At 63.8% G+C, this 57671-nt stretch carries 46 protein-coding genes and 1 pseudogene (2 of these 47 running past the window's edge); 34 read left to right on the forward strand and 13 right to left on the reverse strand.

Going from position 1 to position 57671, the window contains the following annotated elements:
• Positions 1 to 146, reverse strand: the 5' end (the start) of a protein-coding gene (coq7, locus tag H7F36_RS09645) for a 2-polyprenyl-3-methyl-6-methoxy-1,4-benzoquinone monooxygenase (protein ID WP_187054458.1). 493 nt of this gene lie to the left of the window's left edge; 146 of the gene's 639 nt are visible here — the first part of the coding sequence; the start codon lies at positions 144 to 146; the stop codon falls past the left edge of the window.
• A gap of 283 nt (positions 147 to 429) precedes the next feature.
• Here coq7 and H7F36_RS09650 point away from each other — a divergent pair, with 283 nt between their 5' ends.
• The 7 genes from H7F36_RS09650 (at position 430) to H7F36_RS09680 (ending at position 8891) form a co-directional block, all read left to right on the forward strand.
• Positions 430 to 1740: a porin gene (locus tag H7F36_RS09650; protein ID WP_187054459.1), complete on the forward strand. Its 1311-nt coding sequence runs from the start codon at positions 430 to 432 to the stop codon at positions 1738 to 1740.
• Positions 1741 to 1904: 164 nt separating this feature from the next.
• Complete coding sequence (locus H7F36_RS09655) at positions 1905 to 2885, forward strand: ABC transporter permease (protein ID WP_187054460.1); 981 nt, start codon at positions 1905 to 1907, stop codon at positions 2883 to 2885.
• Positions 2885 to 4168, forward strand: a complete 1284-nt coding sequence (locus H7F36_RS09660; RefSeq protein WP_187054461.1) for a M20 aminoacylase family protein — start codon at positions 2885 to 2887, stop codon at positions 4166 to 4168. Before H7F36_RS09655 ends, H7F36_RS09660 begins: the two co-directional genes overlap by 1 nt.
• 54 nt (positions 4169 to 4222) lie before the next feature.
• Entirely contained in the window at positions 4223 to 5809 is a 1587-nt protein-coding gene (locus tag H7F36_RS09665) for an ABC transporter substrate-binding protein (protein ID WP_187054462.1), read from the forward strand.
• A gap of 129 nt (positions 5810 to 5938) precedes the next feature.
• Entirely contained in the window at positions 5939 to 6850 is a 912-nt protein-coding gene (locus tag H7F36_RS09670; RefSeq protein WP_187054463.1) for an ABC transporter permease, read from the forward strand.
• Positions 6847 to 7860: an ABC transporter ATP-binding protein gene (locus H7F36_RS09675; RefSeq protein WP_187054464.1), complete on the forward strand. Its 1014-nt coding sequence runs from the start codon at positions 6847 to 6849 to the stop codon at positions 7858 to 7860. The genes H7F36_RS09670 and H7F36_RS09675 overlap by 4 nt, the downstream gene beginning before the upstream one ends.
• Positions 7857 to 8891, forward strand: coding sequence for an ABC transporter ATP-binding protein (locus tag H7F36_RS09680; RefSeq protein WP_187054465.1), 1035 nt, complete (start codon positions 7857 to 7859; stop codon positions 8889 to 8891). Before H7F36_RS09675 ends, H7F36_RS09680 begins: the two co-directional genes overlap by 4 nt.
• 49 nt (positions 8892 to 8940) lie before the next feature.
• On the opposite strand, the gene H7F36_RS09685 is transcribed toward H7F36_RS09680, so the two are convergent.
• The gene (locus H7F36_RS09685; RefSeq protein ID WP_187054466.1) at positions 8941 to 9972 is read right to left on the reverse strand and encodes an AraC family transcriptional regulator; all 1032 of its coding nucleotides are present in this window, start codon (positions 9970 to 9972) and stop codon (positions 8941 to 8943) included.
• A gap of 74 nt (positions 9973 to 10046) precedes the next feature.
• Entirely contained in the window at positions 10047 to 11240 is a 1194-nt protein-coding gene (locus tag H7F36_RS09690) for an ABC transporter substrate-binding protein (RefSeq protein WP_187054467.1), read from the reverse strand.
• 160 nt (positions 11241 to 11400) lie between these two features.
• Between H7F36_RS09690 and H7F36_RS09695 the strand changes: the two genes are divergently transcribed.
• The 4 genes from H7F36_RS09695 to H7F36_RS09710 are packed head-to-tail and all read left to right on the forward strand — an operon-like array spanning position 11401 to position 14682.
• The gene (locus H7F36_RS09695) at positions 11401 to 12801 is read left to right on the forward strand and encodes an aromatic ring-hydroxylating dioxygenase subunit alpha (protein WP_187054468.1); all 1401 of its coding nucleotides are present in this window, start codon (positions 11401 to 11403) and stop codon (positions 12799 to 12801) included.
• On the forward strand, positions 12798 to 13283 hold the full coding sequence (locus tag H7F36_RS09700; protein WP_187054469.1) for an aromatic-ring-hydroxylating dioxygenase subunit beta: 486 nt from the start codon (positions 12798 to 12800) through the stop codon (positions 13281 to 13283). The genes H7F36_RS09695 and H7F36_RS09700 overlap by 4 nt, the downstream gene beginning before the upstream one ends.
• The gene (locus H7F36_RS09705; protein ID WP_187054470.1) at positions 13280 to 13885 is read left to right on the forward strand and encodes a cysteine hydrolase family protein; all 606 of its coding nucleotides are present in this window, start codon (positions 13280 to 13282) and stop codon (positions 13883 to 13885) included. The genes H7F36_RS09700 and H7F36_RS09705 overlap by 4 nt, the downstream gene beginning before the upstream one ends.
• On the forward strand, positions 13882 to 14682 hold the full coding sequence (locus H7F36_RS09710) for an SDR family oxidoreductase (RefSeq protein ID WP_187054471.1): 801 nt from the start codon (positions 13882 to 13884) through the stop codon (positions 14680 to 14682). The genes H7F36_RS09705 and H7F36_RS09710 overlap by 4 nt, the downstream gene beginning before the upstream one ends.
• A 20-nt stretch (positions 14683 to 14702) precedes the next feature.
• On the opposite strand, the gene zwf is transcribed toward H7F36_RS09710, so the two are convergent.
• Positions 14703 to 16178 carry a glucose-6-phosphate dehydrogenase gene (zwf, locus tag H7F36_RS09715; protein WP_187054472.1) on the reverse strand — a complete coding sequence of 492 codons (1476 nt, stop codon included), beginning with the start codon at positions 16176 to 16178 and terminating at the stop codon, positions 14703 to 14705.
• A gap of 166 nt (positions 16179 to 16344) precedes the next feature.
• Here zwf and H7F36_RS09720 point away from each other — a divergent pair, with 166 nt between their 5' ends.
• The 4 genes from H7F36_RS09720 to H7F36_RS09735 are packed head-to-tail and all read left to right on the forward strand — an operon-like array spanning position 16345 to position 21410.
• Positions 16345 to 17355: an ABC transporter substrate-binding protein gene (locus tag H7F36_RS09720; protein WP_187054473.1), complete on the forward strand. Its 1011-nt coding sequence runs from the start codon at positions 16345 to 16347 to the stop codon at positions 17353 to 17355.
• Positions 17356 to 17388: 33 nt separating this feature from the next.
• On the forward strand, positions 17389 to 19638 hold the full coding sequence (locus H7F36_RS09725; protein WP_187054474.1) for an ABC transporter permease: 2250 nt from the start codon (positions 17389 to 17391) through the stop codon (positions 19636 to 19638).
• 13 nt (positions 19639 to 19651) lie between these two features.
• Complete coding sequence (locus H7F36_RS09730; RefSeq protein WP_187054475.1) at positions 19652 to 20704, forward strand: ABC transporter ATP-binding protein; 1053 nt, start codon at positions 19652 to 19654, stop codon at positions 20702 to 20704.
• Between the two features lie 34 nt (positions 20705 to 20738).
• Complete coding sequence (locus H7F36_RS09735; protein WP_187054476.1) at positions 20739 to 21410, forward strand: HAD family hydrolase; 672 nt, start codon at positions 20739 to 20741, stop codon at positions 21408 to 21410.
• Between the two features lie 8 nt (positions 21411 to 21418).
• On the opposite strand, the gene H7F36_RS09740 is transcribed toward H7F36_RS09735, so the two are convergent.
• Entirely contained in the window at positions 21419 to 22192 is a 774-nt protein-coding gene (locus H7F36_RS09740) for a lipocalin family protein (RefSeq protein WP_187054477.1), read from the reverse strand.
• Positions 22193 to 22384: 192 nt separating this feature from the next.
• Here H7F36_RS09740 and tal point away from each other — a divergent pair, with 192 nt between their 5' ends.
• The 10 genes from tal to H7F36_RS09790 all read left to right on the forward strand — a co-directional run bounded on the left by tal (position 22385) and on the right by H7F36_RS09790 (position 33066).
• Entirely contained in the window at positions 22385 to 23335 is a 951-nt protein-coding gene (gene tal / locus H7F36_RS09745) for a transaldolase (RefSeq protein WP_187054478.1), read from the forward strand.
• Complete coding sequence (gene pgi, locus H7F36_RS09750) at positions 23332 to 24903, forward strand: glucose-6-phosphate isomerase (protein ID WP_261802564.1); 1572 nt, start codon at positions 23332 to 23334, stop codon at positions 24901 to 24903. Before tal ends, pgi begins: the two co-directional genes overlap by 4 nt.
• Before the next feature lie 126 nt (positions 24904 to 25029).
• Positions 25030 to 25275 (forward strand): DUF805 domain-containing protein, encoded by a 246-nt coding sequence (locus tag H7F36_RS09755; RefSeq protein ID WP_261802631.1) that lies wholly within the window; start codon positions 25030 to 25032, stop codon positions 25273 to 25275.
• A 218-nt stretch (positions 25276 to 25493) separates the two neighbouring features.
• Complete coding sequence (locus tag H7F36_RS09760; RefSeq protein ID WP_187054479.1) at positions 25494 to 26801, forward strand: ABC transporter substrate-binding protein; 1308 nt, start codon at positions 25494 to 25496, stop codon at positions 26799 to 26801.
• Positions 26802 to 26949: 148 nt separating this feature from the next.
• Complete coding sequence (locus H7F36_RS09765; RefSeq protein WP_187054480.1) at positions 26950 to 27807, forward strand: carbohydrate ABC transporter permease; 858 nt, start codon at positions 26950 to 26952, stop codon at positions 27805 to 27807.
• A gap of 9 nt (positions 27808 to 27816) precedes the next feature.
• Positions 27817 to 28653: a carbohydrate ABC transporter permease gene (locus H7F36_RS09770; RefSeq protein WP_187054481.1), complete on the forward strand. Its 837-nt coding sequence runs from the start codon at positions 27817 to 27819 to the stop codon at positions 28651 to 28653.
• Between the two features lie 16 nt (positions 28654 to 28669).
• Positions 28670 to 29710 (forward strand): ABC transporter ATP-binding protein, encoded by a 1041-nt coding sequence (locus H7F36_RS09775; RefSeq protein ID WP_187054482.1) that lies wholly within the window; start codon positions 28670 to 28672, stop codon positions 29708 to 29710.
• 48 nt (positions 29711 to 29758) lie between these two features.
• Positions 29759 to 31147: a D-arabinitol 4-dehydrogenase gene (dalD, locus tag H7F36_RS09780; RefSeq protein ID WP_187054890.1), complete on the forward strand. Its 1389-nt coding sequence runs from the start codon at positions 29759 to 29761 to the stop codon at positions 31145 to 31147.
• Positions 31144 to 31992, forward strand: a complete 849-nt coding sequence (locus tag H7F36_RS09785; RefSeq protein ID WP_187054483.1) for an L-iditol 2-dehydrogenase — start codon at positions 31144 to 31146, stop codon at positions 31990 to 31992. Before dalD ends, H7F36_RS09785 begins: the two co-directional genes overlap by 4 nt.
• A 66-nt stretch (positions 31993 to 32058) precedes the next feature.
• The gene (locus H7F36_RS09790) at positions 32059 to 33066 is read left to right on the forward strand and encodes an AraC family transcriptional regulator (protein WP_187054484.1); all 1008 of its coding nucleotides are present in this window, start codon (positions 32059 to 32061) and stop codon (positions 33064 to 33066) included.
• Here the strand turns inward: H7F36_RS09790 and msrA are convergent.
• From msrA to H7F36_RS09815, 5 genes and pseudogenes are all read right to left on the reverse strand, one after another.
• Positions 33027 to 33815, reverse strand: coding sequence for a peptide-methionine (S)-S-oxide reductase MsrA (msrA, locus tag H7F36_RS09795; RefSeq protein WP_187054485.1), 789 nt, complete (start codon positions 33813 to 33815; stop codon positions 33027 to 33029). The genes H7F36_RS09790 and msrA overlap by 40 nt on opposite strands.
• Positions 33815 to 35143, reverse strand: a pseudogene (locus H7F36_RS09800) (cytochrome c biogenesis protein DipZ); the annotation flags it as partial. The pseudogene H7F36_RS09800 and the gene msrA, both read right to left, overlap by 1 nt.
• 45 nt (positions 35144 to 35188) lie before the next feature.
• The gene (locus H7F36_RS09805) at positions 35189 to 35458 is read right to left on the reverse strand and encodes a pentapeptide MXKDX repeat protein (RefSeq protein ID WP_187054487.1); all 270 of its coding nucleotides are present in this window, start codon (positions 35456 to 35458) and stop codon (positions 35189 to 35191) included.
• Between the two features lie 108 nt (positions 35459 to 35566).
• Positions 35567 to 36358, reverse strand: coding sequence for a molybdopterin-binding protein (locus tag H7F36_RS09810; protein WP_187054488.1), 792 nt, complete (start codon positions 36356 to 36358; stop codon positions 35567 to 35569).
• Positions 36355 to 37041: a cytochrome b/b6 domain-containing protein gene (locus H7F36_RS09815; RefSeq protein WP_410003073.1), complete on the reverse strand. Its 687-nt coding sequence runs from the start codon at positions 37039 to 37041 to the stop codon at positions 36355 to 36357. The genes H7F36_RS09810 and H7F36_RS09815 overlap by 4 nt, the downstream gene beginning before the upstream one ends.
• A 98-nt stretch (positions 37042 to 37139) precedes the next feature.
• Here H7F36_RS09815 and H7F36_RS09820 point away from each other — a divergent pair, with 98 nt between their 5' ends.
• Entirely contained in the window at positions 37140 to 37862 is a 723-nt protein-coding gene (locus H7F36_RS09820; protein WP_187054490.1) for a response regulator transcription factor, read from the forward strand.
• A complete protein-coding gene (locus H7F36_RS09825) occupies positions 37859 to 39412 on the forward strand; it encodes a sensor histidine kinase (RefSeq protein ID WP_187054491.1) in 1554 nt (517 codons plus the stop codon). The genes H7F36_RS09820 and H7F36_RS09825 overlap by 4 nt, the downstream gene beginning before the upstream one ends.
• Before the next feature lie 90 nt (positions 39413 to 39502).
• On the opposite strand, the gene groL is transcribed toward H7F36_RS09825, so the two are convergent.
• Positions 39503 to 41152 (reverse strand): chaperonin GroEL, encoded by a 1650-nt coding sequence (gene groL, locus H7F36_RS09830; RefSeq protein WP_187054492.1) that lies wholly within the window; start codon positions 41150 to 41152, stop codon positions 39503 to 39505.
• 29 nt (positions 41153 to 41181) lie between these two features.
• Positions 41182 to 41472, reverse strand: coding sequence for a co-chaperone GroES (groES, locus tag H7F36_RS09835; protein ID WP_187054493.1), 291 nt, complete (start codon positions 41470 to 41472; stop codon positions 41182 to 41184).
• A gap of 257 nt (positions 41473 to 41729) precedes the next feature.
• On the opposite strand from groES, the gene H7F36_RS09840 reads away from it, so the two are divergent.
• From H7F36_RS09840 to H7F36_RS09870, 7 genes are all read left to right on the forward strand, one after another.
• Entirely contained in the window at positions 41730 to 42059 is a 330-nt protein-coding gene (locus H7F36_RS09840; protein WP_187054494.1) for a hypothetical protein, read from the forward strand.
• Positions 42060 to 42343: 284 nt separating this feature from the next.
• Complete coding sequence (glgB, locus tag H7F36_RS09845; protein WP_261802632.1) at positions 42344 to 44182, forward strand: 1,4-alpha-glucan branching protein GlgB; 1839 nt, start codon at positions 42344 to 42346, stop codon at positions 44180 to 44182.
• Entirely contained in the window at positions 44154 to 46265 is a 2112-nt protein-coding gene (locus H7F36_RS09850; protein ID WP_187054495.1) for an alpha-1,4-glucan--maltose-1-phosphate maltosyltransferase, read from the forward strand. Before glgB ends, H7F36_RS09850 begins: the two co-directional genes overlap by 29 nt.
• Before the next feature lie 32 nt (positions 46266 to 46297).
• Complete coding sequence (treS, locus tag H7F36_RS09855) at positions 46298 to 49651, forward strand: maltose alpha-D-glucosyltransferase (protein ID WP_187054496.1); 3354 nt, start codon at positions 46298 to 46300, stop codon at positions 49649 to 49651.
• Between the two features lie 31 nt (positions 49652 to 49682).
• Positions 49683 to 50387, forward strand: coding sequence for a mechanosensitive ion channel family protein (locus H7F36_RS09860; RefSeq protein ID WP_187054497.1), 705 nt, complete (start codon positions 49683 to 49685; stop codon positions 50385 to 50387).
• Between the two features lie 22 nt (positions 50388 to 50409).
• Positions 50410 to 52278, forward strand: a complete 1869-nt coding sequence (gene treZ, locus H7F36_RS09865; protein WP_187054498.1) for a malto-oligosyltrehalose trehalohydrolase — start codon at positions 50410 to 50412, stop codon at positions 52276 to 52278.
• Positions 52271 to 57505, forward strand: a complete 5235-nt coding sequence (locus H7F36_RS09870) for a malto-oligosyltrehalose synthase (RefSeq protein ID WP_187054499.1) — start codon at positions 52271 to 52273, stop codon at positions 57503 to 57505. Before treZ ends, H7F36_RS09870 begins: the two co-directional genes overlap by 8 nt.
• A 29-nt stretch (positions 57506 to 57534) precedes the next feature.
• Here H7F36_RS09870 and H7F36_RS09875 read toward each other — a convergent pair whose 3' ends face one another.
• Positions 57535 to 57671 carry the end of a phospholipase D family protein gene (locus H7F36_RS09875; RefSeq protein ID WP_187054500.1) on the reverse strand. The gene runs 1480 nt beyond the window's last position, so only the last 137 of its 1617 coding nucleotides appear in the window; its start codon lies beyond the right edge, outside the window — the gene reads right to left on this strand; it ends in the stop codon at positions 57535 to 57537.

Here is a 57671-nt window from a genome sequence, read left to right on the forward strand (position 1 = left end):
TCGCGCCGCTCGATGTCGGTCAGTGCGAGTGGAGCAGCATCTGTCGCTGCCGCCGAGGGGATGGGTCGCGTCGCGTACGGCGCGGCAAAAAGGGTCCGAAGTGCTGCGTCGGCTGCAATCAAAAGGGGGTCAAGGGACGAACTCATGACCTTATTTGAACCGAAGCGCAATCACCTCGCCGTTGTGCACTTTCTATTTCACATCACGGCACCGAGGAGGCTTTCAGTCCTTTGTTGCACCGGTGCAACGAAACACGCGGACCCGCCGCCTTTTCGGGCGAATTGTTTTGCCCTGTCGCGGCTGCTCTGGTGCAATAGCAACAACTTCCCAAAAGGAGGTTGGCCCGGGGTCCGGTGGGAGCACAAAAGTGCACAAGCACAGTGAACCCTCCGCACCGGAGCCCTATGTTTAACCTTGGAGAAACTTGCAATGAAAAAATCTCTAGTTGCTTTGGCTGCCCTGGCTGTTGCCGGTATTGCCTCGGCTCAGTCGTCCGTCACGCTGTTCGGTGTGGTCGACGCTTCGGTCAGCCATTACTCGTCCAAAGCCGAGTTGGCCAACCCGTTCGCAGTGGCACCCTTCGCGGTTCCTACCGGCATCAAGCAAAGCCAGACCGTTCTCGGCAATTCGGGCTACAACTCGAGCCGTCTCGGCTTCCGTGGTACGGAAGATCTCGGCGGCGGCTTGGCTGCAAGCTTCTGGCTTGAATCCAGCATGTCCAATGACGACGGTGCCAAGGCTCTCGGCAACTTCAACCGTCGCTCGACGGTGAGCTTGTCCGGTGGTTTCGGTGAAGTTCGTCTGGGCCGTGACTACACCGCCACGTTCTGGAACGACACCGTTTTTGATCCGTTCGGCACCAATGGCGTCGGCAGCAGCGCAATCTTCGGCTCGAACCTCCGTTTGGCGTCGTTGCGTGGCCCAGGTGCTGCTTCAGGCGGCTCCGGCAGCGACACGTACGTTCGTACCAGCAACTCCATCGGCTACTTCCTTCCGCCTAACCTCGGTGGTTTCTACGGCCAAGTGCAATACGCACTGCCTGAAACCGTCAAGAACAGCGGTCTCGAGCAGTCGCAAAAGGGTCGTTATGTTGGCGGTCGCTTCGGCTACGCCAATGGACCTCTGGACGTGGCAGTTGCCTACGGCCAAAGCACGGCTGCAGACACTCCTTCGGTCGTGACTGGCCTCGTGATCGGTAACAGCCAGCAGCGCAAGATCGACACGCTGAACCTCGGCGCTTCGTATGACTTCGGTCCTGCAAAGCTGTTCGCTGAACTGTCGCAAGCCAAGGACAAGAACAAGCTGGGCACCTCCGCTGCGATCGCAGGTCTTCCTTACTTCGTGACCACGAGCCAGACCGACAAGTACAACGGTGCTTTGGTGGGTGTGACTGTTCCCGTCGGTGCAGGCCTGATTCGCGCTTCGTACTCGCGTGTCAAGTTCAGCAACGGTGCAACGCCTGTCGTCAACGTGCAAAACTTCTTCAGCACGTCGAACTTCGACTCTACGGCTAACCAGTTGGCGCTCGGCTACGTGCACAACCTGTCGAAGCGCACGGCTCTGTACGCTACGATCGCAAAGCTGAAGATCACCGACGGCCAGAACAGCGCAGTCCTCGGCGGCCAGTCCATTGCTCAAAGCAATGGCACGAACCCAACCGGTGGCGTGGGCAATTCGCCAGCTGGCTACACCCAGCGCAGCTCGATGGGCTACGACTTCGGCGTTCGCCACTCGTTCTAATTTGACACTGGCCTTGCCAGTTCAAGTTTGAAAACGATAAAAGCCACTCGACGCAAGTCGAGTGGCTTTTTTTATGTTTTTAGCCATAGGCCGGCACAGCCCTTGCACGTCTCTCCGCACAGCGCTTTGCCTTTCTCTCCGTCACCCTCGTTAGTGCCTCACTGATGCTCGTTTTTATTCTGCGCCGTTTGTTCCAGGCGGTCATCGTCATGGTGGTCGTGGCTTTCGTGGCCTTCCTGCTGTTCCAGTACGTGGGTGACCCGGTCGTGTTCTTGCTCGGGCAAGACGCCAAGCCCGAGCAGATCCAGCAACTCAGAGTCGATCTCGGTTTCGACAAACCCTTCGCGGTGCAGTTCTGGCACTTCCTGATCAACGCGGCGCAAGGTGAATTCGGCCTCAGCCTGCGGCAGGGCGCGAAGGTGTCTAGGCTGATCGCTGAGCGCTTGCCCGCCACGCTGGAACTCTCACTGGTCGCTGCGGTGATGGCACTCGCCATTGGGCTGCCGATGGGCGTCTATGCGGCACTGCGTCGCGGCTCGTGGGGTAGCCAGACGCTGATGGCGCTGTCGCTCTTGGGCGTCTCGTTGCCGACCTTCCTGATCGGAATTTTGTTGATCCTCGTTTTCTCGGTCTGGCTCGGCTGGTTGCCGAGCTTCGGCCGCGGTGAGGTCACGCAGCTCGGCTGGTGGTCGACCGGTCTTTTCTCGCGCGATGGCTGGAGTCATCTGATATTGCCGGCGATCACGCTGGCGGTGTTCCAGCTCACGCTCATCATGCGGCTGGTGCGTGCCGAGATGCTCGAAGTGCTGCGCACCGACTACATCAAGTTCGCGCGGGCAAGAGGCCTGTCCGACCGCGCGATTCACTTCGGTCATGCGCTGCGCAACACGATGGTGCCTGTCATCACCATCACGGGTCTGCAACTGGGCTCGCTGATTGCCTTCGCGATCATCACCGAGACGGTATTCCAGTGGCCCGGCATGGGCCTGCTGTTCATCCAGGCCGTGACCTATGCCGACATTCCGGTGATGGCGGCGTACCTTTGCCTCATCGCTCTCATCTTCGTCACGATCAACCTGATCGTCGACCTCATGTATTTCGCAGTTGATCCGAGGCTGCGCATCTCGACTCTTGGGGGACATTGATGTCACGCCTGCAAGTTTCCGGGCGTGCCTTTGCCCACATCGCGGCCTTCTATCCGGAGATCGCCGCCTTCCGGCGCGACCTCCACGTGCATCCGGAACTCGGATTCGAAGAGGTGTACACCGGCGCCCGCGTCCATGAGGCGCTCAAGGCTTGCGGTGTCGACGAGGTGCACACCGGCATCGGCAAGACCGGACTGGTCGCGGTAATCCGCGGTCGCTCGACGGCCAGCAAACGCATGATCGGTCTGCGTGCCGACATGGACGCGCTGCCCATGAAGGAAGACAACGATTTCGCGTGGCGTTCCGCCAAGTCGGGCCTGATGCATGGTTGCGGCCACGATGGCCACACCGCAATGCTCGTCGGTGCCGCCCGTTACCTTGCCGAGACGCGCAACTTCGACGGCACCGCCGTACTCATCTTTCAACCCGGCGAAGAAGGCTACGCCGGTGCGCGCGTGATGATCGAGGACGGTTTGTTCGACCGCTTCCCGGTGCAGTCGGTCTATGCCATGCACAACTGGCCGGCCATGCCGGTCGGCACCATCGGCATCAACAGCGGCGCGATGATGGCGGCCGCCGACCGCATCACCATCGAGGTGACGGGCAAGGGCGGTCATGGTGCGCATGCCTACCTCACGGTCGATCCGGTACTGGTATCGGCCCACATCATCACGGCGGTGCAGAGCATCGTCTCGCGCAACGTGCGGCCGATCGACTCTGCGGTCATCAGCATTTGCGCGGTGCAGGCAGGCGACATGGGAGCGATGAGCGTGGTGCCTGGCAAGGCTGTGATGGTGGGCACCGTGCGCACCTTCAGCGCGCAGGTTCAGGCCATGATCGAGCAACGGCTTGGCGAGCTGTGTCGTGCGGTGGCAGCGGGCTTCGGCGCCACGGCGACCGTCACCTTCGAGCGCATTTACCCCGCCACCGTCAACACGCTGGCAGAAGCCTTGTTTGCCGGCGACGTGGCGCAGGGCCTCGTCGGCGCGCGCAATGTCGAGCGCCACATGGAGCCCAGCATGGGCGCCGAAGACTTCTCTTTCATGTTGCAGAAAAAGCCCGGTGCGTATCTGCGCATCGGCCAGGACGCCAAGGGTGGCGCATTTCTGCACAACAGCCGCTACGACTTCAACGACGAGATATTGCCGCTCGGCGCCGCGCTTCATGCTGGCCTGGTCGAGCAGGGCATGCCCCTTGCAGATGCAGTTCGCACGCAGGCGACTATCAAGGAAAGCGTGAACTCCGATATGCACCAAAAAGCTGCATCATCGTCAGCTCACTGACTTGACCTCGTTCATCTCTTTCATCCGTTTCCCAAACCCGAGGAGTTTTCCCCCATGAGTTTCAAGCGAAATATGCTCGCAGCGGCAGCGCTGTTCACGCTGACCGCCACCAGTTTGCTGGCCAACGCGCAGACCATCCGCATCGCGAACCAGGGCGATGCACTGTCGCTCGATCCGCACTCGCTGAACGAGTCGCTGCAACTGAGTACCGATGCCAATGTGTACGACACCCTGGTCGGCCGCAACAAAGATCTGACGGTGGCGCCGCTGCTCGCGACGAGCTGGAAGCAGACGTCGCCCACGGTCTGGCGCTTCGAATTGCGCAAGGGCGTCAAATTTCATGACGGCACACCGTTCACGGCCGACGACGTGCTGTTCAGCTTCGCACGGGCGTCCGGCGAGGGCTCGGACATGAAGTCGAACACCACCGACATCAAGGAAGTGCGCAAGGACGGCGACTTTGCCGTCGAGATTGAAACCAAGGGCCCGTTCCCGATCCTTCCGGACGTCATCACCCAACTCATGATCATGAGCAAGAAGTGGTGCGAGGACAACAAGGCGACGACGCCTGTGGACCGCCGCAAGGGCATCGAAAACACCGCCTCCTTCAAGGCCAACGGCACCGGCCCGTACCGCGTGCGCGAACGCCAGCCGAACGTACGCACGGTGTTCACCCGCAATCCGACCTACTGGGGAAAGATCGAGGGCAATGTGCAGGAGGTCATCTTCACGCCCATCTCGAATCCCGCCACGCGGGTCGCCGCGTTGATTTCGGGTGAAATCGACGTGATGGAGCCGGTGCCAGTACAGGACGTGGCGCGCATCAACGCCAGCCCCAACGCCCGCGTCATTGCCGGCCCCGAGCTGCGCACGATTTTTCTCGGCATGGACCAGAAGCGAGACGAGTTGCTCTACTCGAGCGTCAAGGGAAAGAACCCGTTCAAGGACAAGCGCGTTCGCCAGGCTTTCTATCAAGCCATCGACATCAACGGCATCCAACGCACGGTGATGCGCGGCGCTTCGCGCCCCACCGCGTTGATGGTCGGTCCCGGCATCAACGGCTGGACCGCCGAGCAAGACAAGCGCCTGCCTTACGACATCGAAGCCGCCAAGAAGCTGTTGGCGGACGCCGGCTATCCCAACGGCTTCGAAGTGACGATGAACTGTCCGAACGACCGCTATGTGAACGACGGACAGATCTGCCAGAGCGTGGCCGCCAACCTGGCGCGCATCGGCGTCAAGGTCAACCTCGCGACCGAAACCAAGGGAACCTACTTCCCGAAGATCCTGCGCCGCGACACCAGCTTCTATCTGCTGGGCTGGACCCCGACCACGTACGACTCGCACAACGCGCTGACCGCGCTGATGGCTTGCCCGGACGACAAGACCGGCGCGGGCCAGTTCAACCTGGGTGCGTACTGCAACGCGAAGGTCGACGAGCTGACCAAGAAGATCCAGTCGGAGACCGACAAGCCAAAGCGCGACGCCATGATCAAGGAAGCCTTTGCGCTGCATACCGACGATGTCGGCCATCTGCCTCTGCACCAGCAAGCGCTGGCGTGGGGTGTCAGCAAGAAGGTCGAGCTCACGCAGATGGCCGACAACTACATGCCCTTCAAGTGGATGAGCATCAAGCCGTAAACGTCGATTTCCGCATCGCTTAGACAGAAGACAAAAGCAGACATAGGTCGCGCCGGCCGCAGTGGCGGGCGCGATCTTTGCAGCACCTTGCATCGAATACTTGCATTGAATGTTGCCACTCTCCCCACAATGAAAAAAACCTTCGCACGCTGGTACGACAGCGATGTCGGCTACAGCTTCCGGCATTCGCCCGTTGCCATGGCAGCGGCGTTCGTCGCCTTTGTCTGCATTTTTTGCGCGACCTTCGCAGGCTGGATCGCGCCGCACAATCCCTACGACCTCGCCACGCTTCGCAGCGAAGACGCCTTCTTGCCGCCGGCGTGGGTCGAGGCCGGATCTCGCCGTTTCATTCTCGGCACCGACGACCAGGGCCGCGACATCCTGTCGACGCTCATGTACGGTGCCCGCACCTCGCTGGTGGTCGGCATCGCGTCGGTGTTGTTGTCGATGGTGGTGGGTGTCGCACTCGGGCTGCTCGCGGGCTTCCGCGGTGGCTGGATCGATACCTTTCTCATGCGGCTGTGCGATGTGATGCTCTCGTTCCCGACCATCCTCGTAGCGCTGCTCATCGCCGGGGTCGGCCGAGCACTTTTTCCCAACGCACAGAACACGGTCGCTTTCGGCGTGCTCATCCTTGCGATCTCGCTCACCAAGTGGGTCGACTACGCGCGCACCGTGCGCGGCTCCACCATGGTGGAGCGCAACAAGGAATACGTGCAGGCCGCGCGCGTGACCGGCGTCACGCCACTGCGCATCATGCGCAAGCACGTGCTGCCCAACGTGATGGGTCCGGTCTTCGTGCTGGCGACCATCCAGGTCGCGACGGCCATCATCACCGAGGCCACGCTATCGTTTCTCGGGGTCGGCGTGCCGCCGACTTCACCGTCGCTCGGCACGCTCATCAGCATCGGCAACCAGTTCCTGTTTTCGGGCGAGTGGTGGCTGTCGGTGTTTCCCGGCGCTGCGCTGGTGCTCATCGTGCTGAGCGTCAACCTGCTGGGCGACTGGCTGCGCGATGCGCTGAATCCGAGGCTGCAATGAGAAGCGACACGGTCAAGCTGCTCGATGTCCAGCATCTGGTCGTCGAATTCCCCGGTCGGCGCGGCACGCTGCGCGCGCTGGACGACATCTCGTTCGACATCGCACCCGGAGAAATCCTCGGCGTGGTCGGTGAATCGGGTGCGGGCAAGTCGCTCACCGGCGCATCCATCATCGGGCTGCTCGAACCGCCGGGCCGTGTTGCCAGCGGGCAGATCATGCTCGAAGGCGAACGCATCGATCATCTCAACCACCAGCAGATGCGGCATATCCGCGGCAAGCGCATCGGCGCGATTTTTCAGGATCCGCTGACCTCGCTCAACCCGCTGTACACGGTCGGCCGACAGATCACGGAGACCATTCGCGCGCACTTGCCGGTGAACGAAAGCGAAGCGCGGCGCCGTGCCATCGCGCTGCTCGAAGACACCGGCATTCCGGCCGCGGCGCAGCGCATCGATCACTATCCGCATCAGTTTTCCGGCGGCATGCGGCAACGCGTCGTCATCGCCTTGGCCCTGGCCGCCGAGCCGACCCTGATCGTCGCCGACGAGCCGACCACTGCACTCGACGTGTCGATCCAGGCACAGATCATCCAGCTCCTGAAGCGCCTGTGCCGCGAGCGCGGTGCGGCGGTGATGCTCATCACGCACGACATGGGCGTGATCGCCGAAACATGCGATCGCGTGGCGGTGATGTACGCCGGCCGCATCGTGGAGATCGGCCCGGTGCACGAAGTGATTCACACGCCGGCGCATCCGTACACCGCAGGGCTGATGGCGTCGATCCCGGACATGGCGATCGAGCGCGAGCGCCTGAACCAGATCGACGGCGCAATGCCGCGGCTCAACGCGATTCCGAAAGGTTGCGCCTATCACCCACGCTGCCCGCGTGCCTTCGATCGTTGCACGCAGGAGCGGCCTGAACTGATTCCCGCTGGTGCCACGAGTGCGGCTTGCTGGCTGCACGACGCGCACGGTCACGATGCGCCCCACGGCAAAGAGGCAAAGGTATGAGCGCAGTGCTGCCTTTCACAACCACACCGGCGATCGCGCCGCCACCGCTCGTGCAGGTCGACGACCTCGCGCGCACCTTCGACGTCTCTGCGCCCTGGCTCAATCGCGTGATCGAGCGTCAGCCGCGACTGTTGCTGCACGCCGTCGATGGCGTGAGCTTCACGATTCCGCGCGGACAGACGATGGCGCTGGTCGGCGAATCGGGCTGCGGCAAGAGCACCGTGGCGCGGCTGATGGTCGGCCTCTATGGTCCGAGCCGCGGCAGCGTGCGCTTCGACGGGCAAGACGTGCACGCCACCTTTGCGTCGCCGAAAGGGCGTGCGCTGCGGCAACGCATCCAGATGATTTTTCAGGACCCGTACGCGAGCCTGAACCCGCGATGGACGGTCGAGGCGATCGTCGGCGAGCCGCTGCGCGAGCACGGCCTCGTGACCGAAAAGGCAGTGCTGAAAGAACGCGTCGGCGAGTTGCTGCGATCGGTCGGGCTGAATCCGCTCGATGGCGTCAAGTACCCGCATCAATTTTCAGGCGGGCAGCGACAGCGCATCTCGATCGCGCGTGCGCTCGCGACCGCCCCCGAGTTCCTGGTGTGCGACGAGCCGACGTCGGCACTCGACGTGAGCGTTCAGGCGCAGGTGCTCAACATCATGAAAGACCTGCAGCGCGAGCGCGGTCTGACCTATCTCTTCATTTCGCACAACCTCGCGGTGGTGCAGCATGTGAGCGATCAGGTGGGCGTGATGTACCTCGGTCGGCTGGTGGAGGTGTCGCCCAAGCGCACGCTGTTCGCGACGCCGCGCCACCCCTACACGCGCATGCTCCTGGACGCGATTCCGCAGATGCACGCGACCGGGCGCGACCGCACGCCGGTGCAGGGTGAGGTGCCCAATCCGCTTGCGCCGCCCTCAGGCTGTGCCTTCAATCCACGCTGCCCGTTTGCTAACGAACGCTGCCGCGTCGAGCGCCCGAAGCTGTTGGCCATCGACAGCGTGCAGGTTGCCTGCCACGCGGTTGAAGAAGGTCGCCTGTAAGCAGCCGATCACCGGACTGTGGCGACTCGTAGCGGATCGTTCCGACTGCTCAACAGAGCCGGGCGCTGCGCCAGGTTTCGTTCGGCAGCTTGCCGAAGCGCTCGCGGTACGAAGCCGAAAAGCGACTCAGGTGCGAGAAGCCGCAGCCGAGCGCGACGTCGGTCACGCTGTCTGCGCTGCGCCTCGCGAGCTGCGCGTGCGCCGCATCGAGCCGCAGGTTGCGCAAGGCTTCCATCGGCGAAGCCTCGCGGTGCCGACGAAACATCAGGCTCAGCGTGCGCCGGCTCACACCGGCGGCATCGGCGATGTCGTCGAGCGACTGGCTTTCCGCGAGCCGGCTTTGCATGAACTCTTCGGCGCGACGCAGCGGCGGCAAGTCGATTCGCTGTGTCGAGCGCCGTGCACCGTCGTGTTGTCGCCGCGCCGAGTTCGGGTGATGGCACAAGAGATAGCGAATGAGGTTGTCTTCGTAGTGCAGCAACCACTGTGGGTCGTAGGTTCCACCGCCCATGACAGGCGCGGCTGCGGGCAGCAAGGCGACCAGTCCCGCCACGAGGCGCCGCCACTGCATGCCGATGGCGTCGTCGAGCCGGAACGGTGTCTCGAATTCGATGTTGCTGTCGCCGATCCGATCTCGAACGTCATCTGCTGCAAAGGCCTGGCGTGCTACCTCGTTCAGATGCTTGCGCTCGATCTTCAGCATGAGCTGTTCGCAGCCGGCGTGCCACTTCACCTTGACAGGCCGATGCGCTGAAATCACCGCGCCCTGGCCGGCATGGATCTGCACCAGCTCGCTGCCCATGCGGACCTCGGCGCGTCCGCGCAAAGGCATCTGCACGAGCACGAAGTCGTCGAGCGAGTCGGGTTCGATGTCGACTTCGCAGCCGTAACGCAGGATGCACAACGACATCGGCCCCAAACCGGCGCGGTAGAAAGCCGAGTCGACCGCGCCGCGGCCCCAGTGGCTGCGATGCGACTTCAGCTCGGCGCTGACGAGCGCCTGCGTTTCGTCGGCATGACGCGATCGAAAAACCTCATGCCGATACAAAGGCGACAGCTGCTGGCTGGACAAAGCGTTCATGGGCACTCCCTGGCCCGTAAGCGTAGACCTCAACGGTCATAGCAACAAGCGTGCCCTTGGCGTGTTCCTGGGGCTTACAGCTTGGCGGTGCAGAGCGGTGCGCCCGTGTCCACGTAGTTGGTCATGACGGTGCCGATCAGCTTGTTGGTGATGCGGCCGGTGGCGTCTTTGCTAATGACGCGAAGGTAGTAGTTCTGGATCGGGAAGTTGTTGGCGCCGTATTTGAAGTCACCGCGGATCGACTTGTACTTGGCGGCCTTGATCGCCTTGAGCATGGCGGGCTTGTCGTCTACCTTGCCGCCGACATCGCGCACCGCAGCGTCCATTGCCATCAGCACGTCATAGGCTTGCGCAGCGTAGAGCGAAGGATTGCGACCACCGTTTTGCGCGCGGTAGTCGGCGACGAAGCGGCGGTTGGCATCGTTGTCGAGGTCGTGCGCCCAATGCGAAGTGTTGAAGATGCCCAGCATCGGCTCACCGACGCCGCCGATCATGTCTTCATCGGCGGCAAAGGCTGTCGACACCAGCGTGACATCTTTCGACAAACCGGCCGCCACGAACTGTTTGACGAAAGCGATGCCCATCGCGCCGGGCAAGAAGTAGTAGAGCGAATCGGCCTTGGCGGCGCGAATCTGCGCGAGCTCCGGCGCGTAGTCGATCTGGCCGAGCTTGGTGAAGATCTCGTCGGCCACCGTCCCCTTGTAGGCGCGCTTGAAACCGTTGGCCGCATCCTTGCCGCCCGGATAGTTGGGCGCGATCACGATGGTCTTCTTGAAGCCCTTGTCGGAGGCGAACTTGCCGGCCGACTCGTGGTATGCGTCGTTCTGGTACGAGGTGCCGAAGAAGTACGCATTGCACTGCGCGCCGGAGTACGCGCTCGGGCCCGTGTTGTTCGACAGGTACGGCACCTTGGCCGCGAACAGCACCGGGCCGACGGCGAGAGCCACTTGCGAACCGATCGGGCCGGTGAAGAGGTCGATCTTGTCGCGTTGCACCATGCGGTCGACCGCCTGCCGCGCCGAGTCGGGGTTGCCGCCGGTGTCGGCTTCGACGTAAGTGACCGGCACGCCCCCCAGCTTGCCGCCGAGCTGCTTCATCGCGACAGCGAAGCCAGTCTTGGAATCGGCGCCGAGCGCCGCGAAAGGACCGGACAGGTCGAGCGCGAGGCCGACCTTGACGCCCTGTGCGCCGGCCGCTGTAGACAGCGTCGCAGCCAAAGCGAAAGTCAGGCAGGCAAGGCTGCGGGGAAACTGTGACGGAGCGGGCATGAAGATCCTCGAAGTAACTTGATGTACTTGCGAGTCTGGTGGCCGCCGGCCGCGCGGGCTATCCATTTCGGGCAATGCGGGGCATTCTCGAAGCGGACAGACGCGGTGCAAAACCATTCCCAGAATGCAGCTGTGTTCGTAGTTAGAAAGCGAGCCTCCCATGCAGAACCAAACCGACATTGCAGTCGAACGACAAGTCCAACAAGAAGTGCGCTTCTATCCAACGGCGCATGCCCAGAAAAACGCGGCGCCCCACACGCTCGTGCAGGCCGACCGCGTCCACAAAAGCGTCTACACCGACCCCGAAATTTTCGAGCTCGAGATGGACCGCGTTTTCGGCCAGGCCTGGCTCTACGTCGGTCACGAGAGCCAGGTGCCGAACACTGGCGACTACTTCACCACGCGACTCGGGCGCGAGCCGGTCGTCATGCTGCGGCATTCCGACGGCGCGGTCCATGTGCTTTACAACCGCTGCCCGCACAAGGGCGCGAAGATCGTGCCGGACGGCAGCGGCAGTGCCGGAAAGTTCCTGCGCTGCCTGTACCACGGCTGGACTTTCAAGTGCGACGGCAGCCTGCTGGCGGTGCCTTTGCGCAGCGGCTACGAAGACACTGCGATGGACTTGAAAGACCGCGAGAACGGCGTGCGCAAGGTGGCGCGCGTGGCGACGTATCGCGGCTTCGTCTTTGCCAGCCTGGCGGCCGACGGGCCCGATCTGCCCGAATTTCTTGGCGGCGTGGCGACCTCTCTCGACAACTTCTGCGACCGGGCACCCGATGGCGAAGTCGAGGTGGCCGGCGGCGTGCAGCGCGTCATCCAGCGCAACAACTGGAAGATCTTTTTCGAGAACCTGCACGACACCATCCACGCGGTCGCCACGCACGAATCGTCGTGGCGCGCCGCCAAGGAAGAGTTCGAGTCGATGCCAGAGGGCACGCAAAAACCTTTCGAGATCGTCATCGTCGACGGCAACGGCGAGCCGCTGGAGTTCTGGGAGAAGCTGGAGCTCAAGGGCTACGACGGCGGCCACGGCTACATGGAAGGCATCTTCACGCCGCCCAAAGATCCGGTGAGCCTGGCGTATGTCGCATCGCTCGAAGCCCGCCAGGGCGCGGCGCGTGCCGATGAGATCCTGCGGGTGAACCGACACAACACCATCGTCTATCCGAGCTGTTCGCCGCACACCTCGTTCCAGCAGATTCGCGTGATCCGGCCGCTGTCGGTCGACCGCACGCTGGTCGAGATCTTCACCTTCAGGTTGAAGGGCGCGCCGGATGCCACTTTCCGACGCGCGCTCAAGTACACCAACGTCATCAACTCGCCGTCGTCGACCGTGATGCCCGATGACCTGGAGGCCTACAACCGCGTGCAGGAAGGTCTCGGCTCCGACGGTGGCGACTGGGTCAGCCTGCACCGCGCGGCAGGACGCGAAGAGGCGTTGCCCGGTGGCCGTGCATCCAACGGCAACAGCGAGATGCCGATGCGCAACATGTTCCGCGCGTGGGCCGGCTACATGGCAACCGAGCCGACAAAGCACGGTCTGCTGAAAGATGCCGCATGAACTTCACCGACTGGCAAGAGCAGCAGCACGTCACGCAGTTCCTGCACCACGAGGCGCGGCTGCTCGACGAGCACCGCTGGGCCGAATGGATGGACCTCTTCACGCCCGACGGCCTCTACTGGATGCCGCTGGTGCGCGGCCAGACCGACCACCTCGACCATGCCTCGCTCTTTTGCGACGACGCCTTGCTGCGCTCGATGCGCGTGCGCCGGCTGTCGCAGGTGCGCGCCTATTCGCAGCAGCCCGCCACGCGCACCTCGCACGTCATCGGCAACATCGCGCTCGAATCGCGCGCGGCGGATGGCTGCATCGTCTACTCGACCTTTCATTTGCTCGAATGGCGCAAGGACGCGCAACGCGCTTTCGGCGGCAGCGTGCTGCACACCCTGCAACGCGAGGGCGACAGCTTTCGCATTCGCATGAAGCGCGTCGATCTGCTCAATTGCGAGGCGCCGCACGAAGCGCTCGAGGTGTTCATGTGAAGGCCGCCTTGCTTGCGATGCACTACCAGAACGATGTGCTGCACCCCGATGGGTTGGTGCGCGTCGGCGTCGCCGCGGACGACCCCAAACGCACGCTGCTGATCGATGCGGCGGCGCGACTGATCGCCGGTGCCCGCGCCAACGGCGTGCCAGTGATCTCGGTTCGCATCGCGTTCGCGCCTGGCTATGCCGACTGTCTGACCAACTGCGCGCTGTTTCGCAACGTCGCAAAAAGCGGCGCGGTGCAGGAAGGCCAATGGGGCGCCGACTTCTTCGCGGCGCTGGCGCCGCTGTCCGGCGAAGCCATCGTCACGCACCAGCGCGACAACCCGTTCTGGGCGACGGATCTGGAAGCCGTGGTGCAGCGCACCGGCGCCACGCGGCTCTACATGGCGGGCATCGCGACCAACTACGTGGTCGAGCACGGCGCACGCCATGCGAGTGATCTGGGTTACGACGTGGCCGTGATCGGCGATGCGTGCAGCACCGCCAAGCCGCATCTGCATGCTGCGAGCCTTGAGACGCTGTCGTTGCTGGCGGACATCGTGACGGTGGACGAAGCCGTGGCGCAGATGGCAGCAAACACGAGGTCTGAACGATGACGCACGACGGCCAGCTCGAAGGCAAATTGGCGATCGTCACCGGCGCGTCGACTGGTATCGGCGCCGCCATCGCACGCGCCTTCGTCGATGCAGGCGCCTGTGTGCTGGCGGCGGATATCGATGAAGCCCGCGGCCGCGCGTTGCATGCGGCGCTGGGCCCGCGTTGCCGCTTCGTGCATGGCGACATCGGCTCCGACGCGGTGCTCGATGCGTTGATTCAATCGGCGCTCGACTTCGCCGGCCGCATCGACTTCGTCGTCAACAACGCCGTGTTCTACGGCGACCGTGGCGCCGAGGCGAGTCGCGCCGAATGGCTCCATGCGCTCGACATCAATCTCGTATCTGGCGCGTTGCTGGTCCACAAGGCCAGCGCCGAGTTGGCGAAGCAAGGCGGTGCCGTCATCAACATGGGCAGCGTCGGCGGCAAGTTCGGCACGGCCGGTCGTGCTCTCTATCCGGCAGCCAAGGCGGCCATCCTGCAGCTCACCCGCAACCAGGCTGCGACGCTGGCGCCACAGCGCGTGCGCGTCAACTCGGTGTCGCCGGGCTGGACGTGGTCGGACGCGCTGTCGCGCATGGCCGGTGGCGACAGGGCGCGGGCCGACGCCATGGCCGCGCCCCTGCACCCGCTCGGCCGTGCCGGCGACGTCGAGGATGTGGCGCAGGTGGTGCTGTTCCTCTGCTCGGATGCAGCGCGCTTCGTCACCGGTGCCGACATTCCGGTCGACGGCGGTTTTTCGATGCTCGGCCCGGACCAGGGCCGTTCGGCACGCGACTGGTTCGAACGCGGTACCTGAGTCGACAAGCCCGAAAACGCTTACTGCTCTTCGCCCCAGGCAAACCCGTCGCGGGCGATCATCGCGCTCGATGCGCTCGGCCCCCAAGTGCCCGCGGCGTATGGGCGCGGTGCGCCGTCGGCACCCCAGCTGTCGATCAGCGGTTCGACCCAGCGCCACGCTTCTTCCTGCTCGTCGCTGCGCACGAAAAGATTCAGCCGACCGGCGATCACGTCGAGCAGCAGGCGCTCATACGCGCCCACGCGTTCTGCGCCGAATCGCTTGTCGAAGTCGAGGTCGAGCTGCACCGGCGCCAGCGGCACCATGTCGCTGCGCACGCCGCCCTTGATGGTGACGCGCTGGTCTTGCGCCTGGGCGAGCAGATGCAGTTCGAGCCCGTCTTTCGGTTGCAGGTTGATGACCAGCTTGTTCGCGACACCGACCGGCGTGCGAAAGATCGCATGCGGCGCTGGCCGAAAATTCATCTCGATGCGAGCGTCTCGCGAGCCCAGCCGCTTGCCGGTGCGAATGTAGATTGGCACGCCGGCCCAGCGCCAGTTCTCGATCTCGGTGCGCAGCGCCACGAAGGTCTCGGTGCGGCTGTCGGGCGGCACGCCGGCTTCTTCCTTGTAGCCCGGCACGCGTTCACCGTAGGCCGTGCCCGCGGTGTACTGCCCGCGAATCGCATGCAGGCCCAGCGTCTCTGGCGTCCAGCGCTTCAGCGAGCGCAACACCTTCAGCTTTTCGTCGCGAATAGCATCGGCGTGCGCGTTGATCGGTGGCTCCATGCCGATGGCGCACACCAACTGCAGCGCATGGTTCTGCACCATGTCGCGCAAGGCGCCGGTCTGGTCGTAGAAGGCTCCGCGCTTCTCGACGCCCAGGTCCTCCGCGATCGTGATCTGGATGTTGGCGATGTGCTCGCGGCGCCAGATCGGCTCGAACAACGAGTTGCCGAAGCGCAGCGCGAACAGGTTTTGCACCGAGGGCTTGCCGAGGTAGTGATCGATGCGGAACACCTGGTTCTCGTGCAGCACCTTGCGCACTGCCGCGTTGATCGCCTGGTTCGATGCGAGGTCGTGGCCCAGCGGCTTCTCGAGCACCACGCGGGTTTGCGGACCGTTGAGGCCGGCCGCTGCGATCTGCTCGACCACCTGCGTGAAGAGCGAAGGCGCGGTGGCGACGTACATCACCACGGTCTCGGCGTTGCGCGTTTTGAGCAGGTCGGCGAGCTGTGCGTAGTCGGATGGCTTGGACAGGTCCATGCGCTGGAACGTCAGCATCTCGGAGAACTTCTTGAACTCGTCCTCGCTCGGCCGCTTGGCGCCTTCGACGGCTTTGAAGCGCGAGCGGATCAGCTCACGATAGGCGTCTTCTGTGAGGTCTTCGCGCGAGACGCCGATGATGCGGCCCTCGGCCGGAAGGCTGCCATGTCGGAATGCCTGGAACAGCGCCGGCATCAGCTTGCGCCATGCCAGGTCGCCGGTGCCGCCGAACAAAACGAGATCGAAACTCATGGGGGTGACTTGTGTGGATGGTGGAGAAGGGTGGCACGGGTGACCATGCATCACTTTAATGGTAGTTGTACCGATGCTGAAAACGCGCTGACTTTGATAGGCTGACCCGTGGCCCGAGCGGGCCATTTTGTTTGCAGTGCAGGATCAACGTCGGGCGTAAGGGCACATGAAAAAACTTCTTGGTACGGTGGTATTGCTCGTTGCGTCTGGTGCGGCGTCGGCCCAGCAAGTCAACGTGATCTGCTCGGTGCAGGCCGATTGGTGCAACATGATCGCCACGGTCTACGCAAAGACCACTGGCGTCAGGATCAACCTGGCGCTCAAGGGCTCGGGCGAGGCACTGGCCCAACTCGTCGCGGAAAAGGACAACCCGAAGACGGACGTCTGGTTCGGCGGCACCGGCGACCCGCACCTGCAGGCGGCTGAATCGAGCCTCACGCTCGAATACAAATCGCCGTCGTTGCCGCAGCTTTATCCGTGGGCGCAGCAGCAGGCGCAACAGTCGGGCTACAAGACCGTCGGCATCTACTCCGGACCGCTCGGTTTCGGTTACAACACCGAGCTGCTGAAGAAGAAAAAGCTGGCTGCACCCACCAGTTGGGCCGACCTGCTCAAGCCCGAATACAAGGGTGAAATCCAGGTCGCCAACCCGGCATCGAGCGGCACGGCCTACACGATGATCGCCACGCTGGTGCAACTCATGGGCGAAGACAAGGCCTTCGACTATCTCAAGGCGCTGCACAAGAACGTCAGCCAGTACACCCGCTCGGGCACCGGCCCGATCAAGGCGGTGGCACGCGGTGAAACGGCGGTGTCGATCAGCTTCGTGCACGACGCGCCGCAAGAAAAGATGCAGGGCTTTCCGGTCGAGACCGCCACGCCGAGCGAAGGCACCGGCGCCGAGATCGGTTCGATGAGCATCGTCAAGGGTGCACGCAATCTGGAGCAGGCCAAGAAGTTCTACGAGTGGGCGCTGACGCCGCAGGCGCAGACCTTCGGCGCTGCCGCCAAGCAGTACCAGTTGCCATCGAACAGGGCGACGCCGGTCGATGCCAACGTACCCGACTTCAAGAAGATCAAGCTCATCAATTACGACTACAAGAAGTACGGTGAGAGCGCGGAGCGTCGCCGGCTGATCGCGCGTTGGGAAAAAGACGTCAACTCGCTTCCGCATTGAGTGACGGCTCGAGTGCGCACCCAGTCAAGCGTGATGAAGCGTGATGTGAAGGGCAAGCGCAACGCCGCGATCTGGCTCTGTCTCGCGGCGGGATTTTTCGGCTACGTGGTCCTGCCGTGGTACGCCATTCAGGACACCAGCTGGTACGAAGCATTGCCCCGAATCTTCAGCGGCGACGAGGCTGCCAATGGCGTGTTGCAGGCGGCAACGCACGGGCGGGTCTGGCTGGTCGCGGGCGTCGTCGGGCTCGCGCTGTGCACCATCGGTGCGCTGCTGCCAGCCGGCCGTGCGCAGGGCCGCTGGCTGCTCGTCGGCGGGCTCGTCGGCGCGGTCGGCATTTCGCTCTCCGGCTTCCTGATCGGTGCCCGGGGCTGGAGCGCGGGCTGGCTCAACAGCGCTTTCGGCGAGCTCGCGGTCAATCAGTTCGGCATCGGTGCCGGCGGCTTCGTGGCGTTGCTCGCGCTCATCCTGCTGTGCGCCTTCGGGCTGGCGCGGCTCGGCTTCTTCAAGGGCGATCTGTTCGTCTCGGGAGCGGTCATCGGCTGCGGCGTGCTGATGGCGCTCTTCATCGCCTACCCGGTGAGCAAGGCGCTGGCCGGCGCCTTCTTCGACGAAGACGGCCATGCGTCGCTGTCGGCCTTCGTCGGCCGTGTCTTCATGGAGCGTATCTGGGGCCTGAGTTGTCTGGCCGGCGGGCTGCGCTGCGGCGTCGCATGGAACACACTGGCGCTGGCGCTGGTCACCGCCGTTGGCACCACCTTTCTAGGCACGTCGATGGCGCTGATGGCCGAGCGCGGGCACAGGCGCTGGCAAAGCCCGATGCGCGTGCTCGCGGTGTTGCCGATCATCACACCGCCGTTCGTCGTCGGGCTCGGGCTCATCCTGTTGTTCGGCCGCGCCGGGGTCGTCAACCAGTTGCTGGAAAGCGGGTTCGGCATCGAGCCGTCACGCTGGTTCTACGGGCTCAAGGGCCTGATCATCGCGCAGCTCTTTGCCTTCACGCCCATCGCTTTCATGATCATGCGCGGCGTGGTGCAGGGCATCGCGCCGAGCCTCGAAGAAGCCGCGCAAATGTTGCGCGCCGACCGGCGTCGCACCTTCTTCACCATCACGCTGCCGTTGCTGAAGCCGGGGCTGGCCAATGCGTTTTTGGTCGGCTTCATCGAGAGCATGGCCGACTTTGGCAACCCGGTGGTGGTGGGTGGCGATTTCTCGGTGCTGGCGACCGATGTGTTCTTCGCCATCGTCGGCGCGCAGAACGATCCGGGGCGGGCGTCTTCGCTGGCCTGGATCCTCACCTTCTTCGCGCTCGGCGTCTTCGCGCTGCAGCGCGGCCTGCTCGGCAAACAAAACTTCACCACGGTCAGCGGCAAGGGTGATGCCGGTATCGCGATGCCGCTGCCCGACGGGGTGCGGCGCACGATCTACGCCATCGCCTTTCCTTGGATCGTGTTCACGTTGGTGGTCTATCTGTTCGCTTTTGCCGGGGGCTTCGTGCAGACCTGGGGCCGCGACTACAGCCCGACGCTCGCCCACTTCAAGACGGCGTTCTCGCTCGAGTGGGGGCAGTTCGGACTCGTGTGGGCCGGGACCGCGTGGAACTCGCTCTTCACCACGCTCAAGCTGGCCGGCATTTCGGCACCGATCACCGCATCGCTCGGCTTGCTGATCGCCTGGCTCCTGGCGCGCAACGAGTTCAAGGGGCAGGGGTTGTTCGAGTTCGCGGCATTGCTGGCATTTGCGATACCGGGCACGGTGCTGGGCGTGAGCTACATCCTGGCTTTCAACGTGCCGCCGCTGGAGCTCACCGGCACCGGACTCATCATCGTGCTGTGCTTCATGTTTCGCAATTTGCCGGTCGGCGTGCGCGCCGGCACCGCGGCTTTCAAGCAGCTCGACCGCTCGCTGGACGAGGCCTCGCTGATGCTGCGCGCGTCGACTTCGCAAACGCTCTTCAAGATCGTGCTGCCGCTGTTGAAGCCCGCGCTGGTGGCTGCGCTGGTCTACAGCTTCGTGCGGGCGATGACGACGGTGAGCGCCGTGATTTTTCTCGTCACGGCCGAGAACGAACTGGCGACGACCTACATCATCGGCCGCGTCGGCAATGGCGACTACGGCGTTGCGCTCGCGTACTGCACCGTGCTGATCGTGCTGATGTCTGCGGTCATCGCGCTGATCCAGTGGGCGGTCGGCGAGCGCAGGCTGGGGCGGCGCGGCGCCGATGGGGCAAGCACGGGGGCGGACACGAAGACCGTGGCCGCATCCGCGTTGCCGGCACACTGAACACGAGGCAGTCATGACGACCCACGGCATCGAATTTCGCAACGTCTCCAAGCGCTACGGCAGCGACGCCAACGCGCCACTCGCGGTCAAAGGGATCAGCTTCGAGGTGCCGCAAGGCACGCTGACCACCATCCTGGGTCCGTCGGGCTGCGGCAAGACGACCACGCTGCGCATGATCGCGGGGCTCGAATCGCCGACCTCGGGCTCGATCTTCATAGGCGGCCGCGACGTCACGACGCTCGGGCCGGCCGAGCGCAACGTCAGCATGATGTTCCAGAGCTACGCGCTCTTTCCGCACATGGACGTGATTCAGAACGTGGCCTACGGTTTGCGCATGAGCGGTGTCAAGAAAGACGAGGCGACGTCGCGTGCGCGCGAGGCCTTGCGCGGTGTCGGACTTGTCGGCTTCGACACGCGTTTGCCCAGCGAGCTTTCAGGTGGACAGCAGCAACGCGTGGCGCTGGCGCGCGCGCTGGTGCTGGAGCCCGCGGTGCTGTTGTTCGACGAGCCGTTGTCGAACCTCGACGCCCGCCTGCGCCGCGAGATGCGCGAAGAGATCCGCACGCTGCAGCAACGGCTGAAGCTGACGGTCGCCTATGTCACGCACGACCAGAGCGAGGCGCTGGCGGTGAGCGACCAGATCATCGTGATGGACCAAGGCGTCATTGCGCAACGCGGCACGCCCGAGCAGCTCTACGGCAAGCCTGAAAGCGAATTCGTCGCCGGCTTCATGGGCGAGGCGATGGTGTTCCCGGCCATGGCGCAGCCCGATGGCGTGGTCACGCTCGGCCCGCTCACGCTGGGGTCGCGCTACAGCAGCGTGGTGCCGGGTGTCGTCAAGGTGGCCGTGCGGCCGGAAGCTTGGCTCCTCGGCTCGGCCGTCGGCATCGAGGCGACGCTGCGCAAGGCGACCTACCTCGGCAGCTTCTACGAGTACGTTTTCGACACGGCGCTCGGTGCGGTGTTCGTGGTGTCTTACGACCTCGCGCGTCCGTTGGCTGCCGGCGTAAAGACAACGTTGTCGCTCGGCAACCATGGCGTTTCGGTGGTGCCTGCGGCGGCTTGAGCGCGCCGGGTGGCTCCTGCGGTCCAATGGCGGCATGAACATCGTTTTCGATCTGGGCGCCGTGCTGTTGACATGGGAACCCGTGGCGCTGGTGCAGGCGCACCTCGGCGCCCATGCACCGACCGCCGAGGCCGCGCACGTGCTGGCACGCGACATGTTTCACCATGAAGACTGGCTCGGTTTCGACCGCGGCACCCATCCGCTGGACGTCGCGATCGGACTGATGGCGACGCGCCTGGGCCTGCCGGCCGACAAGCTCGACGCGTTGCTGGCCCCTATGGGCGAGCGGCTGGCGCCGATCGCGGTCACGGTCGAACTGCTTGACGGGCTACGCCAGCGCCGTGATGCCGGCGAAGACCTGAAGCTGTACTACCTGTCGAACATGCCGGTGCCGTATGCGCGCGCGCTGGAGCGGCGGATGTCGTTCCTGCAATGGTTCGACGGCGGCATTTTTTCAGGTGATGTGAAGCTGCTCAAGCCGCAACGCGAGATCTACGCGTTACTGGCAGATCGTTTTGCGCTGAAGCCCCAGGTGACCGTGTTCATCGACGATTCCATGGCGAATGTGGACGCAGCGCGTGTCTTCGGCTGGCACGCCGTGCATTGCGAGTCGCCGACTGCGCTGCCTGAACAGCTGGCCCGTCAGATGACTGCGTTGTCGGGGACCACGGGGGACCGCCGCCACGAAGGCAATCGTCGGATCTGAGGCGACCGTCAGGGAGTCGTGGTGGTGACTGCGCGCTTCTGTGACAACGTCGACTGGCTGCCCGATGGCGGCGTGAAAGCCGCCGACCCCACCGGCTCGCCAGTCCGCACCACCTTGTCGACGTCGAACCCCAGAGTCCGTGCGTATTCGAGTTCGGCGGCAAGCGTTGCCTCGTCGACCCGCGGCGCGCGCGACAGCACCCAGAGGTAGTCGCGATCCGGCGTGCCGACCAGCGCGACCTGGTAGTCGCGGTCGAGCTTCAGGATCCAGTAGTCGCCCCAAACTGCCGGCAGCCAACTTAGCCAGGCAGGTGCGAAGCGCACTTTCAACCTGCCTGCGCCAGGCTGGCCGATCACTGGAACGACGTGTGCAGAGCCCACCGCTTCGTCGAAACTACCGTCGGCCAGCATGCAGCGGTTGCGCACCTCGAATGTGCCGTCGGCCAGCTGCGTGTAGTCGGCCGACACCGGGCCGGTGCACTTTTTTTCGAACCGGTTGGGCAACCGGGCCTGTTCGTGCCAGACGCCCGAGTAGCGCTTGAGGTCGACAGGTGCCACGACTTGCAGCGGCGCCCGCATCAACGGCGCGCCGTCTGCCGGGCCGCCCATGGATTGAGCGCGTGCAGTTCGTGCGCTGGTCAACGCGATCAGCGTGAGGAAACCGCCCACGCAGAAGGCGGCGGCAAGCGTTCCGATGGACACGTTGCGGGCCTGGTCTTCGGATCCGAAACGGGGTCGAGAAGCTGACGACGGGAGCGGCTCGCGGCTGCGGCGAAAGGACATTGATTCCTCCTGATGTGACGGGTTGGAAATGCTGGACCGAAAACTCCCGAGGCGGTGTCGGTGACGGACCACGGGGACTGTCGGCATCGGCGCTATTTGCCGTCGACTTTGCATCCCGGAGGCTGCATCAAAACATGCAGGCCGCTCATCCCGGTACAAGCATTCGCCGACTTCGCGCAGGATAATGTTTCGATGAACCAACTCGACGCTCTTCGCCAATGGACCGCCGTGGTCGCCGACACCGGTGACTTTCGGCAATTCGTGCAGTACAAACCGCAGGACGCGACGACCAATCCGTCGCTCATCCTGAAGGCCGTGCAAAAGCCGGACTACCGACCGCTGCTCGACGAAGCGGTTTCCAAATTCAAGGGCAAGCCGATCGACGAGGTGATCGACCGGCTTCTGGTTCGCTTCGGCACCGAGATCCTGTCGATCATTCCGGGCCGCGTGTCGACCGAAGTCGATGCACGACTCAGCTTCGATACCGCTGCGACGGTGGCACGGGCCGACCGTATCGTGGCGCTGTATCGCGCAGAAGGCATCGACGTCGAAAAGCGCGTGCTCATCAAGGTCGCGTCGACGTGGGAAGGCATCGAGGCCGCCCGCCAGCTGCAGCTGAAGGGCATCAACTGCAACCTCACGCTGCTGTTCTCGTACGCGCAAGCGGTGGCGTGCGGCGCGGCCAAGGTCAAGCTGATCTCGCCCTTCGTCGGGCGCATCTACGACTGGTACAAAAAGACAGGTGGCGCCAAGTGGGAGGAGGCCGCCAACGCGGGCGCCAACGACCCGGGCGTGAAGTCGGTCCAGCAGATTTTCGATTACTACAAGAGCCAGGGCATCAAGACCGAAGTCATGGGCGCGAGCTTTCGCAACGTTGGCCAGATCGCTGCACTGGCGGGCTGCGACCTGTTGACCATCAGCCCCGAACTGCTGGGCGAACTGGCGGCGAGCGAAGCGCCGTTGCCGCATGCACTCGATGCGTCGGCTGCGGCCAAGCTCGATATCCAACCGGCTTCTTACGACGAGCCAGCGTTCCGCTTTGCGATGAACGAGGATGCGATGGCCACCGAGAAACTGGCCGAGGGTATTCGTGCCTTCGCCGCCGATGCGATCAAGCTTGAAAAGTTGATGGAGGCCAAGTGAGCGCCGCGGGCGTGCCCTTGGCATCTGGCTACTTGCGGGCCGACAACGCGCCGACCTGGGCCGCGTTGCAGGCGCACTTCGAAGCGTCCGGCAAGTCGCTCGATTTGCGCGAAGCTTTTGCATCGGACCCGCAGCGCGTCGCTTCGCTGAGTCAGTCGGCGCCTCATGTCTTCGCCGACATGTCGAAGAACCTGACCGACGTGGCAACTGAAAAGTTGTTGCTGGCGCTGGCACGCGAATGCGGCCTCGAAGCGCACCGAGACGCGATGTTCGCCGGTGACCACATCAACATCACCGAAGACCGCGCGGTGCTGCACACGCTGCTGCGCGCGCCGGCCACCAACGGCATGACCGGCAAGCTGGCCGAGGTGCACGCCACGCTCGATGCGATGCTGGCGTATGCCGAAAAGGTACGCGCCGATCACACGATCACCGACGTGGTCAACATCGGTATCGGTGGCTCCGACCTCGGTCCGCAGATGGCGGTGCTGGCCATGGCCGAGTACGTTGCGCCGGGCAAGCGTTTTCACTTCGTCTCGAACGTCGACGGCCACGAACTGGCCGGCGTGCTCAAGGGTCTGGCCCCGGAACACACGCTGTTCCTGATCGCGTCGAAGACCTTCACCACCGCCGAGACGATGACCAACGCACAGTCGGCCAAGCGCTGGTTCGAGCAGGCCGGCGGCGTCGACATCGCGCAGCATTTCGCGGCTCTCACGACCAATGTCGAAGCGGCCAAAGCCTTCGGCATCGACACGACTTTCGGCTTTTGGGATTGGGTCGGCGGGCGCTACTCGTTGTGGTCCGCCATCGGGTTGCCGATCGCGCTGGCCATCGGTGCCGACGGCTTTCGTGCGTTGCTGGCTGGCGCGCATGCGATGGACGAACACTTTAGGACCGCGCCGCTGGCGCAAAACCTGCCAGTGCGGCTCGGCCTGCTCGACGTCTGGTATCGCAACTTCCATCGCTTCACGACGCGCAGCATCGCGCCATATCACAGCGCGTTGAAGCGACTGCCGGCGTACCTGCAGCAGCTCGAGATGGAGAGCAACGGCAAGCAGGTCGACCTCGACGGCAAGCTGCTGCCTTTCGGCACGTCGCCGGTGTTGTGGGGCGAGCCGGGCACCAACGGACAGCACGCGTATTTTCAAATGTTGCACCAGGGCACCGACGTGACGCCGCTCGAGTTCATCGGCGTGCGCGATGCATCGCACGATCTCGATGGGCATCACCCGAAGCTGCTGGCCAACTGCATCGCGCAGGCGCAGGCGCTGATGGTCGGCAAGCAGGACGCTGGCGGCCACAAGAACTTTCCGGGCAATCGGCCCAGCACTTTCTTCGTGTTCGAGAAGCTCACGCCGGAAACGCTCGGCGCGTTCCTGGCGATGTACGAGCATCGCGTGTTCACCAGTGGCGCGCTGTGGGGCATCAACAGCTTCGACCAGTGGGGCGTGGAACTCGGCAAGGTGCTGGCGCGGGACATCGAGCCGCGGCTGGCTTCGGGGGACACGTCCGGGCTCGACGCTTCGACGGCCGGTTTGCTGGAGCGCCTGCGTCCGGCAGCTTAAGTGGCTTGCACGGCCACTCCGCCTTTATGATCCTTTGGGGTTTTCCCATGGGACTACAAAGAGGAGTTCGCCGATTTCACGGGTCGTGCTTCGCGATCCGAGTATTGGTGGTTCGTCCTCGCGTATCTGATCGCCTTGTTTGTCGGCGCGCTGATTCACCGCTTCGTGCAGGGCTTGGTGGTGCTGGTGTTTATCGTGCCGATCATTGCAGTCGGCGCGCGCCGCCTCCATGACATCGGCAAGACCGGCTGGCTGATGCTGCTCGGGCTGATTCCGCTCGTCAACTTCGTCCTCCTGTACTTCACGGTGCAGCCGTCGCAGCCTGAGACCAACCAGTGGGGCGCTCCACCCACCACGGTGCCGGTCGTTTAGGCGCTCGAAATTTGCACCCTCGAAGGCCGCCTTGCGCGGCCTTTTTCACGTCGCCAGGGTCAAACTACATCCTGTATTGCTCGAATCAGGGAATCCACTAGCCAATCAATGCATGAAAGTACCGGATGTGGCGATCGAAGTACCAAAGCCGCAATCCGCAATCTACAGAATCCTTCCCACAGCGATCGGTGGTCGCTGATCACAACAGGAGACTATTCATGAAGCGTTTTGCCAAAGCGGGCCTTGTCCTCGCACTCACCGCTGCCGGGTTCGCCCATGCCGCCACGGAATTGGTCATTGCCACCGTGAACAACGGCCACATGATCGAAATGCAGAAGCTCACGCCGTTCTTCGAGAAGGCCAACCCCGACATCAAGCTCAAGTGGGTAACGCTCGAAGAAGGCACCCTGCGCCAGCGCGTGACCACCGACATCGCCACCAAGGGCGGCCAGTTCGACGTGATGACCATCGGCCTCTATGAAACACCGATCTGGTCGAAGAAGGGCTGGCTCAAGCCCATCGCCACCGACGCGGCATACGACGTCGACGACCTGCTGCCCGCGATTCGCAGCGGCCTCTCGACCGACGGCAAGCTGTACGCCGCACCGTTCTACGGCGAGAGCTCGATGCTGATGTACCGCAAGGACCTGGCAGACAAGCTCGGCATCAAGATCTCCGACAACCCAACGTGGACCGAAGTCAGGGCGTTCGCCGACAAGGCCAACGATCCGAAGGCGGGTGTCTACGGCATGTGCCTGCGCGGCAAGCCGGGTTGGGGCGACAACATGGCCTTCCTGACCACGCTGGTGAACACCAACGGCGGCCAGTGGTTCGACATGAAGTGGAAGCCGCAGATCGACACCAAGCCCTGGCATGACGCCGTCACTTTCTACGTCGACATGATGAAGAAAGACGGCCCTCCTGGCGCGTCGGCCAACAGCTTCAACGAGAACCTGGCGCTGTTCAACGAAGGCAAGTGCGCTGCATGGGTCGACGCGACCATCGCGGCATCGTTCATCAGCGACCCGAAGCAGTCGAAGGTGGCCGACAAGGTCGCCTTCGCGCAGGCACCGACCGCCACGACGCCCAAGGGCGCCAACTGGCTCTGGTCGTGGAACCTCGCCATCCCCGCCAGCTCGAGCAAGGATGAAGCTGCGCAGAAGTTCATCAAGTGGGCAACGTCGAAGGACTACATCAACCTGGTCGCCAAGGAAACGGGCTGGGCTTCGGTGCCGACCGGCACGCGCAAGTCGACCTACGCCAACCCTGAATTCCAGAAGGTGGCCAAGTTTGCAGAAGCCGAGAAGAAGGCCATCGACACCGCTAACCTGACCGACAGCACGCTGCCGAAGTCACCTTACGTCGGTGTGCAGTACGCGGCGATTCCGGAGTTCCAGGCGATCGGCGTGGCTGTGGGCCAGCAGATGAGCGCGGCGCTGTCGGGCAAGGTCACTGTCGACCAGGCGTTGAAGACATCGCAGACTGCGGCCGAGCGTGAGATGAAAAAGGGCGGCTACTACAAGTAGTCCGTTTTCATCCCCTCTCCTCGCGGGGAGAGGGCCAGGGTGAGGGGGCATCGGCATATCCACATCAACAGTGGTCTATGTCGCTCTCCCTCACCCCAACCCTCTCCCGCAACGGGAGAGGGGGCAATCGCCAGCGAGGAATACAAAAATGAAAAGAATACTGCCGCGCGCCCTCATGGCGCCCGCCGTGCTCACGCTCTTCCTCTGGATGATCGTGCCGCTGTTGATGACGTTGTACTTTTCGTTCGTCAACTACAACCTCATGCAGCCGGGCGAGCGCACCTTCGCCGGCATCGAGAACTTTCACTACTTCGTGACCGACCCCGACTTCTGGCCGGCGGTGTGGAACACGCTGATGCTGATCGGCAGCGTCATCATCATCACGGTGGTGGGCGGGGTGCTGTTGGCCTTGCTGGTCAACGAACCGTTTCCGGGCCGCGGCATCGTGCGCGTGCTGCTCATCTCGCCGTTCTTCGTCATGCCCGCGGTCAACGCGCTGCTGTGGAAGCACATGATGATGAATCCGATCTACGGGGTGCTGGCCGACCTGTGGCGCTTCTTCGGTGCGACGCCGGTCGACTGGCTGACCGACGTGCCGCTGTTCTCGATCATCATCATGGTGGCATGGCAATGGCTGCCTTTTGCCTGCCTGATTTTCATCACATCGCTGCAGTCGCTCGACCGTGAACAGATGGAAGCCGCGCGCATGGACGGCGCGACCGGGCCGCAGCGATTCTTCTACCTGACCATTCCGCATCTGGGCCGCCCGATGGCGGTGGTGATCATGATCGAGATGATCTTTTTGCTCAGCATCTTTGCCGAGATCGCCATCACCACCAACGGTGGTCCGGGCAACGAGAGCACCAACATGACCTACCTGATCTTCAAGCAGTCGCTGATGAATTTCGACGTGGGTGTGGCCTCCGCCGGTGCGCTGTTCGCGGTGGTGTTCGCCAACATCGTGGCCGTGTTTTTGATTCGCATCATCGGCAAGAACCTGGACTGAGAGGCAAGCATGCAAGTCACCAAACCCCCCAGCAATTTTCTGCCGCTGACGCTGCGTACCGTCGGTGCGTGGGCCGTCACGCTGATCCTGTTCTTTCCGCTCGGCTGGCTGTTCCTCACCGCCTTCAAGACGGAATTGCAGGCGATCCACGTGCCGCCGCTCTTTGTCTTCGAGCCGACGATGGACAACTTCACCGAGGTGCAGCGTCGCAGCGACTACCTGCTGTACGCGCGCAACTCGCTCATCACCAGCCTGGGCTCGACCATCATCGGCCTGCTGATCGCGGCGCCCGCCGCATATTCGATGGCGTTCTTTCGCACCAAGCGAACACGCGACATCCTGATGTGGATGCTGTCGACGAAGATGATGCCGGCGGTCGGCGCGCTGGTGCCGATCTATGTCATGGCGCAGACGGTCGGCATGCTCGACTCGCTGACGGCGCTGACCATCGTCTTCACGCTGTCTAACCTGCCGATCATGGTGTGGATGCTCTACACCAGCTACAAGGACATCCCGCCGGAGATCCTCGAAGCGGCGCGCATGGACGGCGCCAGTCTCTGGAAAGAGTTCCGCCACGTGGTGCTGCCGCTGTCGGTCGGCGGCCTCGCATCGACCGGCCTGCTGTGCCTGGTGCTGAGCTGGAACGAGGCTTTCTGGGCGCTCAACCTCACGTCCGCCAAAGCCGGCACGCTGGCCACGCTGATCGCTTCGTACTCGAGCCCCGAAGGTTTGTTCTGGGCCAAGCTGTCGGCAGCTTCGCTGATGGCCATCGCGCCCATCGTGGTCTTCGGCTGGTTCAGCCAAAAACAACTCGTCCAAGGCCTGACCTTTGGCGCAGTGAAGTAATCAAGGAGACGAATCAATGGCCTACCTCGAACTCAAAAGTATCAAGAAAAGCTTCGGCGACGCGCACATCATCAAGGGCGTCGATCTCGAAATTGCCAAGGGCGAATTCATCGTCTTCGTGGGACCTTCGGGCTGCGGCAAGTCGACGCTGCTGCGGCTCATTGCCGGGCTCGAACCCATCACCAGCGGCAACCTGCTGCTCGACGGCAAGGACATCACCTACACCGCATCGGGCAAGCGCGACTTGGCGATGGTGTTCCAGAGCTACGCGCTCTACCCGCACATGAGCGTGTACGACAACATGTCGTTCGCGCTCAAGCTGGCCGGCGTATCCAAGGCCGAGATCAAGACCAAGGTCGAGCACGCGGCCAACACGCTCAATCTGACGCAGTACCTCGACCGCACGCCCAAGGACTTGTCGGGCGGACAACGCCAGCGCGTCGCCATCGGCCGCGCCATCGTGCGGGCTCCCAAGGTGTTCTTGTTCGACGAGCCGCTGTCCAACCTCGACGCCGCATTGCGCGGCAACACGCGCGTCGAGATCCACAAGCTGCACGTGGCGCTCGGCGCGACCACGATCTACGTCACGCACGACCAGGTCGAGGCGATGACGCTGGCCGATCGCGTGGTGGTGCTGCGCGACGGGCTGATCGAACAGGTCGGCTCGCCGCTCGACCTGTACGACCGGCCGGCCAACCAGTTCGTCGCGCAGTTCATCGGCATGCCGTCGATGAACATGGTGGCTGCCGCCGCGATCCCGAGCTTCTCGTCGCAGACCGGTGGACGTTTGCCGCAGGACGGTTTCCTCGGCGTGCGTCCCGAAGGCTTGCGTGTGCATCCGGGCCGCGGCGCGGCACCGGGCGGCGTGTCCGGCCGCGTCGACCTGATCGAAGCGCTCGGTGCCGACACGTTGATTCACGTCGACGTGGGTGGCGTACCGCTGATCGCTCGCCAGAACGAACGCACGCCGCTGCGCGTGGGCGACGAGGTCGGCGTCGAGCTCGATCCGTCGGTGCTGCATCTGTTCAACAAAGAAGGCCGAACGGTTGCCGCATGAGGCACCAACGCAAAGGACATCGTGACCACCAGTGAACCCGATCGGGTAATCCTTCATCTCGGGCTCGGCTCGTTTCATCGGGCGCATCAGGCTGTGTACCTGCAACGCCTCATAGAGGCCGGCGACACGCGATGGTCGATCACCGGCGCCAACCTGCGCGGCGACATGGCCCCGGTGCTCGATGCATTGCAGGCGCAGGGCGGCCGCTACACGCTGGAGACGGTGTCGCCCGCGGGCGAGTATCGCTACGAGCGCATCGAATCGATTCGCAAGGTGTTGCCGTGGGAGCCGACGCTCGCTGCGGTGATCGCCTGCGGCGCTGCACCGGCCACGCGCATCGTCTCTTTCACGGTGACCGAAGCCGGCTACTACCTGGACCCGAAGGACAAGCTCGACCTGTCGTTCGCCGACTTGTCGGGCGATGTCGAGCGGGCACGCACGGGCGAAGCGGGGCAAACCATCTACGGCGCTCTCTGCGCCATCCTGCGGGCGCGCAAGGCCGCCAATGCAGGGCCTGTCACGCTGCTCAACTGCGACAACCTGCGCCACAACGGCGAGCGCTTTCGGGCTGGCCTGCTGGAATTCATCGGCATGACCGGCGACGACGCGTTGCTGCAATGGGTGCGAACGAACACGACTTCGCCCAACGCGATGGTCGACCGCATCACGCCGCGCCCGCCGCCAGAGTTGCGCGACCGGGTGAAAACAGCGACCAGCTGGGACGACGCCGTGCCTGTCACCGGAGAGAGCTTTATCCAGTGGGTGGTCGAAGACGACTTCATTGCGGAGCGGCCCGACTGGGGTCGCGTCGGCGTGCAACTGGTCGATTCGGTGGCGCCTTATGAAGAGGCCAAGATCCGCATCCTCAACGCGACGCACAGCTGCATCGCCTGGGCCGGCACGCTCATCGGGCTCGACTTCATCCACGAAGGTACGCACGACGCGGCGATTCGCAAGATGGCATTCGACTACGTCACCGACGACGTGATTCCGTGCCTGAGCTCGCCCACGTCGCCGGGGCCGATCGACCTCCCGGCGTACCGGGATGTGGTGCTCGACCGCTTCGGCAACCCTGCCATCCGCGACACCAACCAGCGCGTCGCGATGGACGGCTTCTCGAAGATCCCCGGCTTTGTCGCACCGACGGTGCGAGAGCGGCTGGCGGCGGGCGAATCGATCGACAGCGTGGCCATGTTGCCGGCGCTGTTCCTTGCTTTCTTGCAGCGTTGGCATCGCGGCGTGCTGCCGTACGAGTACCACGACCAGAGCATGGATGTGGCGGCGGCGCATGCTTTGTGCGACGCGGTCGACCCGGTCGAGACGATGTGTGCCGATGTAGCGCTGTGGGGCTCTGCGGCGAGCGACGCGCGGCTGGTGGATGCGGTGCGCGCTGCCAGCGAAAAAGTGACGCGCTTCGTCGAAGGCGCACCGGCATGACCGCAGTCACAGGCGCCATCGACGCCATCGCTTCGACGGCTGCTACGACCGCCGCGAGGAGCGGCAGCTTCGCGGGCCGGCACATCCTGTTGACCGGCGCAGGCGGCGGCATCGGCCTCGCCGTGGCGCAAGCGTTCGCGGCCGAAGGCGCTCTCTGCAGCGTGGTCGACCGATCGCCGACCGCCTCCGACGAGGCCGCCGCATTGCATCAGTCGCATCCGGCTCAGGTCCACTACATCGGCGCCGACGTCACCGACTCCCGCGCCATCGCCGACATGCTGGCCTCCGCCACGCAGCGCTTCGGCCCGGTGCACACGCTCTTCAATAACGCGGCGCTGTTCGACCTGGCACCGCTGCTCGACAGCGACGAGGCCTCGTTCGACCGCCTGTTCGCAGTCAACGTCAAAGGCATGTTCTTCGTCATGCAGGCCGTGCTGCGGCAGATGGTCGAAGGCGCTACGCCGGGCGCGTCGATCATCAACCTGGCGTCGCAGGCCGGCCGCCGTGGCGAGGCACTGGTGTCGCACTACTGCGCCACCAAGGCGGCCGTCATCAGCTACACGCAGAGCGCCGCACTGGCGATGGCGCCGCACGGAATTCGCGTCAACGCGATTTCGCCGGGTGTGGTCGACACGCCGATGTGGGCGCATGTCGACAGCCTGTTCGCCAAGGCCGAAGGCTTGCCGCTGGGTGAAAAGAAGCGGCGCGTCGGGCTCGAAGTGCCGCTCGGCCGCATGGGCAAGCCGGGCGATATCGCCGGCGCTGCGCTGTTCCTGGCGAGCGAGGCGGCGAGCTACATCACGGCGCAAACCTTGAATGTCGACGGTGGTAACGTCATGAGCTGAACGGTTTTTCCGTTCTGCTCCAGCCTTCGCTCGTCACTGCTTCATGCCCGCTTTCCCGACTGCTCGATGACCGCCGCACGCCAACGCCACTTGCCTCGCCACCGCGAGCCGGAGATGGAGCGCGACTTCGCGCGCTCACCGGCGCTCGGCTACGAGGCGCCTGACGAAAGCGGGTTGGTGCGCTGCCTTGCGCACGGCTTTCCGAGCCCGCTGGTGCGCTGGCATTTTCATGAAGAGTACGAGCTGCACCTGATCACCGAAACGTCAGGCAAGGCCTTCGTGGGCGACTGGATCGGACCGTTCCAGCCCGGCCATCTTGTGCTGTGCGGCCCCAAGCTGCCGCACAACTGGATCTCGCTCGATGCGCCGGAAGGTGGTGCCGCCGGGCGCGATCGCGTCATCCAGTTCCGGCACGAGCCGATCGAACGTGCGGCCGTTGAAATTCCTGAATTGCGCGAGGTCATGCACCTGCTCGATCGCGCTCGCAACGGCATCGAATTTTTCGGCTTGTCGGAGCGTGCGCGGCTGCATTGGGATCACATCAAGGCGTCGCGCGGGGTGCGGCGCTTTGGCGTGTTTTGCGACTTCATGGCCGACCTGTCGCAGTGCACCGACTACCGGTTGCTGTCCAGCGTTCAGATGCAGGGCGTCGAGGGCGATGCCGAGGTCGACCAGATCAACGGCATCGTCAACCGCATCACCGCCAACCTCGCCGAGCCGATTGCGATGTCGGAGGTGGCTGCGGAACTGGGCATGAGCGAAAGCAAGTTCAGCCGTTTCTTCAGGCGCTCGACCGGCAACAGCTTTACCGATTTCGTGAACCGCGTGCGCATCAACAGCGCGTGCCATCTGCTGATGCAGACCGACCACTACGTCACCGACATCTGCTACCAAGTCGGCTTTAACAACGTGGCCAACTTCAACCGGCGCTTCCTGGAAATCAAGGGCATGACGCCCAGCGAATTCCGGCGCCAGGCCGATCACCGCTTCGGCGGATCGACGGTGCCGTTGAATGCTCTGGCACCGTCGAGTCTTCAGGCGCCGACGCCGACCAGTACCGGCGTCGCGCGGTAGCGATCGGGAAACACCTTCTTCAGGTTCTCGATTTTCGGCAGGTCGTTGAAGACGATGTACGGCTGGTTCGGATTGCGCGTCAGGTAGTCTTGGTGATAGCCCTCCGCCGGAAAGAAGGCTTTTTGCGTTTCGATGGTCGTGGCGATCGGACCGCCGAAAGTCTTGGCCGCGTCGAGTTGGGCGATATAGGCCTTGGCGACGCGCGCCTGCTCGGGCGATTGCGCGAACACGGTCGAGCGGTATTGCGTGCCCCGGTCCGGCCCCTGGCGATTGAGTTCGGTCGGGTTGTGCGCGACCGAAAAGTAGATCTGCAGGATCCGACCGTAGCTGATCTGCTTGGGGTCGTAGGTGATGCGAACGGCTTCGGCATGGCCGGTGCTGCCCGAGCCGACCGACTCGTACCTGGCCGTCTTCTCGTCCCCGCCGGCATAGCCCGACACCGCGCTCGTCACGCCCTTGACGTGCTGGAACACTCCCTGCACGCCCCAGAAACAGCCGCCGGCGACGACGGCCGTTTCGGTGGCGGCAGTGGACGCCGCGGCGGCACTCGCCGCATCGTCGGCTGGTGCCGGAATGACGACGGCATTCTCGGCAGCGAACGAAGGCACTGCCTTCCAGAGTGCTGCGCCACCGAGCAATGCCACCGCGGAAAGCAGCGTGCGGCGTGCCAGCACCGAGCGTGTTGCCGATGCGGATGTGGCGGCGGAGACGGTTGCTCTGGCCTGGTGGTTCGATTGTTTGTTGTTCATACGGGTTTCGCGTCCTTTCGTGCTTCTTCCAGCAGTTGCTGAATAACCTGTTCCGACTTTTCGTATTCGCCTTCACCGAAGTGGTGAAAGCGGATGCGGCCTTTGGCATCGACGAAGTAATGCGCCGGCCAATAATTGTTGTTGAAGGCGCGCCAGATGGCAAAGCTGTTGTCGATCGCGACCGGGAAAGTCACGTCGAGCTCGCTGACCGCGCGCTTCACATTGTTGATGTTTTTCTCGAATGCGAACTCGGGCGCATGCACGCCGACCACAACGAGCCCTTGGTCCTTGTACTTGCGGTTCCACTCACGCACATAGGGCAGGGCGTTGCGGCAGTTGATGCAGCCGAAAGTCCAGAAGTCGACCAGCACCACCTTGCCGCGCAATTGCTCGGCCGTGAGCGGTGGCGAGTTGAGCCATTCGACGGCGCCTGAGAAGCCCGGTAACGCGCCTTCGTCAGGCAGCGAGAGCGGGGCGAAGCGCGGCACGGCGGGCGCCTGCACCTTGATGAAGGCAGCGGGGTCGTTTGCAGTGGGGGGACGGGCAGCATCCGATGTCTGGTCGAGCGCCGCGTGCGGCCGCAGGCGCTCCAGCAAGCCACGCTCGATCGACGCACCGCCGCTGCCCGACGAGAGCTGCGCGAGCACGCCGGTGTCGAGGCCGAGCGACACCGCTGCAACGCCGGCCAGCACCGCGACGCCCAGGCCTTTGCGCAACCATTCGCCAGCGCCGATCGTCCGCTTAAGGAAGGCGAACACGCGGCCACCGAGCAGCAATGCGGCGGCAAGCGACGTCATGGCGCCGGCCGCGTAGGCCAGCAGCAAGAGAGAGGTGTGAACGGTCGGTCCTTGCAACGCTGCACCGGTGAGGATGAGCCCGAGCACCGGTCCGGCGCAAGGTGCCCACAAGAGGCCGGTTGCCACGCCGAGCAGCAGCGAGGGCACGACGGGGCTGCGTACGCCGCCGTCAGATGCGACGCGCTGGTTTTGGCTGCGCGTCGCCGAATTCAATAGTCCGGAGCCGAGCGCGACCAGCGGCCGCGTGACGCGCTCCGCAAGGCGAGGCGCGATCAGCATCACACCCATGACCCCGAGCAGCACGATGGCCGCCATGCGTCCGTATTCATTGGCCTCGACGGCCCAAGCGCCGGCTACCGCACCGAGCGACGCGACGCCTGCGAAAGTCAGCGCCATGCCGACGAGCAGCGGCAACCCGCTCTTGACGAAAGGCTGGTCGACCCGCGCGAAGACGAAGGGCACTACGGGCAGGATGCAGGGCGCCAGGATTGTCAGCGCTCCGCCCAGATAGGACAGGATGAAATAGATCATGGGATCCTCAGATTGGCGAAGCGCTGTCGGGAAAGGCTGGAACGCTTACTTCTTCATCTCATCCTTGCCCATCGAGTCTTTCTTCATGCCGTCTTTGGCCATGCCGTCTTTGGCCATGCCGTCCTTTGCCATCGAGTCCTTCTTCATGCCGTCCTTTGACATCGAGTCCTTCGTCATGCCGTCCTTGGCCATGGAGTCTTTGCTCATCGAGCCCTTGGCCATGCCGTCGTCCTTTTTCATTTCGTCGGCGGCAAAGGCCGAAACGGAACCGATGGCCATGCAGGTGGCGATGAGTGCTGCGGAGAATTTGTTCATTTCAGTTGTCCTTCGAGTGAGTCGTTTGAAAAATAGAGAAGATAAAAATGGCGCGGTTCGAAATGAACTCGGCCTTGCGCTTCAGTAGCGCTGAGCCTTTCCGGGGGCTCAACTGCCGCCGAACCAGTTGTAGCCCTGGTCTTCCCAATAGCCGCCAGGGTAGGTGTTGGTAACGAAAATCGCCTTGATGTGTTTTGGGTTTTTGTAGCCCAGCTTGGTGGGCATCCGCAGCTTCATCGGGAAGCCGTATTTGGGGGGCAGTGGTTGGCCGTCGTAGGTCAACGTGAGCAGCGTCTGCGGATGCAGCGCGGTCGGCATGTCGATGCTGGTGTAGTAGTCGTCGGCGCACTTGAAGCCGACGTACTTGGCGCTCGTGTCGGCGCCGATGCGCTTGAGGAAATCGGCGAAGTGCACGCCGCCCCACTTGCCGATCGCGCTCCAGCCTTCGACGCAGATGTGCCGCGTGATCTGGTCTTGCTGCTGCATGGCGCGCAACGCGGGCAGCGTCCACTGGCGCTTGTCGGCGACCATGCCGGTGACCTCGAGCTTGTAGCTGGCCTCGTCGACTTCGCGGATCTCGTCTTCGCCGTAGTAGGCGTTGAAGGGAAACGGCCGCGTGATCATCGAGTCCGGATATGTCGGCGCCAGTTGCGTCGGGTCGAAGATGAGGCCTTGCACCGTGTCGTTAAAGCGCGAGATGGTGGTGAGCGCAGCGTCGACGCCGGCGTTGTCGGTGATGCTGCAGCCTGTGAGCAGCGACAGGCCACCGAGCGTGAGCGTGCGTTGCAAAAAGGCGCGGCGCGCAGGCTGCTCGATGCGGCGGCCAATGAGCTTGCGGGCTTCGGCAAGGGCAGCGTCGGCATCGACGTTGTACAGGGCAGGGCGTTTGAGAATGTTCATGCGGCTTCTCCGTTGTTGGCGGCTTCGCTTGTTGTCTTGCCTGCCGAATTACCGGCATCTCCGCCGGCCCCGGCACGGCCGCTCAGCATCGTGAGCAAGGTCTTCGGCACCAGCGCGACCATCACCAGATGCACCGCGACAAAGCCCACCAGCAGCGCCATCGCGACGAAGTGAATGCGGCGGGCAAAGTCATAGCCGCCCAGCAGATCGCGCAACATCGCGAATTGCACCGACTTCCAGAGCACCAGGCCCGACAGCACCAGCACGGTGATGTCGAGCATCACGAAGAGGTAGGCGAAACGCTGCACGCTGTTGTAGTGGCGCGGGTCGGCGTGCGACAGCTTGCCGTGCAGCGCGGCAAGCCCATCGCGCACGATGCCGCCGACCGACAGTGGAAAGAACTTGCGGAACAGCCGACGGCTCACGATGTTGAGCGAAAGGTAGACGAGGCCGTTGGCGGCCAGCAACCACATCGCCGCGAAGTGCCACTGCAAAGCGCCGCCGAGCCAACCGCCGAGCGTGATCGCGCCGGGAATCTCGAAAGGAAAGAACGGCGCCGCGTTGTAGATGCGCCAGCCGCTGGTCACCAGCATCAGCACGGCCAGCGCATTGAGCCAATGCGTGATGCGCATCCAGACCGGGTGAATCGGCTTGAACTTCGGGGTGACTGAATCGCTTTGCATGGCTGGCATTCTTGGCCGTACCCGTTGGCCGATTCATCACGAAGAGTTCAATTAATCGTGATAACTCCCGCGGCCATATCGCGGGACAATCCGACGACATGGAAACTGCCAAACGCGTGCTGATCGTCGAGGACGATGCCCATATCGCCGAGCTGCTGCGCATGCATCTGCACGACGAGGGCTATGCCGTGACGCACGCCGCCGACGGCCATGCCGGCATCCGCGAACTGGAGCGCGGCAGCTGGGACGCATTGATCCTCGATCTGATGCTGCCCGGCGTCGACGGCCTCGAGATCTGCCGCCGCGCCCGCGCCATGACGCGCTACACGCCGATCATCATCACCAGTGCGCGGTCCAGCGAAGTGCATCGCATCCTCGGCTTGGAGCTGGGCGCCGACGACTACCTCGCCAAGCCTTTCTCGGTGCTGGAGCTGGTGGCGCGGGTGCGGGCGCTGTTGCGGCGCACCGAGGCGCTGGCGCGCAATGCACGCATGGAGTCGGGCCGGCTCGATCTCGGCAACCTCGGCATCGACCCGGTGGCGCGCGAGGTGCAGGTCGACGGCAAGCCGATCGAGCTCACGCCACGCGAGTTCGATCTGCTCTATTTCTTCGCGCGCCACCCCGGTCGCGTGTTCTCGCGGCTCGATCTGCTGAACCAGGTGTGGGGCTACCAGCACGATGGCTACGAGCACACCGTCAACACGCACATCAACCGGCTGCGCATGAAGGTCGAGTCCGACGCCGCGGCGCCGCGGCGCATCCTGACCGTGTGGGGCCGCGGCTACAAGCTGGCGGCGGATGTCGAGGAGGCCGCCGCATGACGCGCTCGACGCCCTCCGGGTGGTCGATGCCGTCGAGCCTGTCGACGCGTCTGTCGATCGTCTTTGCGGTGCTGCTGCTGGCGTGCTGCGGCGTGTCGGCCTGGCTGCAGATGGCGGGCAGCGACCGACACGAGCAGGAAGTGACGCAGCGCCTGTCGATCGGCCTGGCCGCGCACATCGCCGGCAATGCCGAGCTGATGAAGCGCGACGGCCTCAACCCGTCGGCCGTGCACGAGCTGTTCGACCAGCTGATGGCGGTCAACCCGAGCGTCGAGGTCTATTTGCTGGACGCCGAGGGGCGCATCGTCGGACAAGCCGCGCCGCCGGGGCATCTGAAGCACGACCGCGTCGACCTCGGCCCGGTAAAGCGCTTGCTGGCGGGCGCCGCATTGCCGATTCTGGGCGACGACCCACGCGGCGGACTGGAAGGACAGGATGTGTCTGGGGCACAAGGCGTGCAACCCTCGCAGGGCGGCCGCAAAGTCTTCAGCGCGGCACCGTTGAAGGTCGATGGCCGCGATGCAGGCTATGTGTACGTCGTGCTGTCCGGCGAAGACCGCGAAGCCCTGGTCGCGAACCTGGGCGCCGGCACCGTGCTGCGAACGACGCTGTGGTCGATGGCATGGGTCGCTTTGCTCGGCCTCATCGCGGGGCTGGTCGCCTTCCGGCTCATCACGCGGCCGTTGCGCCAGCTGACCGACGCCGTGCAACGCTTCGAGCGCGATGGCGTCGCAGCCATCGATCCGGCAACGCCGGCCTTCGCACAGGTCGCACGCGGCGACGACGAGATCGCCACGCTCGGCAAAGCCTTTCAGAAGATGACGCTGCGCATTGCCGAGCAATGGCGCGAACTCACCGCGCTGGACCAGCAGCGCCGCGAACTCTTCGCCAACATCTCGCATGACCTCCGCACGCCCCTGACCTCGCTGCACGGCTATCTCGAAACCCTGCTGATGAAGGCCGACACGCTGGCGCTGGCCGACCGGCGCCGCTATCTCGAGATCGCGCTCGGCCAAAGCCGCAAGGTCGGCCGCCTGGCGCAGGAATTGTTCGAACTGGCGCGTCTCGAGTCCGGCGTGGTCAAGCCCGACAAGGAGAGCTTCGCGCTGGCCGATCTGGTGCAGGACGTGTTCCAGAAGTTCGAGCTCGCCGCCGAAGCACGCCGTCAGCGCCTGGTGCCGCAGATTGCGTCCGGCCTGCCGGTGGTCACGGCCGATCTGGGAATGATCGAACGCGTGCTGACCAACCTGCTCGACAACGCGATCCGCCACACGCCAGAGGGCGGCGAGATCGTCGTGCAATTGCGGCCCGCCGAAGCGGGGGAGGATGGTGTGGCCGGCGTACAGGTCGAGATCAGCGACACCGGCCCCGGTATCCCCAAAGAGCTGCAGCCCGTCCTTTTCACCCGCCCTGCCTTCTCGTCGTCCGGCGGCCGCAGTGGCGGCCTCGGCCTGATGATCGTGCGCCGCATCCTGCAACTGCACGGCAGCGAAATCCGCCTGCTCCCCCAACCCGGCAAAGGCGCAGTCTTCGCCTTTCAGCTCAGCTAAAAAGCGAACGAAAAAAGGCCCGCACGAAGCGGGCCTTTTAGTTGGTGAGGTGCAGCAGCGGACACAAGGTGCCGCGCAACCTCGGGGGGATCACATGCCCATGCCGCCCATGCCGCCCATGCCACCCATGTCAGGCATGCCGCCGGCGCCGGCTTCGTCCTTCGGTGCATCGGCGACCATGGCTTCGGTCGTCAGCAGCAGCGAAGAGACCGACGCTGCGTTTTGCAGTGCAGTGCGGGTGACCTTCGTCGGGTCCAGGATGCCCAGTTCGAGCATGTCGCCGTACGTGTCGTTCTGTGCGTTGAAGCCGAAGTTGCCCTTGCCGGCCAACACCGCATTCACGACCACGCTGGCTTCGCCACCGGCGTTGTTGACGATTTCGCGCAGGGGCGCTTCGACGGCCTTCAACACCAGCTTGATGCCGGCGTCCTGGTCGGCGTTGTCGCCCTTGATCTTGTCGCCGACAGCTTGCTTGGCGCGCAGCAGAGCCACGCCGCCGCCAGCCACGATGCCTTCTTCGACTGCAGCGCGGGTGGCGTGCAGTGCGTCTTCGACGCGGGCCTTCTTTTCCTTCATTTCGACTTCGGTGGCAGCGCCGACCTTGATCACTGCAACACCGCCGGCCAGCTTGGCCACGCGCTCTTGCAACTTTTCACGGTCGTAGTCGCTGGTCGCTTCTTCGATCTGAACGCGAACTTGCTTCACGCGGGCTTCGATGTCCGCAGCAGCGCCGGCACCGTCGATCAGGATGGTGTTTTCCTTGCCGACTTCGATGCGGGCAGCCGAGCCGAGGTCGGCCAGGGTCACCTTTTCGAGCGTCAGGCCGACTTCTTCAGCGATGACCTTGCCGCCCGTCAGGATGGCGATGTCTTCGAGCATGGCCTTGCGGCGATCGCCGAAGCCAGGTGCCTTGACAGCCACGACCTTCAGGATGCCGCGGATCGTGTTCACGACCAGAGTAGCCAGGGCTTCGCCTTCGACTTCTTCGGCAATGATCAACAGCGGACGGCCCGACTTCGCGACTTGTTCCAGCGTAGGAAGCAGGTCACGGATGTTGCTGATCTTCTTGTCGTAGAGCAGAACGAACGGGTTTTCCAGAATCGCGGATTGCTTTTCAGGGTTGTTGATGAAGTAAGGCGACAGGTAGCCGCGGTCGAACTGCATGCCTTCGACGACGTCGAGTTCGCTGTCCAGGCTCTTGCCGTCTTCGACGGTGATGACGCCTTCTTTGCCGACCTTGTCCATCGCGTCAGCGATGAGCTTGCCGATGGTTTCGTCGCTGTTGGCCGAGATCGAGCCGACTTGTGCGATTTCCTTCGACGTGGTGGTGGGCTTGGATGCCTTCTTCAGCTCGGCGACCAGGGCCGTGACGGCCTTGTCGATGCCGCGCTTCAGGTCCATCGGGTTCATGCCGGCCGCGACCAGCTTGAAGCCTTCGCGAACGATGGCTTGAGCCAGAACCGTAGCGGTCGTGGTGCCGTCACCCGCGTTGTCCGAAGTCTTGGAAGCCACTTCCTTCACGAGCTGGGCGCCCATGTTCTGGAGCTTGTCCTTGAGTTCGATTTCCTTGGCGACGGACACACCGTCCTTGGTCACCGTGGGGGCGCCGAACGAACGTTCGAGCACCACGTTGCGGCCCTTGGGGCCCAGGGTCACTTTGACTGCGTTGGCCAGGATGTTGACACCCTCGACCATGCGCGCGCGGGCTTCACCGCCGAAGACTACGTCTTTTGCTGCCATGTTTATTTACTCCGATGAGATGGGGTTGATTACTTCTCGACGACTGCGAACAGGTCGTCTTCCTTCATGACAAGCAGCTCGTCGCCATCGACCTTGACGGTCTGGCCGCTGTACTTGCCGAACAGAACGCGGTCGCCGACCTTGACGCTCATGGCGAGCAGTTCGCCCTTGTCGGTCTTCTTGCCCGGGCCAACGGCCAGCACTTCACCCTGATCGGGCTTTTCGGCAGCGTTGTCGGGGATCACGATGCCCGAGGCAGTCTTGGTTTCGCTTTCAATGCGCTTGACGATCACACGATCGGCCAAAGGACGAAGTTTCATAGCATCTCCTGAATAGAAACGGGTTTGGTTTGAGGGTGCCGGACCGAACGGCTGGCTGCCCAATCGACTGGAGGTGAGCACTGTTAGCACTCGTCCTCAGCGAGTGCTAATGATAAGGGCATTCGTTCAGGTTTCAAGGGCGCATGTAAGCCGATGTAGGCGGCTTCTGGCGTGGGCTCGCGCTGTTGACCACGCCATATTTGTGCGTCGCCTGCACGAAAGTCGTGCGCCATCGAACAGTAAACAGGAGACGACAAATGGATTTCGAAGGCATTTATTGCTTCGACACGGCCTCTGTGCGCTTTGCGTTCTATCCGGACGGCGACGACGGCGCCCGCATCCTCGGGCTGATCTCAGAACAGACCTTGCGTGACGTCTGCGGTGCTCGTGATGGCAGCAGCGAAAGCTTGCTCGCAACTTGCCGCAGTCACTTCAGCCTGATCCGGGACAAGGCGATCGAACTGTATTTCGCAGATCCCTCACGCGCAGTGGTGCTGACGACGGGCGACTTCGCTCGCCCGGCAATCCCGGCAATGCAGGCGTCGAAGGTTTCATCACAAGCAGCCGGCGCTGCTGCCCGGGCCTGAACGAACAGCGCGCGCCGCATACGCGCTTCTCTCTGACACGCGAAGGCGCCCGGTGCTCTTCGCGGCGCTCGCCTTTGACCCAACAATGGCCTTGAACTTGCGGTCGTTGTCGTCGATTCTCGGCCATCGATCATCGATTGAACGCAGCGAAAGTGTCCCTCGTGATTCCAGAAATCCGATCTCCCCATACCCAACCCGTCGATTCCCAATCCCCTGGTACCCAGTCTCGCCAGGCTCAGGACGCCTATCTCTTTCGCGAGGGCACCCATGCTCGGCTCTACGATCTGTTGGGCTGCCATGTGAATCCCGAAGGCGGCGCGTCGTTCGCGGTCTGGGCCCCCAACGCGGAGTCCGTCTCGGTTATCGGCGACTGGAACTACTGGTCCGGAGATGCCGATCCGCTGCAACTGCGCGACGACGGCACCGGCATCTGGCAAGGCTCGGTAGCAGACGCGCAGCCGGGCCAGACATACAAGTACCGCATTCGCTCGCGCTTCAACGGCTATGTCGTCGACAAGGCCGATCCGGTCGCGTTCTACGCAGAGCACGCGCCCGCTACCGCATCACGCATTTGGTCGATGGACTACGAATGGAACGACGACGCGTGGATGGCATCGCGCGGCGCTCGCAATGCGCTCGACGCGCCGATGTCGACGTACGAGTTGCACCTCGGCTCTTGGCGTCGCCACGATGGCGAGTTCCTCGGCTACCGCGAAATCGCGCATCAGCTCGCTGAATACATGTTGAAGATGGGCTTCACCCATGTGGAATTGATGCCCGTCACCGAGCACCCGTTCTATGGTTCATGGGGCTACCAGACCACCGGCTACTTCGCGCCGACCTCGCGCTTCGGTACGCCGCAAGACTTCATGTACATGGTGGACCATCTGCACCAGAACAACATCGGTGTGCTGCTCGACTGGGTGCCTTCGCACTTTCCGACCGACGAGCACGGGCTGCAGTATTTCGACGGCACGCATCTGTTCGAGCATGCCGATCCGCGTCAGGGCTTTCACCCGGAGTGGAGTTCGAGCATCTTCAACTACGGGCGCAACGAGGTCCGCAGCTTTCTGACGTCGTCCGGCCTGTTTTGGCTCGACAAGTACCACCTCGATGGATTGCGCGTGGACGCAGTCGCGTCGATGCTCTACCTCGACTATGCGCGGAAAGACGGTGAGTGGATTCCCAACAAGTTCGGTGGTCGCGAGAACCTCGAGGCCATCGAGTTCTTGCAAACCCTGAACCGCGCGGTGTACCGCGAATTCCCCGATACGGTGACCATCGCGGAGGAGTCGACCGCTTGGCCCAACGTTTCGCGCCCCACCGACATGGACGGCCTCGGCTTCGGCATGAAGTGGAACATGGGCTGGATGCACGACGACCTGGCCTACATGAAGGAAGACCCGGTCTACCGCAAGTACCACCACGGCCAGATGACGTTTTCGCTGGTGTATGCCTTCAATGAAAACTTCGTGCTGCCGCTCTCGCACGACGAGGTGGTCTATGGCAAGGGTTCGCTCATCAACAAGATGCCGGGCGACCCTTGGCAGCAGTTCGCCAATCTGCGCGCGCTGTTCGGGTTCATGTGGGGACACCCTGGCAAGAAGCTGCTTTTCATGGGCGGTGAATTCGGCCAGCGCCGCGAGTGGACGCACGACGGTGAGCTCGAATGGTGGTCGACGTCGCTAGAGGGCCACTCAGGCCTGCAACATTTCGTAGCCGAGCTCAACCGGGTGTACCGTGACACGCCTGCGCTGTACCAACTCGACTTCAGTGCCAACGGCTTCGAGTGGATTGCGGCCGACGATGCAGATGCCAGCGTATTCGCCTTCTTGCGCAAGGCGCACGATGGCACTGCTCCGGTGCTGGTGGTGAGCAACATGACGCCACTGCCCCGGACCAACTATCTGCTCGGCGTGCCATTGGGTGGGGAGTGGCGTGAAGTGATCAACAGCGATGCCGGTGAATTCGGCGGCGCAGGATGGGGCAACCTGGGGGGTGTCGAGTCGTCGCCGGTGCGCTCTCATGGCCGGCCGCATTCTGTTTGCCTGACCTTGCCACCCCTTTCGACCCTTATTTTTCAATACGTGCCCCATGCCAAAAAAGACAGCACCGCCCGCTGAGGTCGCCGCAGTTTCCAAGGTCGCCAAAGCGGCGCAGTCGACACCAGCAGGCCATATTTCCTTTCCATCAGACAGCGGCGGCGATGGCCGCGTCCGTGCGGTCATCGATGCCGTGTTGCCTGCCGTCGATGCCGGCCGCTTCGCCATCAAGTGCGTTGCCGGCGACACGGTAAAGATCACCGCGCATTGCTTCACCGACGGACACGACGCGGTGCGCGCGATGCTGCGCTGGAGCGCGGATGCCGGTGATGGTGGGCGTGATTGGCACGAGGTACCGATGAAGGCGCTCGTCAACGATGTATGGGAGGCCAGCTTTGCACCGCCGTCGATAGGTCGCTTCGTCTACACGGTGGCGGCATGGGTCGATCCGTTCGAATCCTGGCATCACGAAATGGTGCGGCGGATCGAGCCCGAAGACATCCGCATCGCGTCACAGGTCGGCGCCATGGACATCATCGCCGCAGCGGAGCGGGCGCAGGCTGCGGACGGCGACACGCTCTTGCGATGGGCCAAGGCGTTGCAGACCGCGGCGCTCGACGCTGACCACGACGTGAACGCACTCAAGGCTCTGGCGCTCGACGAAACGCTGGGCGAGTTGGCCGGGCGCTATCCGGACCGTCGCTTCGAGACGCGCTACGCCACCGAGCTACCGCTCTTCGCGGACCGCAAACGTGCGCGCTTCAGCAGCTGGTACGAGCTGTTTCCGCGTTCTGCCTCGCCCGAGCCGGGCCGACACGGTACCTTCAAGGATGTCGAGGCGCGGCTGCCGGCCATCGCCGAGATGGGTTTCGATGTCTTGTACTTTCCGCCGATCCATCCAGTCGGGCGCATGCAACGCAAGGGCAAGAACAACGCTCTCGTCGCGGGTAAAGACGATGTCGGCAGCCCGTGGGCCATCGGTGCTGCGGAAGGCGGCCACAAGTCGATCCTGGCGGAGCTGGGCACGCCGGACGATTTCAGGCAACTGGTGCAGAAGGCCACCGGCCTTGGCCTGGACATCGCGCTCGACATCGCCTTTCAATGCGCCCCCGACCATCCGTACGTGAAGGCGCATCCGGCGTGGTTTCGCTGGCGTCCCGACGGCACGGTGCAGTACGCCGAGAACCCACCCAAGAAGTACCAGGACATCTACCCGTTCAACTTCGAGAGCGACGACTGGCGCGCGATGTGGGCCGAGTTGAAGAGCGTGTTCGATCACTGGATCGGCGAGGGCGTAAAGATCTTTCGCGTCGACAACCCGCACACCAAGGCGTTTCCGTTTTGGGAGTGGGTCATCGGCGAGGTCAAGAAGGAACATCCTGACGTGCTGTTCCTGGCCGAGGCTTTCACGCGGCCCAAGGTCATGCACCGGCTGGCCAAGCTGGGCTTCTCGCAGTCGTACACCTACTTCACCTGGCGCAACAGCAAGCAGGAGCTGACCGAGTACTTCACCGAACTGTCGACGGGCCCGGGCAGCGACTACTTCCGCCCCAACGTGTGGCCCAACACGCCCGACATCCTGCACGAGCAATTGCAGGGCGGCGAGGCGTCGCTCTACATGACGCGGCTGGTGCTGGCGGCCACCTTGTCTGCCAACTACGGCATCTACGGACCGGCCTACGAATTGCGCGACCACTTGCCCCGCAGTTCCGGAAGCGAGGAATACCTCAACTCCGAGAAGTACCAGTTGCGTACCTGGAACCATGACGATGCGCAAAGCCTCGCGCCTTTTATTGCGCGGGTGAACCGTATCCGGCATGACAACCCAGCCTTGCAGGCCGACCGCAGTCTGCGGTTCTTGCCGGTCGAAAACGATCAGCTCATCGCCTATGCCAAAGAGTCCGAAGACGGGAGCAATGTGATCGTGACCGTAGTCAACCTCGACCGTTACAACGTGCAGTCGGGCTGGATCGGTCTGGACGCTGCGTCGATTGGCGTGGAGCCCGGCGAGTCGTTCCAGATGCACGACCTCCTGAGCAACCAGCGCTTCATCTGGCAGGGCGAATTTCACTTCGTCCAACTAGAGCCGCATACTGTTCCCGCACATATTTTCGTGGTCCGTCGGCGCAGTCGCACCGAGCGTGATTTCGACTATTTTCTCTAGCCTTTTCGGTTTCAATAAAAGCCTCGACGCCCATGAATGCACCCGTGCCCGCCCTTGCCCTTGAGACACCGGAGATCGACATCAGCGACGACCCGCAGTGGTATCGCGATGCCGTGATCTACCAGCTCAACGTCAAGGCGTTTTTCGATACCAACGACGACGGCGTCGGCGACTTCAAGGGCGTGACGGCCAAGCTCGACTATGTAAAGGATCTGGGCGTCAACACGATCTGGCTGATGCCGTTCTATCCGTCACCGCTGCGGGACGACGGCTACGACATTGCCGGATACGACGATGTGCATCCGCAGTACGGCACGCTGGCCGACTTCCGCGAAATGATGGCCGAGGCGCACAAGCGCGGCTTGCGCGTCATCACCGAACTGGTCATCAACCACACGTCCGACCAGCATCCGTGGTTTCAAGCCGCGCGCAATGCGCCGCCCGGCTCGCCCGAGCGCAACTTCTACGTGTGGAGCGACACCGACCAGATCTATCAAGGAACCCGGATCATCTTCACCGACACGGAGAAGTCGAACTGGACCTGGGACCCGGTTGCCAAGCAATTCTTCTGGCATCGCTTTTTCAGTCATCAGCCCGACCTGAATTTCGACAACCCGGCGGTGATGGAGGCGGTGCTGAAGACCATGCGTTTCTGGCTCGACATGGGTGTCGACGGGTTCCGGCTCGACGCCATTCCCTACCTCGTGGAGCGTGACGGGACCAGCAACGAAAACCTGCCCGAAACGCACGCCGTCATCAAGCAGCTGCGCGCCGCCATCGACGCCGAATACAAGAATCGCTTCTTGCTGGCCGAAGCGAACATGTGGCCCGAAGACGTGCGCGAATATTTCGGCGACGGCGACGAGTGCCACATGGCGTACCACTTTCCGTTGATGCCGCGCATGTACATGGCGATCGCGCAGGAGGACCGGCATCCGATCGTCGAAATCATGCAGCAGACGCCGGAGATTCCGGAAGGCTGCCAGTGGGCCATCTTCCTGCGCAACCACGACGAGCTCACGCTCGAAATGGTGACCAGCAAGGAGCGCGACTACATGTACACCATGTATGCCGCCGACATGCGGGCGCGCATCAACCTGGGCATTCGCCGCCGGCTCGCGCCGCTCATGGAAAACGACATCGATCGCGTCAAGCTCATGAACGGCATGCTGCTGTCGATGCCGGGTTCTCCGATCATTTATTACGGTGACGAAATCGGCATGGGTGACAACGTGTTCGTCGGTGACCGCAACGGCGTGCGCACCCCGATGCAATGGAGCCCCGACCGCAACGCCGGCTTCTCGCGGGCCGACCCGCAGCGGCTGTATCTGCAGCCGATCATGGACGCGATGTACGGATACGAAGCGCTCAACGTCGAGGCGCAGGCGCGCGACAGCAGCTCGCTGCTCAACTGGACCAAGCGCATGCTGGCGGTGCGCAAGACCAGCTTCGCCTTCGGCCGCGGCAAGCGCATTTTTTTGAAGCCGGGCAACCGCAAGATCCTCGCGTACCTGAGCGTCCACGAAGACGAAACGCTGTTGCACGTGTTCAACCTGTCGCGCGCTGCGCAGCCGGTCGAGCTCGATCTGTCGGCCTATAAAACGCGCGTGCCGGTCGAGATGCTCGGCCGCACCTCGTTCCCGCCCATCGGCGAGCTGCCTTACATGCTCACGCTGCCGTCGTTCGGCTTCTACTGGTTCCGTCTGGCGAGCGATGCCGCGATGCCGAGCTGGCACCAGGAAGAGGTGGCGCTGCAAGACCGGCCGACGCTCGTGCTGTTCGACGGCTGGACCAGCTTTTTCCGGGAGCGCGTGATGCCGTGGCGCATGGGCATGGCCGACCGCATGCGCGTGCAGTTCGAGACCGACACGCTGCCGCGTCACATCGAAATCCAGCGCTGGTATGCGACCAAAGGTACCGCCGTGTCGCGCGCCAGGCTGGCCGACTACGCTGTCTGGGAGATGCCGGGGTCCAGCTGGATGCTGCCCATCCTGAAGCTCGACGGACCGCCGGACGACGACACTTATTTCATGCCGCTCGCGCTTGCATGGGAAGACACCGAAGAAGAACGCGTCATGCGCCTGACGCCGGCCGCACTCGCCAAGATCCGGCAACAGGCCAATGTCGGCGTCATGGCCGATGCGTTCTACGACGAGCCTTTCTGTCGCGCTTTGGTGCAGGCGATCGAGGTCGGCAAGGAACTGACCACCGTCGGCGGCAAGATGAAGTTCAGCGCTACCGCCGCCTTCAAGGCTGCCAACATCGACGTGCGCGAGATGCCGGTGTCGCGCCCGAGTGCGATGAGCAGCAATACCGTCGTCACGCTGGACGACACCCTGTTCCTGAAGGGCTATCGCCGGCTGCGCGAGGGTGTCAACCCCGAGCTCGAGATGGGTCGTTTCCTGACCGATGTGGTGCACTACCCGAACTGCGTTCCGGTGCTGGGCGCACTCGAATACTTCGGCACCGATGGCAGCGTGATGACGCTGGCGCTGGTGCAGTCGCATGTGCAGAACCAGGGCGACGGCTGGGACTACACGCTCGGCTATCTCGAACGCTATCTGGAAGAGTTGCGTACCGCGGGCGCTGCAGCCGGCGCTGCAGCCGGCGAGGAGCTATCGACGGTCAAGGCGCATGGTGGTTTCCTGGCACTGGCTGCGATGCTGGGCAAGCGCACGGCTGAGCTGCACCTGGCGTTGGCCACGCGCACCGGCGATGCAGCCTTCGATCCCGAGCCGCTGGCGGCGGCGGACGTGGCCGGCTATCGCGACCGCGCCGTCGCCGAATCGAACAGCACGCAGGCCTTGCTGCGCGAACGCATCGGGCAGCTGCCGGCATCGGTTCAGGTCTATGCGCAGGCATTCCTGTCGAGCGGCGCGGCCCTGCAGACACAGCTCGCTGCAGCGCACGGTGCCTCGCAGGTCGGCGGCATCAAGACGCGCTACCACGGCGACTATCACCTGGGGCAGGTGCTGGTCACGGCCAACGACTTCGTCATCATCGATTTCGAGGGCGAGCCGGCCCGCACCTTCCAGGAGCGGCGCGCCAAGGGTTCGCCACTGCGGGACGTGGCCGGCATGCTGCGGTCGTTCAACTACGCACGCTGGTCGGCACTGCGCCGCATCGCGCAGACCGCTGAAGAGCTGGAACGGCTCGAGCCCGACGCCAAGGCCTGGGAGTCCGCAACGCGCGATGCCTTTTTGCAAGCGTATACGGCGACCTTGTCCGGCAAGGGCGCAGCACCGATCGATATCGAATTGCTCCGTCTGTTCGAAATCGAGAAGGCGCTCTACGAACTGCGCTACGAACTCAACAATCGCATCGACTGGGCTCAGGTTCCGCTGCAAGGCGTGCTGGCACTGATCGACTCGAACGCCGCGCGCTGAGGCGCGCTCGTTCCTTCACTGGAGAGACATCATGGAAAGCTTCGGCATCCAACTCGAACCCTTGCGCGCCGTACTGTTTCAGGTCGGTGCCTTCATCCCGCGACTGTTGATCGCCATCGTGGTGATCATCGGTGGCTGGCTCATCGCCAAGGTGGTGCGGCTGGTCGTCACCAAGGCGTTGCGCGCCATCAACTTCAACGTGCTCACGGAGCGCGCCGGGCTCGACAACTTCTTGCGGCAGGGCGGCGTGGCGAGCGACACCACTGCCATCTTCGGCATCCTGGCGTACTGGCTCGTCATCCTCGCGGCGCTGCTGATCGCCTTCAACGGCCTGGGCCTGACCTACATCACCGACCTGCTGGGGCGCGTGGTCTGGTTCGTGCCCAACGTGTTCGTCGCGCTGCTGGTGCTGGCCTTCGGCTCGTACTTCGCCAAGTTCGTCGGCGACACGGTGCTCGCCTATTGCCGCAACATCAAGCTGCAGGACGCGGCCTTCGTCGCCAAGCTGGCGCAATACGCGATCATGGTTTTCGTGGTGCTCATCGCGCTCGACCAGGTCAGGGTCGGCGGCGACATCGTGCGGCAAAGTTTCCTGGTGATTCTGGGCGGCATCGTTTTTGCACTGGCACTGGCCTTTGGCCTCGGCGGCAAGGACTGGGCGGCCGAACGCATCGAGCAGTGGTGGCCGCGTGACAAGAAAAAAATCAAGGACTCCATGGACGACAAGCTCCGATGAAAACCACTGAAACGACCAGAGCATGAAGCGCGGACACGCTATGCCTTTCGGCGCGACGGTGTTGGCCGAGGGCGGAGTCTCGTTCCGCCTGTGGGCGCCGTCGATGACACCTGTGGTCCTGGAGCGTGAGCCGCAGGGCGGTCATACAGAGGCGCCGGTCGAGCATCAGATGCTTTTGGGTACCGATGGGTTTCACTCGGTCACCGTCCCCGAGGCGAGTGCCGGCGACCTCTACCGCTTTCGCATGCCCGATGGATTGCGCGCGCCCGATCCGGCATCGCGCTACAACCCGAAGGATGTGCACGGCGCCAGCCAGGTCATCGACACGGGCGCCTATGACTGGCGCGACGAAGCTTGGCGCGGCCGCCCCTGGTCGGAAGCGGTGATCTACGAATTGCATATCGGCACGTTCACGCCCGAAGGCACTTTCACGGCGGCCACCGCCCGACTTGCCGCACTCGCCGAACTGGGCGTGACGACGATCGAGGTGATGCCGCTCGCCGACTTCCCCGGCCTGCGCAACTGGGGCTACGACGGCGTGCTGCAGTACGCACCCGATGCGACCTACGGCACACCCGACGAGCTCAAGGCGTTCGTCGACGCAGCCCACGGGTTCGGCCTGATGGTCTTGATCGACGTGGTCTACAACCACTTCGGGCCTGAAGGCAATTACCTGCATGCGTACTGCCCGCAGTTCTTCAATCCGGCGCACCAGACGCCATGGGGCGCCGCCATCAACTACGACGGCGAAGCATCGCGCACGGTACGCGACTTCTTCGTCCACAACGCGCTGTACTGGGTCGAGGAATATCACTTCGACGGTCTGCGCATGGACGCCATCCACGCCATCCGCGACGACTCGCCACAGCACATCATTCGCGAAGTGACAGAGAGCTTGCGCGCCGGTCCGGGGCGCACGCGGCACATCCATGTGGTGCTCGAAAACGAACTCAACGAAGCGTCGTTTCTGGAGCGTGACGACGATGGCCATCCGCGCGACGGCACGGCCCAGTGGAACGACGACCTGCACCACGCGGCCCACGTGCTGACCACTGGTGAAACCGACGGCTACTACGGCGACTACGCCGACGTACCGGTCGCGCAATTCGCCCGCGCGCTGGCGGAAGGCTTCGTCTACCAAGGCCAGCCTTCGCCTTACCGCGAAGGCGAGACGCGGGGCGAGTCGTCGATGCATTTGCCGTCGGCGGCCTTCGTATCGTTCTTGCAGACGCACGACCAAGTCGGCAACCGCGCTTTCGGCGAGCGCATTCATGCACTCGGCGACGAGGTCTTGCTGCACGCTGCTTACGCGTGCGTGCTGTTGTCGCCGCATGCACCGATGCTCTTCATGGGCGAGGAGTACGCAGCGTCGACGCCGTTCCAATACTTCTGCGATTTCGGGCCTGAGCTGGCCGATGCCGTGTCGAACGGTCGGCGCGAGGAGTTCGGTCGCTTCGCGACCTTCTCGACCGATGAAGCCCGAGCGCGCATTCCCGATCCGAACGCCGAGTCGACGTTCCTCGCGTCGAAGCTGCGATGGGACGAGCGTGAGATCGAACCGCATGCGCGGTGGTTGCGCTTCATCGGTGATTTGCTGGCCGTGCGACAGCGTGCGGTCGTGCCGCATCTGACGGGCCTGCGCGGTGCCGGCACCTTTTCGTGCGATGGAGATGGTGGGATTCTTCGAGTCGTCTGGCAGCTCGACGGAGAGCTTGCGGCGGCCACCACGCTCTATGTGCTGGCCAACTTCGGCCGCGACAGCGCTGACGGCATCGTCATGCCGCGCGGCCACATGATCTACAGGTCGGACGCAGAGCCGACCGGCGACGCCACCTTGCGCCTCGCGCGCGGTGGCGTTCTAGTCACCCTCGAGGAGCCTTCGAATGTCTAGTCCCCGCGCGCACAGCGACATCGAGGCCGTGCAGCGCCTCTGCGCGCACTTCGGTATCTCGACCGACTATCACGACGTGTGGGGCAACCACCATCGCGTCGCGCGAGAGCATCTCGTGGGCTTGCTCGCGGAGTTCGATGTGGTGCTCGACGACACGCTCGATGCGACAGCGGCACTCGATGCAGCTCAACGTGGCGACTGGTCCGAGACGCTGCCGCCGGTGCTGGCCATGCAGGCGGGCGCCGCCGAATGGTCCATCGCGCTGCGCCTGCCGGCGACCGCGCACCACGTGCGCTGGCGGCTCGAAGAAGAGGGCGGCGCAGTGCACAGCGGCGACATCGATGCGCGCGCGTTGCCCGACACCGCGTATGCGGAGCTCGATGGCACCGGCTGGTACGAACGTCGGTTGACGATGACGCTGCGTCTGCCCGCGGGCTACCACCGTTTCAGCATCGAGGGCGCCACCGCGCCGCATGGCGGAGCCGTCGCAGGCACTTCGACTGGCATGCCAAGCGGGCTCAATGTTCACGCCACGACACTCGTCATCAGCGCGCCCGAGCACTGTCATCGGCCGGTCGCACTGCAAGGCGATGGTCGTGTCTGGGGGCCAGCGGTGCAGCTCTATTCGCTGCGCTCGCAGCACAACTGGGGCATCGGCGACTTCGGCGATCTGGCGCAACTGGTCGGCATCATGGCCGAGCGAGGCGCCGACATCATCGGCCTGAGCCCGCTGCATGCGCTGTTCTCGCACAACCCCGCGCATGCCAGCCCGTACAGCCCGTCGTCGCGGCAGCAGATCAACGTGCTGTACATCGACGTGCAGGCGGTCGATGAGTTCAACGCGTGCGATCCGGCGCGACGCCTGGTGCGCTCGGCCAGTTTCCAGTCGCGCCTCGCCGACCTGCGAGCGGCATCTCTGGTCGACTATCCCGGCGTGGCTGCCGCCAAGTTCGAAGTGCTCGAACTCCTGTTCGCGCACTTCCGCGCGCAGCATGTATCGGCCGACGGCAAGAGCGCTTCGACCGATTCGCGCAGTACGCGTGGCGAAGCATTCTTCGCCTTTGTCCAAGAGCGAGGCGAGGCCTTGCGTCGGCATGCGCTGTTCGAGGCGTTGCAAGCGCACTTTCATCTGATCGACGACTCGATCTGGGGCTGGCCGGTGTGGCCCGATGCCTACCGCGACCCGGCTTCGCCCGAGGTCGCCGCATTCGCCTCGGAGCATGCCGATCGCGTGCTCTTCCATCTCTACCTGCAATGGGTCGCCGTCGAGCAACTGGTGCGGGTGAACTCGCGTTGCAAGGCGCTCGGACTCGGCATCGGTCTCTTCCTGGATCTTGCTGTGTCTGTCGATCGCGGAGGCTCCGATGTGTGGGGCGAGCCGTCGGCTTTCGGTGCTGGCGCCAGCGTCGGCGCGCCGCCGGACGAGTTCAATCCGAACGGCCAGAGCTGGGGCTTGCCGCCCTTGCGGCCAGACCATCTGCGCGCCAGCGGCTACCGCATCTTCATCGAGACCTTGCGCGCCAACATGCGCGGCGCGGGCGCCTTGCGTATCGACCACGTGATGGGGCTGATGCGCCTGTTCTGGGTGCCCCAAGGACGCACCGCACGCGATGGCGCTTATGTGCACTACGCGCTGCACGAGATGATGGCGATCGTCGCGCTCGAGAGCCAACGCAACCATTGCATGGTGGTGGGCGAAGACCTCGGCACCGTGGCCGACGAGATGCGCGCAGCGCTGTCCCGGTCCGAAGTGCATTCGTACCGGCTCTTGTACTTCGAGCGCTGGCCCAACGGCGACTTCAAAGCGCCTGCCGAGTACCCGCGTCATGCGCTGGTCGCCGTCAGCACGCACGACCTGGCCACACTGGCCGGCTGGTGGTCGAGCCACGACCTGCGCCTGCGCTGGCAACTCGGCTTGTTCCCCAATGAGCAAACCTTCGAGAAGCAATTGCTCGATCGTGCGCAGGAGCGCGTGCGCCTGCTGCTGGCGGTGCAGCATGCCGGCCTTCTCACGGGCGAGCAGGTGGCCGAGGCGACCGGCAGCCAGACCTTGCCGGCGCTCGCGGTGCAGGCCGTGCACCTGTACCTGGCGATGGCGCCCTCGGCGCTGATGCTGGTCCAGCTCGAAGACGCTCTGGGTTCGGTCGAGCAGGCCAACTTGCCCGGCACGACCGACCAGCAACCGAACTGGCGTCGCAAGCTGCCGATCGATCTCGATGCCGTCGGTGCCGATGGCGATGCGCGCAAGCTGTTCGACGCGATGGCCGGAGTGCGACCGCGTGCAGCCGTGGCGGGTTCCGCGATGGCCGCGAGCCTGCAGACACGCGTGCCGCGCGCCACTTACCGGCTCCAGTTCCACAAGGATTTCGGCTTCGACGATGCGGTCCGCATTCTTCCGTATCTCGCGCAGCTCGGCGTGAGCCATGTGTACTGCTCGCCGATCCAGCGGGCACGCGCGGGCAGCATGCACGGCTACGACGTGGTGGCGCACGACGAAGTCAATCCGGAGATCGGCGGTGCCGAAGGCTTCGCACGATTCATCGGTGCCTTGCGGCAGCACGGGCTCGGGCAGTTGCTCGACATGGTGCCCAACCACATGGGCGTGCTGGGCGCCGACAACGCATGGTGGCTCGACGTGCTCGAGAACGGCCAGGCGTCGCACTTCGCGCAACACTTCGACATCGACTGGCAACCGCTCAACATCGAGCTCACCGGCAAGGTGCTGCTGCCCGTGCTGGGCGGCCACTACGGCGAGGTGCTGCAGAACGGCGAGATCGCGCTGCGCTTCGACGCTGCCGAGGGCAGTCTGGCGCTCAACTACTTCGAGCATCGGTTTCCGCTGGCGCCCGAGAGCTATACCGATGTGTTGCTGGCTGCATCGCGACACGTCGAAGACGCCGATGTCGCAGCGGGTGCCGCGAGCATCGCGTCGGCCTTCGGCCATCTGCCGGGTCGCAATGAAACCGAGCCGCAGGCGCGCGCCGAGCGTGCGCGCGACAAGGAGCTGCTGAAGGCGCGTCTGGCGCGTCTGTGCACCAGGTCGCCGGCGCTGACGGAAGCCATCGCAGCGTCGGTCGACACGGTGAACAGCGATGACACTCGCGATCAGTTGCACGCGTTGATCGAAGCGCAGGCGTATCGCCTGGCTTACTGGCGCGTTGCGGCGGACGAGATCAACTACCGCCGCTTCTTCGACATCAACGATCTGGCCGCGTTGCGCATGGAGCGCGACGAGGTGTTCGAGGCCACGCAATCATTCGCGCTCGACCTGGCCGCAGCCGGCGTGGTGGACGGTCTGCGTATCGACCATCCCGATGGTCTGTACGACCCGGCGCGCTACTTCCTGCAATTGCAGCAAGGCTATGCGCGGCGGGCGCGCCTGACGTTGCCCGATGTCGATGCGCAGGGTCGACCGGCGCGCCCGCTCTATGTCGTCGCAGAGAAGATCGCGGCGGCCAACGAAGAGGTGCCGGAGAGCTGGCATGTGCACGGCACCACGGGCTACCGCTTTGCCAACGTCGCCAACGGCGTGCTGGTCGATGCCGCGGCGGGGCCTGAAGTCGAACGCATCTGGCGCGACTTCAGCGGTGTCGATGCGTGCTTCGAGGCGCTCTCGCATGTCGGCAAGCGCGACGTGATTCGCACCGCGCTGGCGTCCGAGCTCAACGTGCTCGCGACCGAGTTGGTGCGACTCGCGCGCGCCGATCGCAGCACGCGCGACTACACGCTCAACGCGCTGCGCCGCGCACTCGCCGAGGTCGCGGTGTGCCTGCCGGTGTACCGCACGTACTTCGTGCACAGCGCTTCGGAGCAAGACCAGCACTTCATCGCGCGCGCGGTGGAAGAGGCGCGGCGGCAGAGCCAGGACTCGGACTTGTCGGTGTTCGACTTCGTGCACCAGAGCCTGCTGGGCGAAGCCGTGCCGCTGGCATCGGCTGATCTGCAAGGGCGCGTGCACCACTTCGCGCGGCGCTTCCAGCAGTTCAGCGCACCGGTGTCGGCGAAGGGGGTCGAAGACACGGCCTTCTACCGTTACTTTCCGCTGAGTTCGCTGAACGAAGTGGGCGGCGAGCCGGGCACCTTCGGGATGACGGTGACCGAGTTTCACAGCGCCAGTGCCGACCGCGCGCTGCGCTGGCCGCACACCATGCTGGCGACGTCCACGCACGACAACAAGCGCTCCGAAGACGTGCGCAATCGCATCGACGTTCTTTCGGAAATGCCGGCTGCGTGGCAGGCCGCGTTGACGCGATGGTCGGAGATGAACCAGCGCGTGCGCGACCGGCTTCAAGCCGAAGGCGCGCCGAGCGATTCACCTTCGCGTGCCGACGAATACCTGCTCTACCAAACCCTGCTCGGCACGCTGCCGCCCGATGGACTCGAGGATGAAACGCTCGCGCCGTATGCCGAGCGCATCGTGCAATACCTCTTGAAGGCGGCGCGCGAATCCAAATCGCACACGCGATGGACCGCGCCCGACGAGGCCTACGAAGCGGCGCTCGAAGGCTTCATACGCGAACTGCTGGCCGGCGTTCAGGGCAACGTGTTTCTGCGCGATTTGCAGGCTTTTGGCGATACCGTGGCCTGGCTCGGCGCGTGGAACAGCATCACGCTGATGTTGCTCAAGTACGGCTCGCCGGGCGTTCCCGATCTGTACCAGGGCAACGAGTTGATGGACCTGAGCCTGGTCGATCCGGACAACCGCCGACCGGTCGACTACGACTGCCGGCAACGCTGGCTGCAACAGCTCGATGACTTGCCGCAAGGGCGGGGCCTGGCCGATGAAGTGGGCTCGCTGGCACGTGCACCGCACGATGGCCGGGCCAAGCTGTGGGTGGTGCGGCGCCTCCTGGCATTGCGTCGCGACAAGTCTGCTTTGTTCCGCGACGGCGGGTATGCCGCGCTCGGCATCGACGGTCCGAAGTCCGAGCATGCATTGGCGTTCGAGCGGCGGCTCGACGACGATGTGCTCATCGTCGCGGCGGTGCGCCGATTCGCAGGGCTCACTGCGACGACCGGGCCGGACAGCGGCGTACCTGCATTGCCGGGTGGCGAGGTCTGGCAGGGCACGGTGCTTCGTCTGCCGAATGCGCCTGAAGGCAGCGCGTGGGAAAACTTGTTGACCGGCGAACGCCTGGTCGTCGAGCAAGGCGCGCTGCAGCTCTCATCGTTGTTCGGCAAGTTCCCCGGTGCGGCGCTCGTGCCGTGGTCGGATCGTTCGGCCTGAAGCGTCGATGCTTCAGGAGATGCCGGGCGTCACAGCAAGTCGCTCGGCACGAACCAGGAGAAGAACAGCAGCTTGAGCCGCACGATCATGCTGGCCTCGGGCTCGTCGTTGAAGACGTCGCCCGTGCCGTCGGTGCTGAACCACTGAACCTGATCGGTGCCGGGCT

The sequence above is a fragment of the Variovorax sp. PAMC28562 genome (genome assembly GCF_014303735.1).
GTDB lineage: Bacteria > Pseudomonadota > Gammaproteobacteria > Burkholderiales > Burkholderiaceae_C > Variovorax.

What these genes read in the sequence shown, in the direction of transcription:
- H7F36_RS09650 (WP_187054459.1), top strand. Translation starts at nt 430, where the DNA reads ATGAAAAAATCTCTAGTTGCTTTGGCTGCCCTGGCTGTTGCCGGTATT.
- H7F36_RS09655 (WP_187054460.1), top strand. Translation starts at nt 1,905, where the DNA reads ATGCTCGTTTTTATTCTGCGCCGTTTGTTCCAGGCGGTCATCGTCATG.
- H7F36_RS09660 (WP_187054461.1), top strand. Translation starts at nt 2,885, where the DNA reads ATGTCACGCCTGCAAGTTTCCGGGCGTGCCTTTGCCCACATCGCGGCC.
- H7F36_RS09665 (WP_187054462.1), top strand. Translation starts at nt 4,223, where the DNA reads ATGAGTTTCAAGCGAAATATGCTCGCAGCGGCAGCGCTGTTCACGCTG.
- H7F36_RS09670 (WP_187054463.1), top strand. Translation starts at nt 5,939, where the DNA reads ATGAAAAAAACCTTCGCACGCTGGTACGACAGCGATGTCGGCTACAGC.
- H7F36_RS09675 (WP_187054464.1), top strand. Translation starts at nt 6,847, where the DNA reads ATGAGAAGCGACACGGTCAAGCTGCTCGATGTCCAGCATCTGGTCGTC.
- H7F36_RS09680 (WP_187054465.1), top strand. Translation starts at nt 7,857, where the DNA reads ATGAGCGCAGTGCTGCCTTTCACAACCACACCGGCGATCGCGCCGCCA.
- H7F36_RS09685 (WP_187054466.1), bottom strand. Translation starts at nt 9,972, where the DNA reads ATGAACGCTTTGTCCAGCCAGCAGCTGTCGCCTTTGTATCGGCATGAG.
- H7F36_RS09690 (WP_187054467.1), bottom strand. Translation starts at nt 11,240, where the DNA reads ATGCCCGCTCCGTCACAGTTTCCCCGCAGCCTTGCCTGCCTGACTTTC.
- H7F36_RS09695 (WP_187054468.1), top strand. Translation starts at nt 11,401, where the DNA reads ATGCAGAACCAAACCGACATTGCAGTCGAACGACAAGTCCAACAAGAA.
- H7F36_RS09700 (WP_187054469.1), top strand. Translation starts at nt 12,798, where the DNA reads ATGAACTTCACCGACTGGCAAGAGCAGCAGCACGTCACGCAGTTCCTG.
- H7F36_RS09710 (WP_187054471.1), top strand. Translation starts at nt 13,882, where the DNA reads ATGACGCACGACGGCCAGCTCGAAGGCAAATTGGCGATCGTCACCGGC.
- zwf (WP_187054472.1), bottom strand. Translation starts at nt 16,178, where the DNA reads ATGAGTTTCGATCTCGTTTTGTTCGGCGGCACCGGCGACCTGGCATGG.
- H7F36_RS09720 (WP_187054473.1), top strand. Translation starts at nt 16,345, where the DNA reads ATGAAAAAACTTCTTGGTACGGTGGTATTGCTCGTTGCGTCTGGTGCG.
- H7F36_RS09725 (WP_187054474.1), top strand. Translation starts at nt 17,389, where the DNA reads ATGAAGCGTGATGTGAAGGGCAAGCGCAACGCCGCGATCTGGCTCTGT.
- H7F36_RS09730 (WP_187054475.1), top strand. Translation starts at nt 19,652, where the DNA reads ATGACGACCCACGGCATCGAATTTCGCAACGTCTCCAAGCGCTACGGC.
- H7F36_RS09735 (WP_187054476.1), top strand. Translation starts at nt 20,739, where the DNA reads ATGAACATCGTTTTCGATCTGGGCGCCGTGCTGTTGACATGGGAACCC.
- H7F36_RS09740 (WP_187054477.1), bottom strand. Translation starts at nt 22,192, where the DNA reads ATGTCCTTTCGCCGCAGCCGCGAGCCGCTCCCGTCGTCAGCTTCTCGA.
- tal (WP_187054478.1), top strand. Translation starts at nt 22,385, where the DNA reads ATGAACCAACTCGACGCTCTTCGCCAATGGACCGCCGTGGTCGCCGAC.
- H7F36_RS09760 (WP_187054479.1), top strand. Translation starts at nt 25,494, where the DNA reads ATGAAGCGTTTTGCCAAAGCGGGCCTTGTCCTCGCACTCACCGCTGCC.
- H7F36_RS09765 (WP_187054480.1), top strand. Translation starts at nt 26,950, where the DNA reads ATGAAAAGAATACTGCCGCGCGCCCTCATGGCGCCCGCCGTGCTCACG.
- H7F36_RS09770 (WP_187054481.1), top strand. Translation starts at nt 27,817, where the DNA reads ATGCAAGTCACCAAACCCCCCAGCAATTTTCTGCCGCTGACGCTGCGT.
- H7F36_RS09775 (WP_187054482.1), top strand. Translation starts at nt 28,670, where the DNA reads ATGGCCTACCTCGAACTCAAAAGTATCAAGAAAAGCTTCGGCGACGCG.
- H7F36_RS09785 (WP_187054483.1), top strand. Translation starts at nt 31,144, where the DNA reads ATGACCGCAGTCACAGGCGCCATCGACGCCATCGCTTCGACGGCTGCT.
- H7F36_RS09790 (WP_187054484.1), top strand. Translation starts at nt 32,059, where the DNA reads ATGACCGCCGCACGCCAACGCCACTTGCCTCGCCACCGCGAGCCGGAG.
- msrA (WP_187054485.1), bottom strand. Translation starts at nt 33,815, where the DNA reads ATGAACAACAAACAATCGAACCACCAGGCCAGAGCAACCGTCTCCGCC.
- H7F36_RS09805 (WP_187054487.1), bottom strand. Translation starts at nt 35,458, where the DNA reads ATGAACAAATTCTCCGCAGCACTCATCGCCACCTGCATGGCCATCGGT.
- H7F36_RS09810 (WP_187054488.1), bottom strand. Translation starts at nt 36,358, where the DNA reads ATGAACATTCTCAAACGCCCTGCCCTGTACAACGTCGATGCCGACGCT.
- H7F36_RS09815 (WP_410003073.1), bottom strand. Translation starts at nt 37,041, where the DNA reads ATGCAAAGCGATTCAGTCACCCCGAAGTTCAAGCCGATTCACCCGGTC.
- H7F36_RS09820 (WP_187054490.1), top strand. Translation starts at nt 37,140, where the DNA reads ATGGAAACTGCCAAACGCGTGCTGATCGTCGAGGACGATGCCCATATC.
- H7F36_RS09825 (WP_187054491.1), top strand. Translation starts at nt 37,859, where the DNA reads ATGACGCGCTCGACGCCCTCCGGGTGGTCGATGCCGTCGAGCCTGTCG.
- groL (WP_187054492.1), bottom strand. Translation starts at nt 41,152, where the DNA reads ATGGCAGCAAAAGACGTAGTCTTCGGCGGTGAAGCCCGCGCGCGCATG.
- groES (WP_187054493.1), bottom strand. Translation starts at nt 41,472, where the DNA reads ATGAAACTTCGTCCTTTGGCCGATCGTGTGATCGTCAAGCGCATTGAA.
- H7F36_RS09840 (WP_187054494.1), top strand. Translation starts at nt 41,730, where the DNA reads ATGGATTTCGAAGGCATTTATTGCTTCGACACGGCCTCTGTGCGCTTT.
- H7F36_RS09850 (WP_187054495.1), top strand. Translation starts at nt 44,154, where the DNA reads ATGCCAAAAAAGACAGCACCGCCCGCTGAGGTCGCCGCAGTTTCCAAG.
- treS (WP_187054496.1), top strand. Translation starts at nt 46,298, where the DNA reads ATGAATGCACCCGTGCCCGCCCTTGCCCTTGAGACACCGGAGATCGAC.
- H7F36_RS09860 (WP_187054497.1), top strand. Translation starts at nt 49,683, where the DNA reads ATGGAAAGCTTCGGCATCCAACTCGAACCCTTGCGCGCCGTACTGTTT.
- treZ (WP_187054498.1), top strand. Translation starts at nt 50,410, where the DNA reads ATGAAGCGCGGACACGCTATGCCTTTCGGCGCGACGGTGTTGGCCGAG.
- H7F36_RS09870 (WP_187054499.1), top strand. Translation starts at nt 52,271, where the DNA reads ATGTCTAGTCCCCGCGCGCACAGCGACATCGAGGCCGTGCAGCGCCTC.